We start from the raw sequence: 57,671 nt of genomic DNA, 5'->3' as shown, positions 1-57,671 counted from the left end.
GGTGGTTCAAACGGTTACGATCACAAAGCAATGGGAATCACCGCAAAAGGTGGTTGGGAATCTGTTAAACGTCACTTCCGTGAAATGGGCATCAACTGTCAGACCACTGATTTTACTGCAATCGGTGTAGGTGATATGGCAGGTGACGTGTTCGGTAACGGTATGCTGTTATCGAAGCATATTCGATTGCAAGCTGCGTTTAACCACATGCACATCTTTATTGATCCAAATCCAGATTCAGCCAGCAGCTGGGAAGAGCGTAACCGCTTGTTTAATTTGCCAAGATCAAGCTGGGAAGATTACAACAAAGACTTGATCTCTCAAGGTGGTGGCATCTTCTCTCGTCGATCAAAATCGATCCAGTTGACGCCAGAAATTCAGAAAATGTTAGGTACGAAGAAAGCATCTTTAGCGCCTAACGATCTGATAAAGATGATCTTGAAAATGAAAGTCGATCTTCTTTGGAACGGTGGTATCGGCACTTACGTTAAATCATCGACAGAAACTCATACAGATGTTGGTGACCGTGCTAACGACATGCTGCGCATTGACGGCCGTGACTTAAGAGCCAAAGTGGTTGGCGAAGGTGGTAACTTGGGTATGACTCAGCTTGGTCGTATCGAATACGCACTAACTGGCGGTCGAGTGAACACGGACTTCGTTGATAACGTAGGTGGCGTTGACTGTTCGGATAATGAAGTCAACATCAAGATCTTCCTCAATGGACTGGTTTCAAATGGCGATCTTACGGTTAAGCAACGTAACCAAATTCTAGAGTCTATGGAAGACGAAGTGGGTGAAATTGTCTTGGATGATGCTTACCGTCAGTCGGAGTCGATCTCTGTTACTGAACAGCAAGGTGTTGGCATTGTTAAGGAGCAAATTCGATTCATCCACACTATGGAGAAAGCAGGGTACTTGGACCGTGCTCTCGAATACATTCCTGATGATGAAACGCTAATCGAGCGTGAAAAACAGGGACTAGGTCTGACTCGCCCTGAGCTATCAGTGTTAGTTGCCTACGGTAAAATGGTACTTAAACAGCAACTTGTTACGGATGAAATCGCAAATGATGAATTCCATGCAAAACAACTTGTTGAATATTTCCCAAGTGCGTTACGACGTAACTATAAAGATCAAATGGTTAATCACCCACTGCGAGCTGAAATTATCGCTACAGCATTGGCTAACCAGATGGTTAATGAAATGGGCTGTAACTTCGTTACTCGTTTGCAAGAAGAAACTGGTGCAAGTGTTGTCGATATTGCCAACGCTTACAGTGCGGCTAGAGAAATCTTTGATTTAGAAGAAATCCTCAAGCAAACTCGCAAACTTGATAACGTTGCGACAGCGCAAGCTCAATACGAAATTATGTTTTACGTGCGCCGAGCACTGCGTCGAATTGCACGCTGGTTGCTTCGTAACCGTAGCGGCAAATGCACGGTCGGTGAGTTGATTGCTATCTACAAGCAAGATGTCAATGTTATCACTGAAACCCTAGACACTATGTTAGTTGAGTCTGAAGTTGAAGAACACAATGACTTGGCTCAAGGTTGGATAGAGAAAGGGGTTGAAGAGAAACTCGCTCACCAAGTTGCCCGCTTATCAAGCTTACAATCTGCACTGGATATTTCATCAGTAGCAAGTGAAACAGGTAAAACGGTTGAGCAAGCATCGAAACTCTACTTTAACTTGGGTGACCGTTTATCGTTGCATTGGTTCTTGAAGCAAATTAATAGCCAAGCCGTTGATAACAACTGGCAAGCACTTGCTAGAGCGGCATTCCGTGAAGATCTGGACTGGCAACAACGTCAACTTACCGCTCAGGTACTGACTTGTGGCTGCTCAACCGAAGAGCTTGACGTGATGGCTGCGTTAGAAGATTGGATTGAAACTAACGAGCAATCGTTGCACCGCTGGGAGAGTATCTTAAACGAGTTCAAAGTTGGCTCAGTACACGAATTTGCTAAGTTCTCTGTAGCACTTCGAGAGCTAGTACTTTTAAACCTCAACTGCTCATCGAAAGAGTAGTGGAATAATCAAGTCATAAGTAAAAGCCTCGTTATTTAACGGGGCTTTTTATTATCTATTATTCACATTTGGAACGAAAATAGTTACATTGTCACATTGAGTTGAAATTAAAACAGAGTGAAATCGATTGCTTTTAAGCGGTTAGTTACGATTTTTATCGCAGAAACTTGATTGTAATTGTTTGTTTTATATTTAAAAATCTTATTAAGATATAGGTTTTTACTTATTACGTTCATTTTCATTGAATTACGATGAAAAACGGTAAATAATATTGTCCCGTTTATACGGGGCTTTTTTCTTTCGGAGGCACAATGCTTTACCGTCTAGCCAGAACTGGCTTTTTCCAACTCGATGCCGAGAAGGCACATGATCTTGCAATCAAGAACTTCCAACGCTTTAACGGCACACCACTTGATCTCTTTTACCGCCAACAGTTACCAACTCGTCCAGTTGAGTGTATGGGTCTAACATTCCGTAACCCTGTTGGTCTTGCGGCTGGTTTAGATAAAAACGGCGAATGTATTGAAGCATTTGATGCCATGGGCTTTGGCTTTGTTGAAGTTGGCACTGTAACGCCACGACCACAACCAGGTAATGATAAACCACGCTTATTCCGTTTAGTGGAAGCAGAAGGGATCATCAACCGCATGGGCTTTAATAACCTAGGCGTTGATAATTTGATCGAGAATGTTAAACGAGCAAAATTCAATTGTGTTCTCGGAATTAATATCGGTAAAAATAAAGATACGCCAATTGAGAAAGGGGCAGAGGACTACCTGATTTGTATGGAAAAAGTGTATGAGTATGCTGGCTATATTGCAGTAAACATCTCATCGCCAAACACTCCAGGTCTTCGTTCACTTCAATATGGTGAAGCGCTTGATGAACTGCTTTCCGAATTAAAAGCGAAACAAGCGGAGTTATCAGAGAAGTACAACAAGTATGTCCCGTTAGCATTAAAGATTGCGCCAGATTTAAGTGACGATGAAATCTGCCAAATCTGCGATTCTTTATTGAAAAACAATATAGATGGTGTGATCGCGACTAACACAACTTTGGATCGCACGATCGTAGAAGGGATGAGACACGCCAATGAGGCAGGTGGCTTGAGTGGTCGCCCTGTGCAATCACGCTCTACGGAGGTCGTACGTAAGCTTCATGAAGAGCTTGGAGACAAACTTCCAATTATCGGTGTTGGTGGTGTAGATTCCTATGTTGCAGCCAAAGAAAAGATCATGGCAGGCGCTAAACTTGTTCAAGTCTACACTGGCTTTATTTACCACGGCCCAGGTCTCGTACGTGATATTGTTAAGAATCTTTAACACATACATCAAAAACTACTGAAAAATCAGTACCTGTTACATAAAAAAGAGGACTTTGTTTCCTCTTTTTTTTTATCCGTTCGTTTGTAGAATTTAAAAATCACGAGTAGGTAATTAAGCGTCTTACCTCTTTACCACTGATTTAACTAGTCAAGAGAGAACGGAATAATGCTTAAACCCAGCGACAAATGGAATTGGTATTTTGACGAGCAAAAAGCTTGCTTAATGCTGGATCTGGGGGAGGAAATGATTTTCCAAACCAATCTATCCCGAAAATTGTTGGTTAACTGTGCCTTCTCAAACAGTGAATTTACCGTTGATGACGCCAGCGCATTTCAAACGTTTAATGAGCGCATTCGCTGTCTCGATATCAGTGAATATCGCCAAGCTGAATTAACACTGTATTGTGTTGCTGCAAAGCGTTTTCATAAACCTGTACAGCCTAAGAGCTGGTTCTTCGATGCACAGTCCTCTGATTATGAACCTCAAGAAGGGGACATGGTCTTCCTCACAAATCAATATTCTGATGGTATGTTCATCGTTCTAGAACCAGGCGAAACATCGAGCTTATGTGCTTATGTTAACCAAGAAGCCTTTGTTCTTGATGGCAATAAGGCGCTTCAATTTGGGCAGCCGATTAAAGTAATGCATGATCGCATGGCTTGTGCAAACCACCTCTTTGCAATGACCCCTATGGCAATGGTGGGTTAAAGCTGTTTAATTTTTCTTTATTTCGTTCCTTTGTTTGCCTTAATCGACCTTACTGGGTCGATTTTTTTTGTCCTTTCCTCTGACACTCCAATCCGAAAGACCATGAAACTGTTTGTTTTCTATGCATGCAAACATGAAGCTGGTCACTTTTATTTTACTTATTTCAATTTGATTACTCCTTTAATTAGGCAACCTAGCGCCTAAAACAACCCTATTTATTCCCCTATAAAGGGCATTTGTAAGTAATTTACATCAACCAATCCAAGCTGGTGTATACCAAAATGCATGTAAATAAGTATTCACTTCTTCTAAAGGAAACAAAATACGTTCATAAATGAAAAACATTCAAACTAAAGATGTTGAAAGTTTTAGATCATTTGAGTGGTGATGATTTGAACTAACGGGTGGGAAAATACCTTTAAAAACGAGGCATTGATCGTAAAGTCAGGTATAATTGAAGCCATTTTTTATCAGCGAAAGAACACTATGAATCAATATCTCGCGGTAACTTCAAATGGCATGGAAAATTTGCTTGTTGAAGAACTGACTAAACTAGGCATTGAAAATGCGAAACCAGTACAGGCAGGCGTAAAATTTAAAGCGACAAACGAACAGGTTTATCGCTGTTGTTTGTGGAGCCGTTTAGCGTCTCGATTTGTACGTGTTTTATCTGAGTTCACGTGTAACAACGACATGGACTTGTATCTATCCACTTCCACTATTAACTGGGTTAACCAATTTCATAGCTCTAAACGCTTTGTTGTGGACTTTAACGGCACAAACCGTGAGATTAGAAATAGCCAATACGGGGCTATGAAGGTCAAAGATGGCATCGTAGATTGCTTTGAGAATAAAGGCTTGCCACGTCCTAATATCAGCAAAGAACGCCCAGATATTCGTATTCACGTTCGTTTGCATAAAGATAAAGCGTTGCTTGGGGTAGACATGGTAGGTAGTGGTCTTCATCAGCGTGGTTATCGACCAGAATCGGGTCGTGCGCCATTACGTGAAACGCTTGCTTCTGCGATTATCATGCGTTGTGGCTGGGATGGGCATCAACCATTACTCGATCCAATGTGTGGTTCTGGTACTTTGCTTATTGAAGCGGCAATGATGGCAGCCAACATGGCACCTGGCGTTAAGCGCAAACAATGGGGCTTCGAAGTTTTGGAAGACTTTGAACCGGAGACCTGGGCTGAGATTAAATCAGAGGCTAATGTTCAAGCTAGACGGGGTGTCAAGAAAGTTGACGCTAAGTTTTTTGGATTCGATAACGACCCCAAAGTATTAAAAGTCGCTCAAGAAAACGCCCGCAGAGCAGGTGTTGAAGAGTTGATTGAGTTTGCGCAAGGTGATGCTGCAACTATTACTCGTCCCGCAGGATTTGAACACGGTGTTATCGTTTCAAACCCACCTTACGGTGAGCGTCTAGGAACTGAGCCGGGGCTGATTGCGCTCTATACCGCATTCGGTGGACAGCTAAAATCTGAGTTTGGCGGATGTAAAGCATCTATCTTCTCTAGCTCAGACGAGCTCTTGAGTTGCCTTCGTATGCGCGCTGATAAACAGTTTAAATTGAACAATGGTGCGTTACCGTGTCACCAAAAGAACTATAGCATTGCCGAGCGCAGCGCTGATGAAGTTAAAGGTGCAGATACTAACGTTCAAATCGCACCAGACTTCTCAAACCGTTTGAAGAAAAACATTGGCAAGATTGGCAAGTGGGCGCGTAAAGAGAAACTAGACTGCTATCGTATCTACGATGCAGACCTTCCAGAATACAACGTAGCGATCGACGTGTACGGCGATCAAATTGTGATTCAAGAGTACGCAGCACCTAAGAACATCCCTGAAGAAAAAGCCAAGCGTCGTCTAACGGACATTATCCGTGCGACGATTCAGGTGACCGGTGTCGAAGCGAACAAAGTTGTACTGAAAGTTCGTGAGAAGCAGAAAGGTCGAAGCCAGTACCAAAAATTAGGTCAGGTATCTGAGACGCTCGAAGTAAACGAGTACGGTGTGAAGCTGATCGTGAACCTTCATGACTACCTAGACACAGGCCTGTTCTTGGATCATAAGATCACTCGTCGTCGTCTTGGCGAAATGGCACAGGGTAAAGATTTCCTTAACTTGTTTGCTTACACTGGTAGTGCAACAGTGCACGCTGCAGTTGGTGGTGCGCGTTCCACTACAACTGTCGATATGTCAAACACCTACTTGAACTGGGCGAAAGACAATATGCAGCTTAATGGCTGTGTAGGGCGCCAACATAAATATGAACAAGCGGACTGTTTGCAATGGCTAGAAAACGCAAAAAGTGAGTACGACTTGATCTTTATTGACCCACCTACGTTCTCTAACTCTAAGCGTATGGAAACATCATTCGATGTACAACGTGACCACATTAAGCTAATGAAGAACCTCAAACGTTTACTGAGAAGTGAAGGCACAATCGTATTTTCAAATAACAAACGTCACTTCAAGATGGATGAAGAATCACTCGCTGAATTGGGTTTGAAGGCTCAGAATATTTCTTCTCAAACGTTACCATTAGATTTTGCGCGTAATAAACAGATTCATAACTGTTGGCTAGTAACGCACGCGTAGTATAAACAAAAGGATTAATACGTGCTGATATTGTATAGCACGGAGGGATGCCATCTTTGTGAGATGGCATTTGCTCTAGTAGACCAAGTCGGTTTGGCCGAGCAAACAGATATCATCGATATTGCGTTCGATGATGTACTATTTTCTCGTTACGGCGTCACAATACCCGTATTAAAATATCAAGATTCTGAGTTGAACTGGCCGTTTGACTTAGAACAACTCACACATTGGTTGGATAATAATGGCATTACTTACCATTCATAACGCACAACTTGCATTTGGTGACCACCCATTGCTAGACAAAGCGGAGTTCGCTCTTCAAGAAAACGAACGCGTTTGTTTAGTTGGTCGTAACGGAGCAGGTAAGTCCACGTTAATGAAAGTGCTTGCCGGCGACATTTTGTTGGATGATGGCAAGATTCAAATAACTCAAGACGTAGTAGTTTCTCGGCTTGAACAAGATCCACCGCGCAATCAAGAGGGTACGGTTTACGAATACGTATCTGGCGGTTTGGCTGAAATCGGCGAACAATTGAAGATCTATCACGATCTTCTCGATCTTGTTGCTCAAGACCCAAGTGAGAAGAACATTAACCGTTTGGCGAAAGTTCAAGAGCAACTTGATCATTCTAACGCTTGGCGCTTTGATGACCGTGTTAAGAACGTACTTGGCGCTTTAAAACTAAGCCCAGAAACCAAACTGACCGATCTATCCGGTGGCTGGCAACGTAAAGCTGCTTTAGCTCGTGCGCTGGTTTGTGATCCTGATGTATTGCTTCTTGATGAGCCAACAAACCATCTCGATGTGACAACGATCGAATGGTTAGAGAACTTCTTAAAAGACTTCAAAGGCTCGATCATCTTTATTTCTCACGACCGTGCATTCATCAAGTCGATGGCGACACGCATCGTCGACTTAGATCGCGGTCAATTAGCTTCTTTCCCTGGTAATTACGAACAGTATTTGAATGACAAAGAAGAAATGCTTCGCGTCGAAGAAATGCAAAATGCTGAGTTCGATAAGAAACTAGCTCAGGAAGAAGTGTGGATTCGTCAAGGCATTAAAGCACGTCGTACTCGTAATGAAGGCCGTGTTCGAGCCCTTAAAAAACTTCGTGAAGAGCGTCGTGACCGTCGTGAAGTTCAAGGTAAAGTTAACCTAAACATCGATGATGCTTCTCGTTCAGGTAAGATTGTATTTGAAGCAGAAAATGTATCTTTTGCTTACGAAGGCAAGACAATTGTCGACGACTTTAGCTTTAACATCATGCGTGGTGACCGTATTGCACTTATCGGACCAAATGGCTGCGGTAAGAGTACGGTACTTAAATTGCTACTAGGGCAATTGGAAGCGCAGTCTGGTCGTTTACACTGCGGAACAAAATTAGAAGTCGCGTACTTTGATCAGTACCGAGAGATTTTGGATCCAGAAAAGACAGTGATCGATAACTTAGCGGATGGGAAACAAGAAGTAATGGTTGGGGGGCGTCAGCGTCATGCGCTGAGTTATCTTCAAGACTTCTTATTTGCACCCAAGCGCGCCAGAACCCCGGTTAAGGCACTTTCTGGTGGTGAGAAAAACCGATTATTGCTAGCCCGTATCTTGTTGAAACCAAACAACTTACTTATTCTTGATGAACCAACTAACGATTTGGATATCGAAACGTTGGAACTTTTAGAAGAAATGCTTGCCAATTATCAGGGTACATTATTGTTAGTGAGTCACGACCGTGAGTTCGTAGACAACACAGTAACAACCAGCTGGATTTTTGAGGGTAACGGTATAATCGAAGAGTTCGTTGGTGGTTATCATGATGCTAAACAGCAGCGTGACCAAGTTCTTGCTTCGCGCAGTCAGGTTGAAAAACCAACAAAGAAAGAGAAAGTGGTTGAGGAAACTCCCAAAACTACGCAACCTAAGAACAATTCGAAGAAGTTATCGTATAAGCTGCAAAGAGAATTAGAGGCTCTACCAGCTAAACTTGAACAATTAGAGTCGGATATCGAGAGCCTTCAGGAGCAAGTGAACGATCCAGAGTTCTTTGCTAAACCTGTAGAGCAAACTCAGCCGGTATTGGAACAGCTTGCTGCATTAGAGCAGGAGTTGGAAATCGCATTCGAGAGATGGGAAGAACTCGAAGCAATGCAACAGGATAGTTAAGAATTCAATGAATTGTAGTAATAAATTCAAATTGACCGCCATTGCAATGATGGTTGGTACCACAATGAACGCACAGGCGGCATTGTATCAAGTTGTTGAGGTTTCACCTCAGGATCATGGTTCAAACGGTGACTACCAAACGGCTTACGGGGTTGCAATTCAACAGGGCAATGCAGGTACAGATCCTTCAACAGGTTCACCTTTCGCTCTAGGCTGCTTTGATGCAGCAGCAAACTGCACGCCAGAGCAGTTTAAACTTGCAATGGAAACTCGCACTACACCGATTTCAGCGACACAAGCCGTGGATGGGAACAGCTATCGTGAAGAAATCCCATTCGGATTAGACGCTGGCTTTTATTACATCCAAGAACTCAAAGACTTTGAGCGTTACTGTTACAACCAGCTTCGCTATTCCACCTGTGACTCATGGGCTTCAGTAAACTGGACGCCGTGGAATAAAGAACGTAGTAAAGACTTTACTTCTAATGCGTTAGCGTTCATAGAAGAAGATTCTGCTGCTTATAAAAATGAATATAACAATGTTATCAACCAGCTTACCGAGGATGGTGCAGCTGTCGGTAATCAGAGTAAAGTTAGCACAGAAAATACTTCTACATTAGAAACACGAAATACCGTAGTTGCACCAGTAGAGCCAAATATTCTTACTGGCGATGGTGACGCAAGTGTTGTGCAAAGCCATGCTTGGAGCACAGACGGCAATTTTACTGTTGGCAGTGTTTCTCGAACAGCAAGCAATACCAATGGATCTCACCACACATCAAAAGCAGCGATTTGGGATCAAAGCGGAACCGTCAGTGAATTGGCTTGGCCAAGTGGCACATCTAAAGATGGAGAAAGGTTAGCTCAAGGGAGCATGCGTGACCTTGTCACTGATGGAACTACGGTCTATGGCGTAGGTTACAACACTTACAGTGATGATAACTACCTGAATGCGACTGTTTTTGTCGGAACTCTAGAAGCCGAAGGTAGCGTTGAAAACGCAACTTGGAAAAACAAAGTTGTTGTAGGAGCTAGACAGCGCGAGGGTGATGATACGGTTCATACAAACTCACGATTAACCGACGTTAACTCTAATTTTGTTGCTATTGGTGAAGCAAAACGTTCGGGCGGATACTTAATGCCAACGGGCTCTGCTCCGAATCGTCTCTTTATCGTAGATGATGTTCGTAAGGATTCTATTAGCGCTTTTTACCCAACTACTGGCATTTTCTTTAGCGGTGCGGGCGGTAAGATGGGCGGTATCAACTCTTACAATGAAATCGTCGGGCAACTTGATGCAGAAACGACTCGTGAAGACGATGGCAAGCCACGTCGTAAGCGCGGTTTTATCTATCCATATAGCCTAGGTGGCGAGACTAGTGAACGTGCTGCAACATTGTTTAATGGAAAAGCTTGGTTCCTAGACAGTTTGACTAATGGCGGTGATTACTCTGAACAAAACAATCAGTTCCGTATTATCGACGCAACTGATATCAATGATGCAGGTGTGATCTCTGGTACAGCTATGAAATGTGCAGGTGGTTATAGCACAACAGCAAACAATGCGACATGTAGCTCTGAAGAGCAAATTGTAGCAGTCAAACTAGTACCTATTGCTGACGCAACTAAGGACGACATCGTATCTCGAAGCATTGACTCAACGACGACAGAGCGTCAAGGTGCAGGCCTTGGTTGGTTAGCTTTGACCATGCTTGGATTGTTTGGGTTCCGTAGAAAATAGTTAAAAATCGTCAGTAATTTTTAAATCAAGCAGATGCTCACACATTTGAGTCTCTGCTTTTTTTATGCCTTGAGAAATTGCCTACTTTGATCGATTCTTATAAGTGGAGTCATAAAAACTCCATCAAAGTTTCACAATAACAGCTGTACGTTAGTAAATGGACCTGTATGAGGAATTAACTATGAAGAGACAAAAGCGTGATCGCCTAGAACGAGCTCAATCTCAAGGCTACAAAGCTGGGTTGAATGGAAGGTCTCAAGAGGCTTGCCCATATCAACAAGTTGATGCTCGGTCGTATTGGTTAGGTGGTTGGCGTGATGCCAGAGATGAAAGACAATCTGGTCTCTACAAATAAACTCTCCACATACAAAAAGAAGGATTCGAAAGGGCTCTACGGAGCCTTTTCTACATTATAGGGACATAGGGAAGTAGGTTAACACTCGACAACAAAAAGGCTCCTAAATAGGAGCCTTAATAAATCGATTAAAATCGTGATTAGAAGCTTGAAGTGTCTTGGAACAAGCCAACTTTCAAATCTTTTGCTACGTAGATTTCTTTGCCGTCCACACATACACGACCGTCGGCCAAACCCATCACAAGTTTACGGTTTACAACGCGTTTCATGTGGATTTCGTACGTCACTTTTTTCGCTGTTGGCAGGATCTGACCTGTAAACTTCACTTCGCCAACAGCCAGAGCACGACCTTTTCCTTTGCCACCAACCCAGCCAAGGAAGAAACCAACAAGTTGCCACATCGCATCAAGGCCAAGACAACCCGGCATTACTGGGTCGCCAGGGAAGTGGCAGTCAAAGAACCACAAATCTGGAGTAATATCCAATTCCGCCAAGATCAAACCTTTACCAAAATCGCCTTCAGTCTCAGACATTTTAGTAACACGATCCATCATTAGCATGTTTGGCGCAGGAAGCTGAGGGTAACCAGGCCCAAACAGTTCGCCTTGGCTAGAAGCAAGTAGATCGTCACGGTTATAAGAATCACGTTTGTTTTGCATTATCAATTACTCCAATTTTTGATAGCTGCATCTTAGTGAACACGTGTACGCTAAACAACTCCGATCAGTACTAGACAAACCAGTTTTTGATGCGCTGCACAATTCCTTCTGGATGCTCATGTCTTTCAAAGTTTTCAATACGTTCCGCTATTTTGCCAATAATGCTATCGTCTTCACCTCTAAAAGGTTTATTCATTACAATCGGAATAGCTTCATCTACGGTAGAAACGGACCAAATATGGAACTCACCATTTTTAATGCTTTCTATTACATCTTTATGTAATGCAAGGTGTTTAAGGTTTGATTTTGGCATCACAACACCTTGATTTCCTGTAAAACCTTGATGTTTACAAACCTGATAAAAGCCTTCAATTTTTTCGTTCAAGCCACCGACGGCTTGCACTCGACCAAACTGATCAACAGCTCCTGTAACAGCAACTTGTTGATTAATTGGAGATTCAGATAAAGCACTCACCAAGCAACAAAGTTCTGCAAGAGATGCGCTGTCACCATCAACTTCACTATAAGACTGTTCAAATACGATGGAGGCAGAGTAAGGCAGTGGTTCATCCAGTTTCAGAGCAGAGCTCAAGAAAGCTTGCATAATCATCATGCCTTTTGCATGTAGATTGCCTCCAAGCTCAGCTTTGCGCTCAACATCGGAAACATCGCCATCACCAAAATGAATTACACAAGATATTCGTGCAGGCTCACCATAGCTGACAGGGTGCCCAGCCATATCAATAACGGTTAGGCCATTGATTTGACCAACTTGTTCCCCAGTTGTCTCAATGATGACTTGTCCATCTAAAATATCGTACACGGCACGCTGAGGAAGGTAAGATTCTCGGTAATACTTGTCGTCAATCGCTTTATCTAACGACTTGTAATCTAATGCGTGACCATCACTGAACTGGCTGGCAAGCGTTAGAAGTTGAGAGTGCCACATTACTCCTAAAGGCAGATAATGTTGATCTTCAGTAAATCTCATACCGGCTAGCAACAATCTTCTAAAACCACATTCAGTTAAGTGAGGCAGCTGATATTGAGAACATATCCAGTTCACTAAACCAAAGTAATCTGTCAAATTCTGCTCTGACAGATGAATATCTTCTTCAACTTCCGTATACATGGCAAAGCCAGAACAGAAGTCTTCATCGATGTATTCTAGCTCTGCTAACTGACTTCTTTCTCCTGTTACAATCAGTTTTACATCATAAGCTTTAGCTTGCGGTACTGAAGTAGGTAAACGAGTAGGGCTTAGGTTCAGTGGCTCGATAAGGTTTTGTTGAATTGCAGACTTTATATTTGGCCAAAGCCCTGGGTTAGCCAAAATTAGATTAGCCGGTACAATTAAGTAACCGTTATCTGCCTGTGAAATTAAACCAGGTTGGAAGGCAATATCACCACTTACATCAACACTGTAACGGTCAAATAAACGTTTGGCATCAAGTGATTCCGAAAAAACTATCGCAGCGTTAGACTGGCTCTGAAGAGCTTTACTGATGAACTCTCTATATACAGAATTATCTACGCAGTTAATGAGTAGTACTCGCGTCAATCCGGAAATTTTTGAAAAACGAGATATCGTTGCCGACATTCTCGGTTGGAGATCAGTAAAAGACTTCTTTGGTAACGAAGGTGCAGACTTTAAAAGTGCTTCGTACTGCTCAAGTGAAGGTGTTACGTCTTGCCAATTAAGTTGGTTCATTAAAATTCATCGTAATTCAATCTTGCCGACATTATAACGAAACGGACTATAACACCCTAGCACCAATTTGGTTTGCTCTCGGCATTCATCTCTCAATGAACAATACTTAGACAAATGAGTGATCAACATCGATACTTCTAAGAGTTTTATTTGCCCAAGTAAACCATCTGGGTTACGCTGTCACTAGGTTATGTTTATGGGTCGGAACAAATGAAATATCAGCAGCTTGAGAATCTAGAATGTGGGTGGAAATGGAAGTATCTCATCAAAAAATGGAAAGATGGTGAAGCGATTACCCGACATATTGATACAAGCGAAGCAGATGCAGCGGTCGCAGAACTAAAACGCCTTGAACACGAGCCTACACTTGTCTTAGCTTGGATAGAAAACCACATGTCAGAAGAGTTAGATAATAAACTCAAGCAGGCTATCCGAGCGAAACGGAAACGTCACTTCAATGCAGAGCAAGTCCATACAAAGAAGAAATCCATTGATTTAGATTACCGAGTTTGGGAAAAGCTTTCTAGTAGAGCGAATGAACTTGGTTGTACGTTATCTGACGCAATTGAATATTTGCTTTCCGAAGCGTCGAGAAGTGAAAAAGCGAGTCAAAAAGTTACCTCAATTAAAGAGGATTTGAGTAAATTGCTATCTAGCTAGGATAGGGAGTGCCAAATGTTATATGTAATCTTAATTGCAGCCATCGTGATCTTTTGGTTGATCGCAGTCGATAGGCCGGTGTTAAAAGTAAAGTTCGATAATGGCCATATTAGTAACGTAAAAGGGCATCTACCTCCTTCTTTCAAACACAACTTACAGGATATTAGTGAGCATAACCCGTTTACTGGTGAAATGAAGGTGTATAGCCAACGAACAGGAATGCGCTTAAGCTTTTCCAAAGGCATTCCCAAAAAAGTTCAACAGAGGATTCGTAACGTTTTTCCGCACCAGGGCTTCAAAGCAAACAAAGGCAAGAAGCGCGCTTAATTACATATCAGTTACTTCATCATGTTAAATGGGACGCAATGTGGCGTCCCATTTTCGTATCTACAGAAAAATTACTTATCATCGAACAATCAACAACATAAACGGACCAAAACGATGAGATACGTTGTAACTTTAATGGTATTGATCTTTGCAAGTAATTCAGTTTTTGCTGACGATTCAGAAACGAACCTGTTGGCTAAAAAGATTAAGACTAAGCTTCAAAAGAAAGTAGACAATAAGTTTGATGGCTATCAAGGTTATTGTGACGTCATGATAGAAATGGAGCACAAAAGTAAAAACGCAGTAATAAAAAGAGTAACCAGCAGTGGTGACCAAAAAGTGTGTAGGTACGTTAAGTCCAACTTGAAGAAAGGAAAACGCTATCGTTACAAATACCCCGAAAAGTACATTCGCCTCCATATAACCACAGGCTTATAAATGTTTCAGAACGCAACTGAGCTCGTGATTTTTGGCAGATTTCGTTGCGGAGCGATTAGAGCGTTTAGCTGATTTTTGCTGTTGTACGAGGCGAGTATGAAAGGCTTTTTTGTTTGGTAGCGCTTAAGTTAGTAATCGTGATGCCATTGAATGGCAAATTCAGTGAGTTGGCCATCATCACCATACATAGATTGATTCAGGTGCTTACGGAAGGACACGCCAGTAAGTCGGGGACTAAGCGCGCATCAATTTTCAATAAGAGATTTGATTTGCTTCGTAAGCATAACCACAAACCAAACTAGCGATTGCAAGTCCACAGGAGCCTCGGTTAAAGCCTCAAAAGCAAACAATGTTGTTAATCTTAGGAGGACATTTTAAAGTAGCTAAAACCGGACATTATTGCTTTGAGATCCCACCCCCTTGGTGCGCATTATATGTGTTATGTTAAATTACTTATTGCCGTACGCTAAATGTTGTCTGAGTATGCTCCTATTCCCCTGCAGATTTTAAATTTAAGGGCCTTACTGTGAGTATTAAACATAATCGTTATTTACCATAAAATACTTAATATAGATCTTAATAATCTATCGATTGTTAAGATCTATATTAACGCCTTTTTACTTATTGAAATGACTGTATAGCTTCAAAGATATCTTGTCTTCTAACTGGCTTGGAAATGAATCCGTCCATACCGGCATCCAGGCATTTATCTCTATCGCTTTCTAGCGCATGTGCAGTTAACGCTATAATTGGGGTCCTGAGACCTTTATCTCGAATAAGTCTTGTTGCGGTAATTCCATCCATCACTGGCATCGAGACATCCATGAGAATCAAATCGATTAAATCCTCATTCTCTTCTAAAAATGTTAATGCCTCTGCTCCATGGCTTGCGATATGAACATTATGGCCAAGCTTATTTAAGATAAGCTTTATTACGAACTGATTCGATTCGGTATCTTCTACGACGAGAAGTTCCATTGCTTTTGTCGGTTGATTGGTTTCGATTCTAACTGGACGATTTTGATTACAACGAGTCAAAACTGGAATCGAAATCGTAAAGGTTGAACCAACATGCTCATCACTTTTAACGGCAATCTTTCCACGCATCATTTCGACTAAATGCTTGGTTATTGCGAGCCCCAGTCCTGTACCACCGAAGCGTCTCGTGATGGAACGGTCTCCTTGATGAAATGCCGTAAACAAGTGCTCTTGCTTTGCTTTAGATATACCAATTCCAGTGTCAGATATTGAGATCACAAGTTCAGCATCTTGCTCAGATACAGAAACTTTTACTTCACCTTCGTCTGTAAACTTTATTGCATTCCCTATTAGATTAAACAGAATTTGAGATAACCGCGTGGAGTCAATCCAAAATTGTTTGTCATTAGTGACAGTACAGTTGAGCTTGAATTTAAGATTTTTCTTCTTAGCTATTTGTTTTTGCTGAGAAATAACAAAAGTGACAGTGTCTCTTAAGTTAATCCATTGTTCATTGAGCTGAAAGCGACCTGACTCGATTTTAGAAAGATCAAGAATGTCACTGATTATCGCGAGAAGTAACTCTGCAGAGCACTCCATTTGGCTCAAAGCATCAATTTGTTCTTCTGACAAGGTTGATTGCTTCAGTATATCTAGCATTCCAAGAACGGAATTTAAAGGGGTTCTTATTTCATGACTCATCATCGCTAAGAACTCCGACTTAGACCGGTTCGCAAGCTCTGCTTCTTCTCTTGCTTTAGCGAGCTGAGTTGTTCTTACTTCAACGATACGTTGTAACTTCTCTTTGGTCTCGATATCAATGACCGCCCTTTCAATTAAGGGACGAAACCGCCTCAAGGTTTCCTTATTCTCTATGCTAAAGTGCCCTTTCTGAGCTCCAATAAGTAGGATTACGGTTTGCGTTACTTCTGAACGTATACCAGTTAAAACGACCGAGTTTACATGGCTTTTTATAAAGCTGTTTAAGTTAACAAACTCAGCGAGTTTATCTGGCTCGAACAGTAGAATGCATTCACCATTGAGAGCTCTTTGATAGGTGTTACCGTGTAACCAGGATACATTATCAAATACGCTATTAGTTGATATCAATGTCTTGAAGGGATATCGTTCACCATCACGAGTCAGTACAATAAAATCATCGAAGCTGATGTACTTTTTGAGGACATTGTTTAATCCCGTAAATATCTCATGCCGATTCTTTGCCTCACTCATCGCAGATATCGCGGAAAGAATGGCCTTGTTTTCATCAGCGAGTAGTCGTTCTCTTTGTCTAGCCTGCTTTAGCTCAACTAACGCTTCTTGAAGCGCTTCCTGTTGATATATGTCTAAGTATTTATCTTTCATAAGGTTTATGGAATATAGCCGATGAAATCATCAGGTTTCCATGTCCATTCTCACCACCAATAAATCTACCTTGCTCGCCGAAAGTAAAAGGGCAAATAAAAGGCAAATGTTCTAGTTCTTGGTTAATTTGTTCACAAACGCTATTCATGTCTTGCATTAAGTGCAACATGGGACCTGCGCAAAAGATATTTATCACTCCAATTTTTCGAGACTCTTCTAATTTTTGGTTAAAAGCGGCATTGACGACTTTTGCAGCGCGCGCAACGAGATGCTCACGACTTCCTTTCATTAATGTGAGCTCGTCACCCTCTTCTATTCGTGTAAACAACTCGATTCCACCATCTGGCGTCTCACGGATCGGATGGGATAATTTGTAATATGGGCGATCATAGAGATGACCTGCGATCCGCCCTAATGGATAAGCACTCGAGTTTGTAAACAGCATATTATCTTTACCTACTTGGTTATCCTGGTGATTTGTCCACCTTCTATAAACATTGAGCGCAGGTTCATTATCAATTTCAAGTAAGCATCTATCGTTGGTCTTGGTTGCAACACCTTTGATATTAGTTGGTGTATGCCCAGCGCTAAAAGCGATATCAACAGGTTGAGAGGAGTAAAAGAGAGTTAAGCTTAAACCTGAAGTTTGAGAGCCTTGGGCGGTTATCACAGACCATTTCCCAGCGATGTTATTATCAGCGGCCGAACCACCAATAATTGGAATTAGAGTTCCAAATCTTTCATCTATAGACGCAATGATTGATTCCTCTTGCCCTGGTGTAGCATGAAGTAGAATTAAGTTTGGTACCTCTCCTACACGGTTTGCGTTCTCAAGGGCCATATCCAAAGCATTGGTGACGCTGTCACCTGAGTTGTAATTAGAAATACCAATACCATAAGCATGAGGACCTGTATCATAAACAGCAAGTGCCGCAATTACTGGTCCTGTATGAAAGCCCTGATCTGTCATTACGGCTTGACATGAACTGGCGCCATGAAAAGGCACACCAGGAAAATGTGCAAGAAACGCTTCTCGAATCAACTCGAAATTGTATTCTTCCGTGTAGTAACACATCACGTAAGACAAGTTCTGTTGTGTCAATTCGGACCTGAGCGTTTTTATCGCTGAGTCTTCATCTTTAATATGAGTAAAAACTGATTGGCAATGCATACGATTTTATAATTGGATATCACTCTGCTGTTATACCATTCCAACCAATTTTCTCTAGGTAAGAAGGTGTTAATTTCATTAATAAGTTACGATTATCTCGTGATAGATCGTATTTATAATTGAACTACAACAATGTTTTCACCTTTTTTAAAGGTGATTTTTTTTGATTCAGGCATGATGTCCCATTCTACTGATTTATGCTTTTCGTTGAGATTGATAAAATTACCAGATTGATTTAGATCAATTTTTAGAGTGCTACTTTCTGTCGTTTCGAGCGAAATTCCCATTGAGTCACGATTAATCGTGATTATTTCTCCTTCAATTGTTACATCGCATCGTTCTTTTTGTGAACAGTCAACGCTATTAACACTCTCGTGTGTAAAGGTACGCCAGAAAAATGCGCCTATTAAAACACTGAGCATGATTAAGATTTGTGCAAGTCGCGCCTTTGTTAACTTTTGTGCAGGCATAATTACTAATATCCTTGTTACAAACTTCAAACTTTTTAAATAAAAAATGATTTCCAGAGGTCCAGTAAGGTTACTACCCTGTCATTGAATTGTTAATTCAAGTATAGTGTCACGCTGAAAATGCCACTTTTTATTAAAGTCAGCAATGGAAATAAGGTGATGATAACACTTGAATTCTAGAGTTTACTTGGGTGGTGTTACGACGCAAGTCGTGTTGGAAGTAAAAGTGTAGTTAATTAGAAATTGGAAGCATGCAAATGAGCCAAGTAAAGCAGCTTGAACAAAACTACAACTATACAGTCGTTCGCCAATTTACCCTTGTGACCATTTTATGGGGCATAGTTGGTATGGCTGTTGGTGTTTTGATTGCCGCTCAATTAGTTTGGCCACAGCTAAACTTTGATACGCCGTGGTTGACGTATAGTCGCTTACGTCCACTGCATACTAATGCGGTAATTTTTGCGTTTGGTACCAGTGCTCTGTTCGCAACGTCTTATTATGTTGTACAGCGCACATGTCAAACACGTCTTTTTGGTGGCCCACTCGTTGCCTTCACCTTTTGGGGTTGGCAAGCAATCATCCTGGCAGCAGCCATTACTTTGCCTCTCGGTTTAACATCGGGTAAAGAGTATGCTGAGCTAGAATGGCCTATTGATATCGCAATTGCGCTAGTATGGGTATCATATGCGGTGGTGTTCTTCGGCACACTAGTGAAGCGAAACACGTCACATATTTATGTGGCAAACTGGTTCTTCGGTGCCTTTATTATCACAGTAGCAGTACTTCACATCGTGAACAGCATGGCTATTCCTGTGTCACTTGGTAAATCTTACTCGATTTACTCGGGCGCAGTGGATGCGATGGTTCAGTGGTGGTATGGACACAATGCGGTAGGTTTCCTACTGACCGCTGGTTTCCTAGGTATGATGTACTACTTCGTTCCTAAACAAGCTGAACGTCCTGTTTATTCTTACCGTCTATCTATCGTTCACTTCTGGGCACTTATTTCTCTATATATTTGGGCAGGCCCTCACCACCTTCATTATACAGCGCTACCAGACTGGACTCAGTCTCTAGGTATGGTTATGTCGCTGGTTCTATTTGCTCCTTCTTGGGGTGGTATGATCAACGGTATTATGACGTTATCTGGTGCATGGCATAAGCTTCGTTATGACCCTATCCTACGTTTCCTAATCGTTTCACTGTCGTTCTACGGTATGTCTACCTTTGAAGGCCCGATGATGTCGATTAAGACGGTTAACGCACTTTCTCACTACACAGACTGGACCATTGGTCACGTTCACTCTGGTGCGTTAGGTTGGGTTGCGATGGTTTCTATCGGCTCTGTATATCACTTGGTACCTCGCCTATTTGGCCAAGAGCGTATGTACTCTGTTGGTCTAGTTAATGTGCATTTCTGGCTAGCAACAATCGGTACCGTTCTTTACATCGTTGCGATGTGGATCTCTGGTGTAATGCAAGGTCTTATGTGGCGCGCGGTTAACTCTGACGGTACGCTAACTTACAGCTTTGTTGAGTCTGTAGAAGCGTCTTATCCGTTCTACTTTGTACGTTTCCTAGGCGGATTTATCTTCCTATCTGGTATGTTCCTAATGGCATACAACACGTACAAAACGGTAAGTGCACCTAAAGAAAGCCTAAAAGCTATCCCACATCCGGCATAAGGAGATTTAAGAATGAGTAATAATTCTAATAATCGCCATGAAATCTTAGAACGTAATGTCGGTTTGTTGGCTATTTTTATCGTGTTTGCTATCAGTTGGGGTGCTCTTGTAGAGATCACTCCTCTGATTTTCCAAAAGCAAACGACTGAACCTGTAGAAAATCTGCGCGCTTACACTCCTTTGGAGATGGAAGGCCGTGATATCTACATCCGTGAAGGTTGTAACGTCTGTCACAGCCAGATGGTTCGTCCTTTCCGCTCAGAGACTGAACGTTACGGTCACTACTCTGTTGCTGGTGAGAGTGTTTGGGAACACCCATTCCTTTGGGGCTCTAAGCGTACAGGCCCGGATTTAGCTCGTGTTGGTGGTCGTTATTCTGACGAATGGCACCGTGTTCACCTGTTAGATCCTCGTGAGCTTGTACCTGAGTCAAACATGCCAGGTTTCCCGTGGCTAGCTGAAAACGTTTTAGACGGTAAGCTAACTCAGAAGAAACTTGAGCTATTTCGTGATCAGTTCGGCGTTCCATACACTGATGAAGAGATCGCGAATTCGGCTAAAGAAGTAGAAGGTAAAACAGAGATGGATGCAATCATCGCTTACCTTCAGTCTCTTGGTCATGCAATGAAGTAAGGGGATCATATGGATTTCGGTACAATTCATAGTATTTATACCGTTGTACTCTTCGCTAGTTTTATTGGCATCGTATGGTGGGCATTTAGTAAAAAGCGTAAAGCACGCTTTGAAGAAGATGCCAACTTGGTGTTTGCTGACGAAGAACAAAAGACCCCTAATAACCAAGGAGTGAAGAAGTAATGACTACATTCTGGAGTCTCTGGATTATCGTGATTACTGTCGGTACGCTAGTAGGCTGTGCGATTCTCCTGACTTGGTGCGCTAAAGATAAAATGGGCGTCGAGGAAGGGGAAGACATGGGCCACGAGTACGATGGTATTCGCGAGCTAAACAACCCTCTACCAAAGTGGTGGACTTACCTGTTTGTAAGCACATTTGTGTTCGCAGCAGTTTACCTTGCCCTATTCCCAGGTCTAGGTAGCTTCAAGGGCTTTTTAAACTGGCAGAGTTCGGCTCAAACCGTTCGCTCACTAGAAGAGTCAAAAGAAGCCATCGCTGCAGCACAAGAGAACAAGCAACTAAACCAATATGCAAAAGAACTGGATGATGCCGACGCTTACTTCGGCGAAGCATTCCGTAAACTTGCGCACAATGACAGTGGTCTACGCCCAATTCCTGAAATTGCGCAAGATCCTGAAGCATTAAAAGTTGGTCAGCGTTTGTTTTTGCAAAACTGTTCTCAATGCCATGGCTCTGATGCACGTGGTCAGAAAGGCTTCCCTAACCTGACTGATGATGCATGGCTATATGGTGGCGAGCCAGCAGCGATCGTTACAACCATCATGCACGGCCGTATTGGTCAAATGCCAGCATGGAAAGATGCCCTTGGTGAGCAAGGTGTTCAAGAAGTTGTAAGTTACACACTTAGTCTATCTGGTCGTAAAGTAAATGCTCGTGAAGCCGCGGCAGGTAAAGCACGCTTCGTAGTGTGTGCAGCTTGTCATGGTACCGATGGTAAGGGTAACCCTGCAGTCGGTGCGCCTGACCTTACAGACCAAGACTGGTTGTTTGGTGACTCTCGTGCAGCTGTAACAGAAACCGTAATGAACGGACGCTCAGGCGTAATGCCTGCGTGGAAAGACATTTTGGGTGAAGATAAAGTTCAGCTCGTTGCCTCATATGTCTGGAGTTTAAGTAACTCAGAGAGTAAGTAACTGAGATATTACGTAACATAGCAATAACAGCCCCTTTCATAGGGGCTGTCTTTCCTTTAAATTTAACGCCTTACATTTTTTCATTTAGCTGTTGAGAACTTTTTTATGGTAAAGCCTTGGTATAAACAATTTTGGCCGTGGTTCCTAATCATCCTTCCTCTTACTGTCGTAGTTTGGACTGTGATTACTGTGGTCGTTTTCTCGAACAACTCTGTTTCTTTAGTCGCCGAGGATTACTATAAAAAAGGCAAAGGCATTAATATCGACATTAGTAAAATGAATGTCGCTCGTGACCTAGGTCTTAACGCTGAGATTTCCTCTGAAAATAACAATGTTGTGATTGTTTTCGCTAAAGGGAAGCTACCTCATTACCCTGCTCTAACGGCCACTTTCACTCATCGTACTCTTCCTGATCGTGACTTCACAAAGCTTGTAACAGCGGATGCATCTGGTAATTACCGACTAAAAGCTGAGGAATCTATTCAAGGACCATGGTTTGTTGAACTACAACCACACGACAAGCAATGGATGATCCAAGGTAAAGTTGAGTTTCCTGCCTCTTCAACACCGTTAATGAAGTAAGCATATGTGTAAATCCTGTTATCACTGCGGTGAAGATGTACCAGCCAACACGGATTTCAAAGTAGAAATATTGGGTGAAATTCGCGACATGTGTTGTCCGGGCTGCGAAACTGTGGCGCAGACTATTGTCGATAGTGGTCTTGTATCATATTACCAATACCGCACTGCGCCTGCAGAAAAGGCAGACCTAGTACCAGAGCAACTCCAAGCTTTAATTCATTATGACAATGCGGATGTACAATCTGAATTCGTACGAAATCGCGAAAATGTTTCTGAAGTAACCCTTTCTTTGGAAGGCGTTTCATGTGCCGCTTGTGCGTGGTTAATCGAAAAGCAAGTTTCTAATACGGCCGGGTTGGTATCTATCCGTGTTAATACAACCACCAATCGAGCGTTACTAGCCTGGGATAAAACCCAGGTACGGTTAAGCGAGCTCCTTTCCGTTATTCATAAACTTGGTTACAAAGCTGCACCTTTTGAAGCAGATAAGCAAGAAGCCTCTTACCATCGAATGATGAAGCAATATCTATATCGGCTAGGTATTGCAGGTTTAGCAACCATGCAGGTCATGATGCTCGCCGTTGCACTGTATCTCGAAGTCTTTGGTGATTTAGAGCCAGAGTTTAAAAGTTACTTTCGTTGGGTAAGTTTGATTTTTGCTACTCCTGTTTTGCTTTATTCCGCTCTTCCATTTTACTTAAACGCATGGCGCAGTATCAAAGGCCGAACCCTTGGTATGGATGTCCCGGTTTCTATCGCGTTGATCTTTGCCTATGTTGCAAGTTTAGTTGCAACAGTAACTGAACAAGGCGAAGTCTTCTTTGAATCTATCTCGATGTTTACCTTCTTTTTGTTAGTAGGTCGATTCTTAGAGATGCGCGCTCGTCGCAAAGCTGCTGCAGCGAGTGGTAACCTTCTTAAGTTGATTCCTGCAATTGCTACAACGCTGGACGGTGATCAGATACCCGTGAAGACGCTAAAAGTTGGCGATCGTATTCGCGTTCTACCTGGTGAACATATCCCCGCTGACGGTAAAGTTATTTCAGGCCGTATTCATATTGATGAATCCATGCTAACGGGCGAGTCAGTGCACGTTGTGAAACGAGAAGGCGATATTGTTTATGCAGGAACGCTAAACGGAGACGAATCATTTGAACTTGAGGTAGTAAGCTCAAAGGCCGATTCAATGATTTCTAACATCGTGCGTTTACAAGATGAAGCTCAACACTCCAAACCTAAAATTGCGGAAATTGCAGACATTGTCGCCCGTTACTTTGTTGGTGTGATTCTTATCATCTCTGCTGGTACTTGGTTTTACTGGCATCAAACAAAACCAGATGATGCGTTTTGGATCATGCTGTCTGTGCTAGTCGCTACGTGCCCATGTGCGCTATCTCTGGCCACTCCGACCGCTCTCACTTGTGCTACCTCTAGAATGGGTAATTTCGGCATTTTGCTTCGTAAAGGCCATGTGTTTGAGACACTATGTAAGATCAACCACTTAGTTGTAGATAAAACAGGCACTCTAACGAAAGGTGATATTGAGATCTGTGAAACAAAGGTACTTAGTGATCTCCCACAGAAAGATTGTCTATCACTAGCTGCAGCTTTAGAGGCTCATGCAAACCACCCTATCGCTCGTTCTTTTGCAACTTACACCAATGATGACTTTATCGTGTCTGACGTGCAAAACGTGATTGGTTCAGGGATTGAGGGTATGTGGAATGGCAAAATCGTTAAGATAGGTAGTGCTGCTTTTGTTCAAGGCAAAGAAAGTGGTGAAAACCAGGCGGTCTCTCTGTCGGTTGATGGCAAGCATGTCGCTAGCTTTTACTACCGCGACCCTATCCGAAAAGAAAGCAAAGCCTTTATTCAACGTTTTGCTGACGCTGGAATTAAGACAACCCTGCTAACTGGTGATTCTCTCTCAAACGCCCAACCAGTGGCGAATGAAATTGGTATCGATCACATCGTCGCGTCAGCAAAGCCAGAAGATAAGCTTGCATACCTTAAGAGCTTGGACGAAAACAGTATCACTATGATGGTTGGTGATGGAATCAATGACGCGCCGACTCTCGCCGGAGCTCACCTTTCTGTCGCAATGGGCGGTGGTACAGATGTCGCTAAAGCTTCTGCAGATATGACGTTACTTGGGGATAATCTCGAAAAGCTACTAGAGGCACGTTTGCTTGCACTGCGTACAAGAAAGATTATTCGAGAAAACTTGGCTTGGTCTTTGGGTTACAACCTGTTAATTTTGCCTTTGGCGGTCGCAGGTTTAGTGGCTCCCTACATTGCAGTAGTTGGCATGTCTGCAAGCTCAATTATCGTTGTATCTAACTCTTTGCGCCTGCTCAAAGAGAAATAAGTAGAGAAAGCAAACATGGAAAGTCTTTATATATTGATTCCCATCGCTATCGTTCTCGTTTGTGTTGCTGTCGCCGTTTTTCTTTGGGCGGTAAGAAGCGATCAGTTTGAAGATCTTGAACGGCAAGGGCACAACATTCTTCTCGACGAAGAAGACCAATCTAATAGTGATAAAAAGTAGCGACCTTTATGACTCCTGATTTTATCGGTGCGTTGATGATCGGCTTAGTAGGAGCCGGTCATTGTATGGGTATGTGTGGTGGTATCGCGTCTCTGCTTACCATGGGCTCTTCTGCTAAAAATAAAACTACCCCTCTTATCCCCCTCTTCTACAACCTCGGACGATTGATCAGTTATACCTTAATAGGTGCATTAGTGGGTGGTGCTATATCAGGTTTATCTGAGCTTAGTGGGTTAACGCACTCTCTTGCTTGGTTAAGGCTGATTGCTGCGTTATTCATGATCCTAGTCGCGCTGTATATTGCTAAATGGTGGCAAGGCTTACTTTTAATAGAAAAGCTAGGGCAGTATCTCTGGCGCTTTATCTCGCCGGCAGGGAAGAGTTTGTTGCCATTAAAGCATCCTCTTCACGCGTTGCCATTTGGCTTTATTTGGGGTTGGTTACCATGTGGTTTAGTTTATTCAGCGCTTACTTGGTCGGCGGTTTCTGGTAGTGCGATGAACGGCGGCCTAATTATGCTTGCGTTTGGGCTCGGAACGCTACCTGCAATGCTTATTATTGGATACGGTGCCAATCATTTTCAGAAATTACAAAAATCATTAATATTTAGAAATATTTCAGCATTAATCCTTATTGGCTATGGTACGTATACCGCTGTAGGAGCCTTAGCGTTACTCGGTTTCATATAACGTTAAACTCTATTGAGGTGACATTTTTGCTACCCTTTAGGATTAAGCGATGCTAAAATATTGATGTATATCAAATAGTGAAAGGTTGTTATGATTTCTGAAAAACCTGCAACAAAGCGTATCCAATCAGGCGGTTGCGCCATTCATTGCCAAGATTGTAGCATTAGTCAACTGTGTATCCCGTTCACTCTAAATGAGGCAGAACTTGACCAGCTTGACCAAATCATCGAACGTAAGAAGCCTATTCAAAAAGGACAAGAGCTTTTTAAGGCCGGTGATGAGCTAAAATCGCTATACGCTATCCGCTCTGGTACCATCAAGAGCTATACGATCACAGAGCAAGGTGATGAGCAAATCACAGCGTTTCACTTAGCTGGAGACTTAGTCGGTTTCGATGCTATCACTGGTGACTCCCACCCTAGCTTTGCTCAAGCACTCGAAACGTCGATGGTATGTGAAATCCCATACGAAATTTTAGACGATCTATCGGGTAAGATGCCTAAGCTTCGCCAGCAAATCATGCGTTTGATGAGTAACGAAATTAAAGGTGATCAGGAAATGATTTTGCTTCTTTCTAAAAAGAACGCAGAAGAGCGACTAGCTGCTTTCCTTTACAACCTATCAACGCGTTTTTCTCAGCGTGGCTTCAGCCCTAGAGAGTTTCGTTTAACTATGACTCGTGGTGATATTGGCAACTACCTTGGTCTTACAGTCGAAACGATCAGTCGTTTGTTAGGTCGTTTCCAGAAATCTGAGATCCTAAGCGTAAAAGGTAAATATATCACTATCTTAGACCACGATGCATTGATGGAACTTGCTGGTGTAACTAAAGAATAATACACCCTAATTATTGATGTAGCTCGAAAATGAGCTACATCATATTTCTCATAAATTCCTTTCGAAAGTCCTCAAAAAGTTCTCCAAACTAAGCTACAGTAAAAATGTACGGTGAGTACTCCAAAATACTGATTTAATTTACATTCAGTATCTGGTTTTGCAATAGAAGTGGGCTTAGTTATGAGTATATACAGTAAGATCCTTGTTGTAGCTGACATCAATAATGATGAGCAGCCCGCACTTGCAAGAGCTGTTCAATTAGCTCAGAAAAGTGTATCTAGAAGCCGAATCACTTTCTTTTTATCCATTTACGATTTCTCGTATGACATGACGTCAATGCTATCAGTGGATGAAAGAGATGCTATGCGTCGAGGTGTCATTCATCAGCGTGAGCAGTGGATGCGTAAAATTGCTCAACCATACCTAAACGATGGCTTCGACTTTGATGTTTGTGTTGTCTGGCACAACCGCCCTTATGAGGCGATTATTGCTGAAGTCTATTCAGGCAATCATGACCTAGTCATCAAAGGCACACGTAAGCATGATGTTTTAGAGTCTGTCATTTTCACACCGACAGATTGGCACTTGTTGCGAAAATGCCCTATTCCAGTGCTTCTTATTAAGAATGCTGCTTGGCCGGAACAAGCAAGTATCCTTGCCTCAGTACATGTGGGCTCAGAAAACCCGACTCATATTGATCTCAACGATACGATGGTCGAGCGATTAAAAGAAATCACCACTCGGCTTGAGGCCAAGCCATATCTTGTTAACGCCTACCCCGTTACACCGGCGAATATTACGATTGAACTTCCTGAATTTGACCCAACGACTTATACCGATGCAGTGCGAGGCCATCATTTAACGGCTATGAAAGCACTACGCCAAAAACATGGTCTTGATGAAGAGCAAACGATAGTTGAGCAAGGTTTACCTGAAGATGTCATTCCGGCAGCTGCAGAGCGCTTGAACGCAGCAATGGTTATTTTAGGTACCACAGGGCGAACAGGGCTTTCTGCTGTCTTTATTGGTAATACAGCGGAGCACGTAATTGATAAAATAAATTGCGACGTGTTGGCTCTAAAACCAAAAGGCTACATTAGCCCTCTCGACCCAAATACAGCAACCTAATCTCTCTTTAGTATTGCTATGTATTGAGCGCTTTCAAATCAGCGCTAATAAATCCCCCCAATACAGGGGGATTTTTGTTTGGGAACAGTTAAAGCGTTGGGTACAAAAAAGGAGGTCTAATTGACCTCCTTTTTTACGAGTTAGATGTTCGTAACATCGATGAACATCGATTCATCAATATTCGTCGAAGAAACGACAGCCTCATTAAATTCATACTCTTCGCGGTTACCTTCACGATCTAGCGGTAAGTTAACAAAGTCGAACAATTCGCGGTCTGCTAGTTGGCTTGGGCTTACGTTTTGAATTGATTTAAAAATTGCTTCCACACGCCCTGGCGTCTTCTTATCCCATTCAATCAACATTGCTTTTATAGATTGACGCTGAAGGTTCTCTTGAGAGCCACAAAGGTTACACGGAATTATTGGGAAATCCTTGTGCTCAGCGTATTTGATCAAATCTTTTTCACGACAGTAAGTCAATGGACGAATGACCACGTTACGGCCATCATCAGAGCGTAGCTTTGGTGGCATCGCTTTAAGGCGAGAGCCGTGGAACATATTCAAGAACATTGTTTCGACGATGTCATCCATGTGATGACCTAGCGCAAGCTTAGTTGCACCAATCTTCTCTGCAAATGAATACAGCGTACCACGTCGCAGGCGTGAACACAGACCACAAGTGGTTTTGCCTTCTGGTACCTTCTCTTTTACGACGGAATACGTGTCCTTATCGACGATATAGTAAGGGATATTCAGTGTTTCGAAATACTCTGGCAGAATGTGCTCAGGGAAGCCCGGTTGTTTTTGGTCTAGGTTTACCGCAACCACTTCAAATTTGATCGGTGCGGCTTTTTGAAGATTCAGCAGGATATCAAGCATCGCGAATGAATCTTTACCACCGCTAATACATGCCATTACAACATCGCCTTCTTCGATCATGTTGTAATCAGTAATGGCATTTCCAACATGTCTTCTTAGGCGTTTCTGAAGCTTGTTGAATTCTAGGGTTTCTTTTCTTGTATCTATTTGGTTCATTGCGGGCTCTCACATCGCCGATAAATCGACTAGGACTTCCTAACATGGGTTTCTTTGGGGCGTGGATTATACGAGCTTTTTACGCAGGATTAAATGTTTGTCTTATTGAGTCTTTAAGAAAAGAGTGTGAAAAATACTTTAGTTACGGTCAAAATTAAAAAAGAGCTGCGATTGCAGCCCTTTCTAAACGTTCAGTGTTCATTTCTTTGCGTTAGGTAGATAAGGTAACACTCGCATCGTCGGTTCTGGTAGTGTCATTGTGCCACCTTGCCCTATTTCACTTAGTGCGACTTGTATCTTGCCATTGACAATTGGCTTTTCGGTTCCGTTTGAGAAAATCACTTTATCATTCAGTTGATTTGCAAACTCCATCGTCACACCTTGAACCTCCGGTGTAAACCAACCCGCAAACATACCGCCTAAATCTTCCAGCATCGTCTGCATTTGAGGTAGAAGAGGCTTAAGTTGGTCGTAAGAAACGTTACCCTGTAATGGTTCTTTGGTCATCACAACAAGTGAGTAATCGCAACGTGTATCTTTTGGGGTATCGACAAAAACCAACGGATTCGCTGACTTTAAGTTTTTATCAACAGGTAAAGGCAACTCTTGTGAAGCAGGGATAACAAACTCTTCATAGTGCTCTTCTTTTTCCATCCAAGCTTTTTCTATCATACAAATTTGTTTAGTTTTTGCGTCCACAAAAAAGACACCAACTTTCACATCGTCATGCCCTTCTTTATTGTTGTTTTTTAGTTGAGTATATAACTTTGAGTACGTGAACATGTACTCTTGAGCTTGGGTTATCGGCGATGCAAGAATTAGCGCCGCACTTCCCAACAGACTTAGGCTTAACTTTTTCATTTTATCCGTTATTTTATTGCGTCCAGTAGGCGTTGTTATGACGAATCATAGCGCGAAGATCGTGTACATAGGCGATGCCACGTTCAGAATAGGCTAGCAACCCATGCGTTAACTCTGACGCGGTTGCGACCGTTAACAAGCCCTTGTTCTTTTCAGCCAGAGATGTTCTGATTTCACGCAGGTCTGCATACGCTGGGTTTCGATTAACATTCATAAAGTAGCCATGAACAGACTGTTGTACAGAATCGAATTTTTCAACTTCATGAACTTTGTTAGCGCCACGTTGCGCTGGAACAATTCCACAGCCCTTTTTATAACACCATTGGCCGAACAAGTTGTTTGCTTGAGTAGCAAAACGAGAAGTGCCCCACGCAGATTCATTTGCCGCTTGAGTTAGAACCAACGCTTCTGGTAAGACGTTCACTCTCACAAGCATCTCGTCTAGCCATGCTTGATCAATCTTATCGTTACTCAAGGGCAACGAATACAGAGATGATAACCGCTGAGCATACTCTTGTTGTTCTTGCGTCACTTGTCCCACCTTTAAAGAGGTAAGAAAGGCCCGCTCATGACGAATTCGTTGATTCTCAAGAGCAATTTTAGGCCTTAAAAAATCAAAAAAAGCAGCTTTTTTCTCTTTCGTATCTTTTATTGAATTGAAGTCTGGGATATCACCGATGTATGGCAAGTGTGATAAATCGACATGCTTAATCTTGCCAGAGAGTACGTCAGGATTTTCCACATATTTAAACTGTTTCTCGTAGTGTAAATATGGGCCTATAGAAATGAAAGTGGCGGCTATACAGGTTGCCGCCACTCGTAAACTTATTGATTTCAAAGAATTAGGCATCAAACACCTGTGAGTTACCATCGTGATCATTATCGTTTTTCTGTGTTGTAACGATCTTAAGCTTAATTCCAAACATTTCGCGGTAGAGTATGCCTTTCAAATGGAAGAAGAATGGCAGCACAAAAATCAAGCCAATACCGTAGAACATTGCTGCAATAATAAACATTAACATCACGCCTAAGTAAAGCCCCGCGACCACAAAAATCTTCTTGTTGATTGCGCGAAGTGATAACAGCAACGCTTGCATTGGTGGCACCCTTTTCTCACAAATCAACAAAATAGAGTGACTAAATGCCAAGGAAAGATACAGCGACAGTAAAGGAAAAATCATACCAACCACACCTTGTAGCATTAAGCTCATTAGCGTTGCTAGGATAACAGGAATGGTGAACTGCAACCCCTTTCCAACATGGCGCAACTTAGTCTTTAAGCCAGCGACATGACTCATAGCCATCAAACTTATCCCCGCATAAATTGGGGCGCTAATCACCTCATAACTGAAATTCGCGACATAAATAGAAGACACAATATCGTTTGTGAACGACTCTGGGTTCTCAAACGCATCAAGAATAACGGTCAAATCGCCCAACTGCAGTTTTAATGCAATATAGAAAATACCTAACTGGACAAAAAGCAATACAATAATGGCAGGAGAAAATGATAAAAAGTGCTGGATGGTTGCTCGCCAAGCTTCGTTAAAAACCGCGCCAGCTTTAAGCTCGTAGTTGCCAGACAAAGCTCGCTCTACACTCCCCCCAAGATTGAAATCTTTCTCAAAATCGTCGTTCATAGTTTATCCAAGACTAACTTGTAAAATTTTGACTGGAATTCCAGTCAATTAATGTAATCGTCATTATAAAGAAATCTTTCCACATCTAACATCACAACTCACCTACAATCCTTGCAATCTCAACTGTATGGTTGATAATTGACCACTTTCAAGGTCATGAAATTGAAACAATTGTTGAACAAAGTTTAGTGCTATCAAACTGTGTCTAGATGCCAATTAATCTCATAAAAACAGTATGGTAAGGAATGATGGCTTTTTCCTGCAAAATTATTTCTGTTTCAAGATAAGAAAATGCTTTAATTTCACACTTTTGGTGATTATGATGCGCGCCTCAAAAGTGAATGGTTAGTGTCACATCAGCTGGGATAATCCCGGCTTGAACGTGGGGGAAATACAGACGTTGAACGCAAAACCGCAAGCAGGAAAGCCAGTTATTCGTTTATCTGGTATTAGTAAAAGTTTCGATGGTAAGGAAATCATCGGTAATTTAAATCTGGATGTTAATCATGGTGAATTTCTGACGATTCTCGGGCCTTCTGGTTGTGGTAAGACAACAGTTTTACGCATGATTGCAGGTTTTGAAACGGCAGATAACGGTCAAATTATTTTGGATGACCATGATGTAACACAGGTTCCTGCAGAGCAAAGGCACGTCAACACGGTATTTCAAAGTTACGCATTGTTTCCACACATGACCGTATATGAGAATGTCGCTTTTGGCCTTCGTATGCAGAAAACGCCTACTGCGGACATTGAACCACGAGTAATGGAAGCGCTACGCATGGTGCGCCTAGAAAAAATGGCACAGCGTAAGCCTCATCAGCTTTCTGGTGGTCAGCAACAACGTATCGCCATTGCGCGTGCGGTTGTTAACAAACCAAAAGTACTGCTGCTAGATGAATCTCTATCGGCACTTGATTACAAACTGCGTAAGCAAATGCAAATCGAGCTTAAACAGCTTCAGCGTCAACTTGGTATTACCTTTATCTTCGTTACGCACGATCAGGAAGAAGCCCTATCGATGTCTGACCGCATTATTGTAATGCGCGATGGTGTTATCGAGCAGGATGGTTCTCCACGTGAGATTTACGAAGAGCCGAAGAACCTATTTGTTGCTCGCTTTATCGGTGAGATCAACGTATTCAACGCAACCATGCTAGAGCGTATCGACGAGAAACGTATCCGTGCAGAAATCGAAGGTGTCGAATCTGTTGTTTACTACGATCAGGAAGCGCAAGCAGGTGAAAAACTGCAAGTACTACTTCGCCCAGAAGACTTACGTATCGAAGAGATCAAAGAGTCTGAAGAAAAAGGCATCGTAGGTCACGTAACAGAGCGTACCTATAAAGGTATGACGCTTGATTCAGTTATCCAATTGGATTCGGGCATGCGTGTAATGGTTAGCGAATTCTTTAACGAAGATGATCCTGATGTGGACCACTCACTTGGCCAGAAAGTCGCTATCACTTGGGTTGAGAGCTGGGAGGTAGTCCTCAATGATAAGCAAGAAGATTAATCTTCAAAACGCGATCATTACCTTAATCGTCGGTTGGTTAACACTTTTCGTGTTGGTACCAAATGTGATGATTATCGGTACGAGTTTCTTAACGCGTGATGAAGCAAACTTAATCGAAATGACATTTACTTTCGACAACTACTTACGTCTACTCGACCCCTTGTATGCGAAAGTGCTGATGCACTCGTTCTACATGGCGATCGTGGCGACGTTGTTGTGTTTAGTAATTGGTTACCCATTTGCTTACATCATAGCGAAAATGCCAGAGAAATGGCGCCCATTTATGTTGTTCTTAGTTATCGTACCTTTTTGGACAAACTCTCTTATCCGTACTTACGGCCTGAAGATTGTTCTGGGTACACAAGGTATTTTGAACAAATCATTAATGGCGATGGAAATCATCGATAAGCCATTACGTATTATGTACACCGAAACAGCAGTAATGATTGGTCTTGTGTACATCCTGCTTCCATTTATGATTCTGCCGCTTTACTCGGCAATCGAGAAGTTGGACAACACTTATATCGAGGCGGCGAAAGATCTTGGTGCGAACAAGTTCCAAACCATTACGAAAGTGATTCTACCTCTGACAATGCCTGGCATTATCGGTGGTTGTTTGTTGGTTCTGCTACCAGCACTAGGTATGTTCTACATCTCTGACCTTCTTGGTGGTGCGAAGAACCTACTGATTGGTAACGTTATTAAGAGCCAAGTATTGAACGCTCGTGACTGGCCATTTGGTGCTGCGACCAGTATCGCCCTCACCTTCGCAATGGCTGTGATGCTTTACGCTTACTACAGAGCAGGCAAACTATTGAATAAGAAAGTGGAGCTAGACTAATGGGACGCACAGTTAGATTTAGCTTTATGGCGCTGGTGTATGCATTTTTGTATCTGCCAATCATCGTCTTAATTGTTAACTCATTTAATGCCAACAAATTTGGTATGAAATGGGGTGGTTTCACCACGAAATGGTACGAAACCTTAGTAAATAACGACAGCCTAATGCAAGCTGCATGGCATTCATTGAACGTAGCGGTATTCTCAGCGACAGCAGCAACCATCATTGGTAGCTTAACGGCCGTTGCCCTATTCCGTTACTCGTTCAAAGGTAAAGGTGCGGTAAACGGCATGCTGTTTGTCGTGATGATGTCTCCCGATATTGTAATGGCGATTTCATTACTTGCTCTGTTCCTAGTATTAGGCGCACAGCTTGGCTTCTTTACACTATTGATTGCTCACATCACCTTTTGTCTACCATTCGTTGTGGTAACTGTATACAGCCGCTTAAATGGCTTTGATGTGAAAATGTTGGAAGCAGCAAAAGACCTTGGTGCAAGCGAGTGGGTTATCTTGAAACAGATCATCCTTCCTCTCGCTAAACCAGCGGTTGCCGCAGGTTGGTTATTGAGCTTTACCCTGTCTTTGGACGATGTGATCATCAGCTCGTTTGTAACGGGTCCAACATACGAAATCTTGCCATTGAAGATTTACTCCATGGTTAAGGTGGGCATTTCACCGGAAGTGAACGCCCTAGCAACGGTGATGTTGATTGTTTCTTTGGTCTTGGTAGTAATTTCTCAGTTGCTAGCAAGAGAAAAAGTGAAGTAGAATCCGCACCTGTTAACATCACGAAACAGAATGGTTACATGCCATTCTGTTTTTCTATCTATCGTCCAAAATTGGACAACGTTTGGTTTGGAGCTAACGTCAATGAAAAAATGGGCTACTCTATTAGCTGGTAGTGCATGTGCGCTTTCTCTGTTCTCTGGTACAGCGACAGCGGATGATAAAGAACTAGTATTTATGAACTGGGGTCCTTACATCAACAGTAATATCCTAGAGCAATTTACTAAAGAAACTGGCATCAAAGTGATCTACTCGACTTACGAGTCGAACGAAACTTTGTATGCAAAGCTAAAAACCCATAACCAAGGTTATGACCTAGTAGTACCTTCAACGTACTTCGTGGCGAAGATGCGTGACGAAGGCATGCTACAAAAGATCGATAAGACTAAGCTGAAAAACTTCGGCAACCTAGATAAAAACTACCTAGACAAGCCTTACGATCCAAGTAACGACTACTCTATCCCACACGTTGTTGCGATTACAGGCCTAGCGGTTAACGCAGATATGTACGATCCAAACGACTTCCAAAGCTGGGCTGACCTATGGAAGCCTGAGCTTGAAGGTCAAGTAATGTTGATGGACGACACTCGTGAAGTGTTCCATATCGCTCTGCGTAAACTTGGCTACTCAGGTAACTCAAAAGACCCTAAGCAAATCGATGAAGCGTACGCTGAGCTACAAAAGTTGATGCCTAACGTTTTAGTTTTCAACTCTGACAACCCTGGCGCACCTTACATGTCTGGTGAAGTGGGCGTTGGTATGCTTTGGAACGGTAGCGCCGCAGCGGCACAAAGTGAAGGCCTGAACCTTAAACTCGTTTTTCCTAAAGAAGGCGGTATCGGCTGGGTTGATAACTTCGCTATCTCTTCCGGTGCGAAGAACGTAGAAGCCGCTCACAAGATGATTGACTTCCTACTGCGCCCAGAAATCGCAGAGCAAATCTCTCGTGATACTGGCTACCTAACGGCGGTGGAAGAATCGAATGCTAAGTTTAAAGACGTTGCCCCACTGTTCCCTTCTCAAGAAGACCTTGACCGCGTTGAATGGCAAGATGCGGTTGGTGATCTAACCGTTAAGTACGAAGATTATTTCCTCAAGCTGAAAGCGGGACAATAATCTAGCTTGTGTAACAAGTCATCAACCATAGGAAAATAGGCAGCAATACGCTGCCTATTTTTGTCTTAGGCTGATATAATCGCGCGTTGCTAGGTTTATTTGTCTTGGTATCATAGATTTATCGTCTCATAACAAGGAGACAACGATATTCAAGCTAAATGAACATATTTGTGCTTACTGCGATTTGGCTCAACTCGATAACTCCAGCTAGTATTGACTTGTCCAATCGCGAAACAAAACGGAAAACAAATGAAAAGTAAATTCTACGCAAGCGCTCTATGTGCAGCGACGCTCATCGCTACCCCTGCAATGGCTGCTGATCAAGAACTGTATTTCTACAACTGGTCGGAATACATTCCAAACGAAGTTCTTGAAGACTTTACAAAAGAAACCGGAATCAAAGTTATTTACTCTACATACGAATCTAACGAGAGTATGTACGCAAAACTAAAAACTCAAGGTTCTGGTTACGACTTGGTAGTACCGTCTACCTATTTCGTCTCTAAAATGCGTAAAGAAGGCATGCTACAACAGATCGACAAAGAGAAATTATCTCATTTTGCCGATCTTGATACTAACTTCCTAAACAAACCGTTCGATCCGAACAACAACTACTCTATCCCATACATTTGGGGTGCGACCGGTATTGGTATCAATGCTGACATGCTAGACAAATCATCGGTTACTAAGTGGGATGATTTTTGGGATAGTAAGTGGGAAGGTCAACTAATGCTGATGGATGATTCTCGCGAAGTATTCCACATTGCATTGACTAAGCTTGGTTACTCACCAAACACGACTAACCCAGAAGAAATCAAAGCCGCTTACGAAGAACTGAAAAAGCTAATGCCAAACGTATTAGTATTTAACTCAGACTTTCCTGCAAACCCTTACCTTGCGGGTGAAGTTTCACTAGGCATGCTTTGGAACGGTTCTGCATACATGGCTCGTCAAGAAGGTGCGAACATCGACATCATCTGGCCAGAAAAAGGCACTATCTTCTGGATGGACAGCCTAGCAATTCCAGCTGGTGCGAAGAACGTTGACGCAGCTCATAAGATGATCGATTTCCTACTACGTCCTGAGAACGCAGCTAAGATTGCACTAGAGATTGGTTATCCTACGCCAGTTAAAACGGCACACGATCTGCTACCGAAAGAATTTGCTAATGATCCAAGCATCTTCCCACCACAAGAAGTGATGGACAGCGGTACTTGGCAAGATGAAGTTGGCGAAGCGAGCGTAATGTACGATGAGTACTTCCAAAAGCTAAAAGTGAACAACTAATTCGTTAGTTTTAAAGATATGAAAAAGCGGCTCATGAGCCGCTTTTTTGTTCTTAATGACAAGACAAAAACTCTTCCTGTTGAAGTTATTACGCTCTTTCTTTTCCTTCTAGAGCCAGTATCTCGTCAACTAATTTTGGAACCTCAACGCTTGCTTTTCCGTAGCGTTTTTCCTCAAATTCACTTTCTACCGCACTAGGTTCTAGGTTAATTTCAATGGTATGTGCGCCGTGCATTTTTGCATCATGAACAAAACCTGCTGCGGGATACACAACGCCAGAAGTCCCAATAGAAATAAACAAATCTGCTTCTTCTAATGACGCGTAGATATCACCCATTCGCAGTGGCATTTCACCAAACCAAACAATATGTGGTCGCATTTGTGAAGGGATCTGACAACAGTGACAAAGTTCGCCTGTCTTAATGTCCTCATTGTGCTCTACTACTTGGTTAGATTCACTACAGCGCGCCTTGAGCAACTCACCATGCATGTGAATCACATTCTGACTGCCGCCTCTTTCGTGAAGGTTGTCTATATTTTGAGTGATGACCGTCACTTTACCTTCTAACTCAGCCTCTAAACGACCTAATGCTTCATGCGCTGCATTAGGCTTTATCGCATTATCTTGAAGTTTCTTGCGGCGTTGGTTGTAAAAGTCTTGAACAAGGTCCGGATCGCGAGCAAACCCTTCAGGCGTTGCTACATCTTCGATACGGTGATTCTCCCATAGGCCATCTTGCGCACGAAATGTTTGAATACCAGATTCGGCCGAGATACCTGCACCAGTAAGTACTACAATATTTCTATAAGGGAAATTCATAACTCATCCTTGCTGTTTTTTCATTAGCTTAACACTGAAAGAATAGCAACAGTAGTAATATGGATTAGACCATAGTCGTAATGGTCACTATTAGAATTACAATTTAAGAGGAACAGCAATGAGACAAGTATCTCTAACGTTTACATTGCTTCTGACTTTGGCAGGCTGTCAACATTACCAATGTTGAAGGCGAAGTCGATGATGTAAAGGTAAGAGTCAGCACCAATGATGATGACCATCGAGGTAATGGTAATTTCTGTCCTCCGGGCCAAGCCAAGAAAGACAATTGCTAAAAGAGCGGCTTTATGCCGCTCCCATATTGGCCTCAATCCTCGTTGGTCGAAGATATTTTATGAATGGCTAGGTCAGCGCCATTGAATTCGTCTTCTTCTGAAAGCCTCAGTCCCATACTGGTATTAATCGCACCGTAGACTGCAAGTGCACCAAGCGCTGCGATGGAAAGGCCCAAAAGCGTTCCTAGAAGCTGAACGATAATGCTCACGCCACCTAGCCCACCCAATGCGCTTTGACCAAAAATCCCAGCGGCAATACCACCCCAAGCGCCACATACACCGTGTAAAGGCCAGACACCTAGCACATCATCAATCTTGGTTTTGTTTTGTAGGTGGGTAAAAAGATAAACAAATAGCACGCCAGCAATCGCACCTGTCACTAAAGCACCGATAGGATGCATTAAGTCTGAGCCCGCACATACAGCAACCAAGCCAGCTAGTGGGCCGTTATGAATAAAGCCAGGGTCATTCTTACCAGCCAACAGTGACGCGACAATGCCCCCGACCATTGCCATCAATGAGTTCATAGCCACCAAGCCACTTATGCCTGACACAGTTTGAGCTGACATGACGTTGAAGCCAAACCACCCCACACATAAGACCCAAGCTCCCAAAGCCAAAAACGGAATATTCGAAGGTGCAAAGTTGGTGTGCTTTCCTGCTCGAACTCTGCCTTTTCTCATGCCCAAAAACACGACGGCAACAAGCGCTATCCAGCCGCCAACACCATGCACAACGACTGAACCTGCAAAATCGTGGAAGCCATAACCAAAGGTATTTTCAAACCAAGCTTGAACACCAAAGTTTCCGTTCCAGATCATTCCCTCAAATAGTGGGTATACAATACCGACAGTGAAAAATGTTGCGATTAAAATCGGATAAAAACGAGCTCGTTCTGCGATACCACCTGAAACAATAGCGGGAATCGCTGCAGCGAAGGTCAGCAAGAAAAAGAACTTCACTAACTCGTAACCATTGCCTTGAGATAATGTCTCAGCATCAGCGAAGAAGGTGCCGCCATAAGCGACCCAGTATCCAATGAAAAAATACGCGATGGCGGATATACCGAAATCGGCCAAGATTTTAACTAAAGCATTAACTTGGTTCTTTTGGCGCACGGTTCCTACTTCAAGAAAAGCAAAACCAGCATGCATCAAAAAAACCATGATTGCGCCAAGTAGTAAGAAAAGTGTGTCGGAACTTTGCGTGAGAGTTTGTACAGCGCCGTGTACCTGATTGGCAGTTACACTCATTATGATTGTCTCCGTTGATCTGTAGCGCACTTATCCTGTGCATCAAAGTTAGGCTCATCACCAATTTGGTGAACTTAGTTTATAGAGCGTCTAACAGAGCAATTCTCATTCCATAATTTACATTTCTAACACTTACACTTTAATTTATTGTTTTGTATGAACTTTAATAAAATTATGCATTCTTGAAATGGTGCTTAACACGCTAATAAATGCACCAATGTGGTTTTAGTGCACCAACATAATGCGCACCATATAGCTCAACAAGCAGCAAACTCCCCACCATAAACATAAAAGCCACCTCATGAGAGGTGGCTTTTATACTGAATGGCTAACTAAAGGAGTTTATCGAGTGATCTTCCCTGCTTTTACTTCTTCTAGCCAACGCCCCTCGACGAGATAAGGAGGAAGCCAACCAGTTTCAACTGATAAACGGTTGCCTTTGTCGTACCACATACAGGCCATGCCAAGAAGAGGGAAAGATATGAAAGTTTCTATAGAAATCAAGTCCTCTGGCTTATCGAGCCTCATTTGGTATTGCTCTTGGAACTGTAGGTTCTTAATGAGTACCTCTTCAAAGTCATAACCGATGTCAGTTGTCAGGGCAGCAAAAGTTTCCAAAATACCCATGGCGATTTCTAACGCCCAATCATCACCCTGAGCAACTGCCGCGTCCATCGCGGCCACCAGTTTATCAGGGTAGTCTGCTGTACGTTGATGGAACGACTGAATTACGTCTACTAACATATAAGACAGCTCACCCGCTTTGGTAGAGCTCTGTCTCATCAAAGAAGTTGGAAAGTTCGCCAATGCGTCTAAACTTGGCCTGTCACGCACAATTGTCGATATGAAATACATATCAATCCATCTATTAGGATTTATGCACCCCGTTTTTAAAATACCCTCCCCGTCCCACTTTACTTCAGGATAGTCGAGAATCTTTATAGTTAGTTCATCATTGGGATTCATAGCAAGTCTATGATAGCAAGCACCCATCAATGAAGTTTCGTAAAGACGTAATGTACAAATTTGTTCGTCTTCATGTGAAGTTTGAAACCATGTATACCAGCGAACCTGGTCAATGGCAAAATCACCAAAACTAACCAAGTTTTCTCGCCTGATTTTAAGACCTTCTTTGCGCTGATCTAATATCTTATTGATGAATTCTTTCTCAGAAGAAACTCCACTTTCACTCAACTCAGGATTTGCTTTGCGTTCTACAACTTTACTTTGCATTTTAAATTAGTCCTTTGGAATCAATTTTAAACTCTGCCGCATCTACTATTACGTCTGAGGCATTTCCACTTTCAGGGATGCTTGTTTGAGTATGTATATATCGAATAGGTATGCCGAACGAAGCTGCATGTTGAATTTTTCTTGCTGCTATTTTTTCAGTCGTTCCTTCTTTATTTTTCGACATTAGCCTGGTGATTTCTGCAGTGTATTCCGTTGTCCCTTGCTGATATGCCATATTTCCAATCTTGCGGCTGCCCAGCGGGCTGCTCCCTCCTTTGGCCTCAACAATTATAATTTCACCTGGTGGCGGCTCTTCCACCTCGTAAACCATATCAAAATCGCCCGGCTTCGAAATTGAGGTTCCAATATCTTTGGGATGAAGCAGCTTAGCATTAGGACGTTTACTCCGGACAAAGTCATCCGCGGCCAACTCACCTATTTTTGCAGACTGTTGGTTAATATTACCAATTTGAGCGTTATATCCCTCTTCGCCAGATCGAGCGCCCATTGCCTCTTGACGCTCTTTCAAGCATTCATCAATTTTTGCTTTGTTTCTTTCTGTTAGCTCATAATCACTCGTATTGAGTTCAGAGTTTTCTTTATACTCTGCTTTATTTAGCACAAGATCTTCAGTAAAGATCGTGCAACCTTCTTCCCCGCCAACTTTCTCTGAGTCAAAAACATGCGCATTGACAAACTCCTCAATCCCAACAACATACTGCACTTCGTGTCGGCTGCCATCTGAATGATTGATATGACGATAAAAAGTAATCTCGTTTCTTTCGCAATCAATATGGTCTAAATCGTATTCATATCGAATATGATTTTTACCTTTGGGTTTTCGGATTTTGACTTGCGAGCGAACGCCATCTTCTCCGACGGATGATTCTTTTGCTGCCTCTAAAATCTGATCGCAAACCTCTTGGGGGACATCGCTTTGCGCCTGATACTCTGCCAACATTTGACCCAAGCGTTTTAGCCCTTCTTCACATAGGAAACCTGTTGGGTCAATCCATTGAATTGGGTTGACTGCATATTGGTAATGGTTAATGCCACCAGCAATAGATATCGGATCTTGTTGGATAAAGCGTCCTAGCTTAGGATCGTAATACCGAGCGAGGTTGTAGTGTAAGTCGGTTTCTTGATCGAAGTACTGTCCTTGAAAACGCAGTGGATTTGCTACATTTTCAATATGTACATGAGCAAAGCCGTTAGCATCGTAACTGGCACTCCATACAACATTCCCTTCGCAATCGATTAGTCGCTCTGGTTTACCAACTTGATCGCACTGGTACCAATAAATAACGTCATTTTCTAGCAGTGCCACTGGCGTGTAGGTTTCTGGTTGATATAGGTACCAACGGAAAGCACCTGAAGAGCGTTCACCAATTAAACGTTCACCTTCCCACAGGAACTCCGTAACGCCTTTTTGTGTAATTTTTTTCGTTCTGCGCCCTAATGCATCATATTCATATTGACTGATACCATCGTCGGTGTGAACTTCAATGAGCTGATTTAACGCATCAAATACGCGAGTCTGAACGTGTCCTTGCCCCTCACGTTTTGTCTGGTTTCCTTGCGCGTCATATTTGAACCGGACACCATCGTGTACTTCAATACGATCAGCGAATACCTCTGAAGTTGGCAAAGTAGGATTGCCAAAACTATCGTATTCAAACTTAGTCACTTCTCCGGAAGCATTGACTCGTTTCAGTTGCCCTAAGGCATCGTACTGATAGTGTGTTGCTCCTGCCCTATTATCAATGATTGATGAAATACGGTTTTGCGCATTGTAAACGTACTTTTTCTCTCTATCAGGCCAATGTTGTTCGACCAAACGACCAACACCATCATAAATGATGCGCTCATTAAAATGTGCCGTTTCAATTTGGGAAACTCGTCCCATTTCATCGTAATGAAATTTGATTTGAGGTAAATCGAGGTTTCCAAACCGAATCGCTGAAAAACGCCCATATCGATCATAGGAGAAGTTCAGCTCCGTATTATCTGGCAGTACCTGAGATACGCGTTGGCCAACTCTGTTAAACTCCTGCGCTATCTCAAACTGGCCTTGAATGCGCTTTGTTAAATGCCCGAATGAAGAGTATTGGTATTGCAGTGTTTGATGGCGACTGGATGCGAAAGTAAGTCGCCCACTAAGCGTATAATTGAAGTGGTTCTCTACAATACTGCTAGCATTTCCTGCTTTGACGTGCTTGAGATAACCCGCAGCGTCATAGCGGTACAGCACCGTCCTATCGGCGACTTGCTTACGATGGATCCGCCCCATATCGTCATAATCAAATTGGCTTTGTAGATTATCAAACCCGACAGTTCCTGACAGCTGGCCTTCATCGTCATACAGGAATTCGAACTCTAAGCCGTCACTCCGAACTAATTTAGTCAGGTTACGTTGTTGATCGTATTCGTAAGAAATATGGCTGCCATCGGGAAAGATGACTGCTTCTTGTTGCGCGAGTGCTCCCCATTGATACGAGTTAATGCCTGCTGGCGTTCGAATCTGAGCAACACGGCTGTGCTCATCGTAAGAATATTCTTCGCTATAACCGACTTTGTCTTCGTCGTTAAAATAACGAACTGATGTACGCCTGCCAAATTGATCATAAGCGAGTTGAGCAATACACCCATCGGGATAAGCAACGCCATTCACTAAATCTTCTTCATTGTAGCTATAACGAAGTAATGTACCGTCTATTTCATTCGCGATAAGTCTTTGTTGTTCATCCCACCACCATTGACTTTTCTTACCATCTTCAGACTCTTTTTTGACGACTTGCCCGTGTTTATCGTAATCATATTCCGTGACACAGCCAAACTGGTCGGTATCCCAAACTCTTTGACCGAGGCTATTGTAGTAAGCCTTCTCGATATCCCCGTCAGGTGAAACCGTTTTAACTAACTTACCTAAGCCGTCATAACCATATTGAATTTCTTTGCCAGAGGAATGAAACTTAGAAACTAATTGACCATGCTGATTATATTGATAATTGACCGTTGACTGATCAGGATAGATAGCTTGTGCTTTTCGTCCTAATTCATCATATTGCCATCGCCAAGTTCTACCTGTGGGGCTTATTTTCTCGAGTAAGTTACCCTGCTCGTCATGCAAGAAAGACCATTGATGATCTAACGAGTCAGAATAAGAAGAATGATTTCCCTGATAATGGAAGCGATAGTCATAAATTCCTGCGTCCCCAACGTTCCTGATGCATTTCGCGTTAGCACCTTCGCCATCCCATTCAAAATAATGAGTAAAGCCAGTTGGTCGTACACGCTTAACAATTAAATGGCCGCGGTATTGATACTGTTCCTTTAAGCCTAAATGATTAGTTGTACTGACCAAATCATCGTGCTCATCATAGGTATAAGTTGTCAGAACTTTTTGGGACTTTGCATTTAGCAGTTCTACAAGGCGTCCTTGCTTATCATATTGACATTCAAGAACCGGACGCTTGTTGTATGCAATCTCGATCAATCGACGGTTTCGAGAATACTGCAGTTGAAACGTTGAAAACGTGCCATTTCTGACTTGTTTAACAAGCCAACGATCATCTTTCTGTTCAAATCGATATTGATGCCCATTAGCGAGCGTCACGATCCGAGTTGCTGAATTTAGGAAATAACAGCTCGCACCAGCGTATATCTGGTAACTTGTTGCTCCAATATCTACTGGCTCAAATTCTGTGATATCGGCCTTATCGTCAACAAACTCCCAAGCGATAACATTGTCTTTCTCGTTCGTCTTTTCGCGTAATTCAAACTGAAATGCATGTCGCCAACCAAAGCCCATTCCATGATTTACATCCGACTGCGAAGAGCGGTAAGTACGCTGCCAAGTAGTACCTTGTTGTAGCTCGATATCATAGAGTTCGAGAATTTCTTCACCCGTCACAAGTGATACAGGATCACCGGCTTTCTCATGTTTTTCGCTGCTTTGTTGCTGAGGCTTGGCGGATGCGGCACTTCTGCCACTCTTTTTATTCGACTTCCCCTTTCCCTTCGATGGTTTTGCATTGACGGTATTTTGAGTCGGTGGAGGCGTAACCGCCGACGAGAGTGCGTAGTTTTCGCCGGTAGGTACAATTCGAGCGACATGCAAGTCACCGTTCACCAAAGCATTGGCAAACGTTGAATTATAGTGTTGGGAAGTAAGCTCACCATCAGGTATGTTTGGCTTGAATTGACCAATCGCATAGAACAAATCCTCGACAGAGCGAAGGTCAAGCTCACCAAAGCTCTCAAGAAACTCTATTGCCTCTTGTTTGGTCACGAATGTTTTAGGTTCGCCGCTAGTAAGTAACTGACCAGAGAAGTGATAACTTTCGCCAAAGCGATTCGTGATAGGAATGACGAATTGAGGGATCATAGCCGTAACGTGTTTGTCCTTTTCTTACCTTGCCGCATCATTTAATGCTCGTTTCGCTCTTTTTATTTGTGAGAGCAAGATGCCTTAATCAAACATCCTCCGATAGAGATTCCTCTGTATGCGTAGACTGAATGTATTGATGGCAATTTTCACGTATGCAACTCTTTGAATTTCTGAGCGCAGCGTACTTTAACGGGACGATGAATCCTGAGTAAATGAACAATAGCGTGAGTGAGACTAATGTCTCATCGTGACGCGATTTTTTTACATGTTTCTTACTTAACTATGATTTTCTGCCCAGTTACGTAAATTCACTCAATAAGTTGCATCAAGTATCACCACTGCGACTCAACGCTTCATATTTGAGACAAAACAGCAACAAAAAAACCGCCTATTACGGCGGTTTTGCTTAAAGAATACTGATTAAAGGTTTGGACCTGTCGATGGTCTGTGTGGTTGGTTATTCCGCAGTTGCTGCATCCCTTGAAACATTCGCATAAACCACACCAAGATGGCTAATGCAGCAAACACCATCCCTACCCAAGGAATAAAGTAAGCGATGGTTTCAAGCAAAGTACTATGCAACCAATAATCACTCACGCCAACGAGTACACCGTTAGAAGTCGCGACGGTGACGATCAACACAACAAAAAACGTCAGGTAGAGAAAGAAGGTGCGAATTAAACCGTAGTAATGAGAAATCACTACGTCGCTGTCTTCTCCCTTATCTAATCGGTAACCCGCATAGATAATTGCGATAACGCCTGAGATCAGAAACGTAAACGGGGTCAGACAGCTCAGGATGTACGCAACCCAAATCCCGTTATGAGGTTTGTTCATTCGCTTTCGCTCCTTTTACTTCCGTTTGTGCCGTATCTGTTTCACCCATCGCTTCTTTGGACTTCACTTCCTCATACCAAAGATCGTGATGCTCTTTCGCCCATGTTTCATCAACTTCACCTGTCACCATGCCTTCTAGCGCACCTTCCATACCGAATAGACCAATATAGATGTGGAAGATAAAGCCACAGATTAGAATCAGCGCCGAAATCGCATGAACTAAGTTAGAAAGCTCCATGTCACGGCGAGTTTGGCCAAAGATAGGAAAGTCCAGAACTAAGCCACTCACTGCCGCGATAGCACCAAAGAAGATTAACAACCAATAGATTGCCTTCTCACCACCGTTTGAGAAACCAGCTGACGGATGTGTGCCTTTGTGTTTACCAACCATGCCGCCCATTTTCATAAACCAACGAACATCTGTCATGTTTGGAATCGACTTGCGCCACCATTTAAAGAGCACGAGCATCAGTAAAATGAAGAACAATGGTCCCATGTAATTGTGGTACTGCTTCGCCAACATGACGATAAAGCCCCAGAACTCAGTAGGAACGTACGGTTTTAAGAAGTGCTTACCGTAAACCAGCATCAAACCACTGAATGCCAACGTTAAGAATGTAAACGCCATACTCCAGTGAAGCGCGCGGTCTAAACGAGACCAACGCTTCATTTTTTTACCAGTACGCGGCTTGCTAAGCATCAAAGGACCAACGAATACGTAAGCCATGATAACCATCGCGATACTGCCGAAAATCGCGATAGCACCAGCAGGAGACATCCATTTCTCTTTTAGAATGTACCAAGTCTCACCAGGTTTACTGATCAATACGCCATGTTCTGGCGATTGAGACGTGGTGTAGCCTTCTTGCCCCTCTCTGACTTCGCGCCAATAGTCTGCCCCGGCGAGTTGCGTGATCTCCTGTTGAATAACTTTAGAAGATTGTTCCTCTGCTGAAGCAGGCATTGCGAAAGTCAGCAGCAATGCCGTCATCATTGACAGCATTGCTAGAGATGCACGTTTAAGCGTGTTTAACATGTGCCTCTCCTTACTTAGCTTTTCGTCGCATCGTAAGAAAGATCGTTTCCGTCTGTCCAACCTGCGTTTTTCGCGCCGCGTTCTACCACACGTTGACGGAAAATGTCAGAGACTTTCTCTGCGTCACCCGCAAGCAGCGCTTTGGTTGAACAAAGCGATGCACACATCGGTAACTTGCCTTCTGCGATACGGTTCGCACCGTATTTTTGACGTTCTTCCTCAGAGCCAGGCTCTGTTTCTGGGCCGCCCGCGCAGAAAGTACATTTATCCATTTTGCCACGTTCACCAAACGCCTCTTGTTTAGGAAATTGAGGTGCGCCAAACGGACAAGCAAACAAACAGTAACCACAACCGATACACAGATCTTTATTGTGAAGAACGATGCCGTCTTCGGTATGTTCGAAACAGTCTGCTGGACAAACTGCCATACAAGGTGCATCGGTACAGTGCATACAAGCAACAGAGATAGAGTTTTCACCAGCTTCACCGTCGTTTAGTGTTACCACGCGGCGACGTTGAATGCCCCATTCAAGCGCATCGTCGTTTTCGTTCTTACATGCAGTAACACAGCCGTTACACTCGATACAGCGTTTGGTGTCACATAGAAATTTCATTCGTGCCATTGTCAGACTCCTTACGCTTTACGAATGTTACATAGGGTTACTTTGGTTTCCTGCATCAAGGTAACCGGGTCGTAACCGTAAGTGGTTGCCGTGTTAGCCGATTCGCCAACAACGTAAGGTTGTGTACCTTCTGGGTATTTAGGGCGTAGGTCTTCACCTTCGAACTTACCGCCAAAGTGGAACGGAATGAACGCCAAACCAGGTTTCACACGACGTGTTACCATCGCTTTCACCTTGATTCGTCCTTTCTCTGCACCTTCAACCCAAACATCATCACCATCTCTAAAGCCAAGATCGTTCGCGTCTTTCGGGTTCACTTCAACAAACATTTCTTGTTGAAGCTCGGCAAGCCAAGGGTTTGAACGCGTCTCTTCACCACCACCTTCGTATTCAACCAGACGGCCAGAAGTCAGAACGATTGGGTACTCGCCCGATTTGTCTTGCTCTTGAATGGATTTATACAACGTAGGAACACGGAAGATTGCATCTTTGTCTTCCCAAGTTGGGTAATCCGTTACAAGGTCACGACGTGGTGTGTAAAGTGGTTCACGATGCAGTGGCACACGGTCTGGGAACGTCCAAACAATCGCACGCGCTTTCGCGTTACCAAATGGAATACAACCGTGCTTGATCGCGACACGCTGAATACCGCCAGAAAGGTCAGTCTTCCAGTTTTTACCCTCTGCTGCCACTTTCTCTTCAGCAGTTAAGTCGTCCCACCAACCAAGTTGTTTCAACAACTTGTCAGTGAACTCTGGGTAACCGTCTTTGATTTCACAGCCTTTCGAATAACTGTCTTCTGCAAGAAGGCTCTTGCCTTCAAATTCCACACCAAAGCGCGTACGGAAGTTACCGCCACCTTCTGCAACCGTCTTAGACGTATCGTACAGAATGTGTGTACCTGGGTGTTTCATTTCTGGTGTGCCCCAGCATGGCCAAGGTAGACCATATGTTTCACCGTTGACAGGGCCACCTTCCGCTTCCAATGTGGTTTTGTGGAACGTATGCCAGTTTTGTTGGTGCGCTTTCAAACGCTCTGGGCTTTGGCCTGTGTAACCAATCGTCCACATGCCTTTGTTGAATTCACGCGTTAGGTCTTCAATCACCGGCTGGTTGTTTTCAACACGGATGTTTTTGAACAGAAGATCGGAATAGCCCAGTTTCTTCGAAAGCAGGTACATGATTTCGTGGTCTGGTTTTGATTCAAACAAAGGTTCAATCACCTGATCACGCCATTGTAGAGAGCGGTTAGATGCGGTAACGCTGCCGTGTGTTTCAAACTGTGTTGTTGCAGGAAGCAGGTAAACGCCGTCGGTACGGTCGTTCATTACCGCAGCAACCGTTGGGTATGGGTCCACAATCACCATCATGTCCAACTTCTGCATCGCTTTTTTCATCTCAACACCACGTGTTTGAGAGTTCACTGCGTGTCCCCAGTAGAACATTGCGCGGATGTTTTCGCGTTGACGAATGTTGTCTTTGTTTTCCAGTACACCATCAACCCAACGAGATACAGGAATACCTGCACTGTGCATTGGTTTCTGACCGCTATAAGCGTTGTCATCGAAACGACCTTTGATCCATTCGTAATCGATTTCCCACACTTTTGACCAATGACGCCAAGCGCCTTCAGAAAGGCCGTAGTAGCCCGGTAGCGTGTCAGAGAGCACGCCAAGGTCGGTTGCGCCTTGTACGTTATCGTGACCACGGAAGATGTTTGCACCGCCGCCTGATTTACCAATGTTTCCAAGCGCTAGCTCAAGCACACAGTAAGCACGTGTGTTGTTGTTACCAGTAGTATGCTGAGTACCACCCATACACCAAACAATACAGCCCGGGCGATTTTCAGAAAGCAGTTTTGCTGTTTGGTAAACGTCTTCTTCGCTTACGCCTGTTACGCGCTCAACTTCTGCTGGCGTCCATTTCGCCACTTCAGCACGGATTTCATCCATACCGAATACACGTTGACGGATGAACTCTTTATCTTCCCATTGGTTTTCGAAGATGTGCCACAACACACCCCAAATGAATGCTACGTCAGAACCAGGACGAAGTGAGACATAGTGATCCGATTTTGCTGCCGTACGTGTACGACGAGGATCCGCTACGACGATCTTACAGTTGTTCTTCTCTTTTGCGATCAGAATGTGCTGCATCGCTACTGGGTGTGCTTCAGCTGGGTTTGAACCAATGAATAGCATCGACTTACAGTTGTGCATGTCATTGAAAGAGTTGGTCATCGCACCGTAACCCCAAGTGTTCGCTACACCCGCCACGGTTGTTGAGTGACAAATACGCGCTTGGTGGTCAACGTTGTTCGTACCCCAAAGTGATGCCATTTTGCGGAACAAGTACGCTTGTTCGTTGCTGTGCTTTGCGCTTCCCAAGAAGTAAACCGAATCAGGGCCGGACTCTTTACGGATGTCCATCACCTTGTTACCGATTTCTTCGATCGCTTGATCCCAAGAAAGCTTTTTCCACTTCCCGTTTTCAAGCTTCATTGGGTATTTTAGACGACGCTCACCGTGACCATGTTCACGCAGTGCTGCGCCTTTTGCACAGTGACCACCGGCGTTAAATGGGTGGTCGAATGCAGGCTCTTGACCCGTCCAAACACCATTTTGAACTTCTGCGTAAATACCACAACCCACTGAGCAGTGAGAACAGATAGTACGTTTTATTTCTGTTTTCGCTTCTGGACCGACTGATTTTGCTTGCGCTTTTTTCATCATTCCCGGTGCGAATAGACTAGCACCAACCACTGCGCCACCAGCAGCAAGCGAAGTGTTTTTCATGAATGCACGACGAGATACGCCAAGCTGATTCGTTTCTTTGCTCACACTGTCGGAGCGTTTGACAAGTTTCATCCGTTATCTCCTAAAGTGTGTCGTAGTAATCGCGAATGTGTTGAGTTTCACGATACCCTTTCTTCTTCACGTCGTTTTCAGAAGGCTCAACCGTTTCTGAAGCAACGGCCACTTTCGTGGTTCCCGCAACAACAGCACCGGCAACGGCAGCGGTTGTGAAGCCTTTTAGGAGATCCCTACGGCTTGTGTTTATTTCTTTATTATCTTTCATCATTGCTTCCTTACCTTACGGTAGATCTTTGGAGACTCATGCCTCTCTATCGATATGACCAAGTACTGCTCGATTACTCGTAATCAGTGACGTTTTTCACATCAATTTTTAATTTGTTCTTACTGCTTTTGGTGTTCACGCTAAAGCGCACTTGCTCTAACGTTAAAAACGCGTCGCAAAGCTGTGCAGCTGGCTTGTAGAAGTTCACGCTTTCTGCGCTCTCTAGTTGGCGCGTAAAAGATTGGAACCAAGGGGCGATGTGTTTGTTAAACACCGCTTGTTGAAGTTCTTCCTCTTCACCTGTCAGCATTGCCATCACTTCGCACAGTGCAGAAATATGGTCTTCAGGCTCTTTCACGTTCTCTTCTCGTTCGATGCCTAAAAGATCCAAATCGCGACGAATTTCCGCTAACGGCTTTTCCATCATCGAGCCAGTACGATGCCAAGATCCGAATGGCACAACTTCACCACGTCCAATGCCAATAAACAGATCTTGATATTCTTCTTCTAACGCTTCTCGCTGCGCTTCGTTCGCGGCTTGTTGCAGTGCGAGCCAAGCTTTTTGCATCGCGCTCTCAGACGGCTCAATTTCTAGCGATTTCAGGAACGCCAGCATTTCATCACTAGGCGCACTACGAAAAAGTGCGGATAAAACGAGATAAATGTCTGTTCTCAGTGTTTGTTCTTGTTGTGTGTCCACTGCGAGCTCCTAGTATTTCAGTTGTCTCATTGGGTCTTCTGCCATCGACTCAAACATGTCGATCACACGGCAGTCTTCACACATCGCGATACGATTGATCGCCGCTTCATCAGAGAAATGAGAGTGACCGCGTAACTTGTTTTGTAGCATGTCGATCATAGACTGAGGTGCGAATGGCTTATGACAGCGAATACATTCCGCTGCTTTCTCTTCGTGAATCACAACCGCTTTTTGGCGCTCTTCTTTCACCCAGTTCATACGAGGAGTAAGCGTCAGCACTTTCTCTGGACACGCTTTCTCGCACAGCCCACATTGAATGCAGTCTTGCTCGACGAATTTAAGTGACGGAGATCGACCGTCCGTATGCAATGCACGTGTTGGACACACCGCCACACAGCTCATACACAACGTACAATCTTTACTTTCACAAGAGACTGTGCCGTAAGGTGCGTTCGCTGGAAGTTCAACAATGTTCTCAACTGGAATACGTGATGCGGACAACGCATCCAACGCCGTAAATAGACGCTGACGTTTGTTGCCTTGCAAGTCTCCTAATGCCAAATCAAAAGACTCGGTACAAAGTGTCGGAGCACCTTCACGTAGTGACTCTAGATACAGAATGTCGATGGTTTCTTTGGCGATACCAAGCTGACCGAGCAGCTCTTGAGCAATACCTACTTCGCTATTAAGCACACGAATAATGGTTTGAGGCATAAAACGTGAAGCCGCAAACAGCACCTGAGTAGCACCATTCACAAGCGCGGCGAACCAAGTATCAATACCAACCGAAGGCAGTTCTTCCACCACAATTGGAATCACATTATCTGGCAGTGCTTTTAGTGCCATCACGTTGTAGCTCTCGTGGCGAGAACTACAAATCAATACGATAGGATCTAAACCACCCGCTTGCTCATAGTTGGCGAGCGTACGTTCAATAAACTTTTGCGTATCTTCAGGGTTTGGCAGTGCGTAATGAATCGCTTCTGTCGGACACGCTGTAGCACAAGTACCCACGCCTTGACATAGGTATGGGTTGATCTCGATGCGATGGCCCGTTCTGTCGCTGCCTTCACTCGATAGTGCCCCTGCCGGACAAGCATCCACACACCGTTCGCAACCTTTTACGCCACGAGAGCTGTGTGCACATAAATCGGTATCTAAACGGAAGAATTTCGGTTTATCGAACGTCCCCATTAAGGTTGGAATCTCTTCCAACGCTTCAGCCAGTTTCGGATAGCCACGACCTACTGGGTAGTAGCCCGGTACTGGGACTTCTTCCGACATGCAGCTGTTAAGGCAAAGATCGAGTACGATATCGAAACAATCGCTATTGGTCGCGACCTTGGCAAGGTTGTTGGTCAAACCATGATTTTCAATCAGAACTTCAAACGTACCTAAGAACCCTGAAACCTGAACCGAATTGGCGTAATAAAGCTCGGGATTTGTGCCCTTTTCGCCATCGGTAGAAAGCAGCGTTAGGCTGTTCATTTGCGACAATTGCGCTGCCGCACTTTCGATGATTGCTGTTGGGCCCACAATCAAAGTATTACCGCCGCTTTCATAGCTTACGGTTGGTGGAATAAGATTGGTCAACTCTACGGTATTTTCGAAAGCGTACAGCCTCGCTTTACCGTTATTGGAAGTTGCTTGTTCTAATAATTGTTTCAGCATTGCTCAATTCCATTTATGAACATGGATAGTCTTTTCCATCTCTTAGTGTAGTTAGCGCCGGAGATTCTGCTGATTAACTTATCAATGAGAATTCTTATTCCGCCATCTATAGGCGATGAATACTACGCAGTGCGTCCGTACTAACTTCAACCAGATTGGTATTGAGCAACAAATAGCAAGTGTCATGCCAATAAAATATCAAATTAAAATCAATAGGTTATCAATTTTACTGACAAATAGTAGGGATAAAAAAACCGGTTGAGACATTTTGTCTCAGCCGGCTCATTGAGTGTTTAGTCAAAATGTACCTATTATTTATGTGGTATATTTTGTCTCACCTCGTTAGGCTGTGATTCTTCAGCAAAAGTATCACTTTCGCCAGATACTGTATTTATATACAGTTCATTTTCATCTTGAGTAATTTGGCCACTTTTGTCGGTGTTTGACTCTGCGTCTTCAACTACCTCAGATGCGATATCGTTAGCGTTAAGCTCAGACCCTTGCGCAGTTTCAGCGTCTGGTTCGTCTTCCACTTTATCTTTAACCCAATCACGCAGCGTCTCAGCGACGTCTTGAGAAAGTGACTTTAAGTTACTGTAATCATCATCGTAATCGTCTAGGCCGTCACGCACGTTAAATTCTTCGGACAAGAACATTTTGCGCAGCGCAGCTTTCTTAACGCTTTCTGAAGCTTCAGAAACCAGCAGTTGCGCCACAGACATTTCTTCGGTTTTTTCAGTCTCTACACTCGCGGTAATGTCTGGAGCCTGACTATCCTCATTGACGCTCAAAGTATCTAAGCTTTCGTCAGCGTTTGAAAGCGCTGTGACACTATCTTCGGATTGTTCCGTCTCTGCTATCGGCGTGATCTCTTCAGCATGTTGGGAAGATTCTTCTAGTTTACGTTTCGACCAACGGCTTAAAAAACTAGTTGCCATTTGCTCTGCCTGCTCCTTTGCGTTTCTTGCGTCTTACTTCTAACAACTCACCGTGACGACCAATAAAGGCTTCCATCCAAGCCTGAACGGCTAACGGCATATCGTTAGATAGTACAAGGTTATCACCATCCATATATTGCGCCGCAACAGATTGTGAAGCCGTCAGTAACTGTATCGCTGGTTTTTCACCAGACTCGACGTTATCCATCACTAAAAAGAGTTTAGGTTGCTGAGAGCTTAAGTTAAAGCGGTAGTCTGTACGTTCATCTTTATGTAATTGCAACGGACAAACATCTGGAGTCTCTTCCGTCGGATTCAGCGCAAATCCTGTCAACTGCCATTGGGTTGTCACCCAAATCCCTGTACTGATCTCATGCTCAACAAGCTCTACGCCGATTGGCCATGTATCCTCAGTCTTTTCGTAATTTTTTTCGAAATCTTTCTTATCCGACATAACTCACCCAGTCTTTCTATTTTTGGTCTGAAAACACACAAGAGATTTTGCCCCCGTTTTCGACCATTTTTATTGTCTTCGAAGCAATAAACGCGCCAAGCTGATATAACTTAGTCTATATACTCCCTCAGGCTATAAGTACCAAACTAGACGAAACTCAAATGTATTGATGTGTCATTACTGCGAACTCGCAGTTTTAATGCATTGTTGACATAAAACCTCGCAATTTCTGTGGGAACCGCTATTTTGGAATGAGATTTGCTAGCCACTTAACAAGCTAAAATGCGTAGCAACCTAACGCTCTTAATCACTAGGACACGACTGTGCTGAAACCAAATATTATTAAAACCAGTGAAAATCCCCTGCAAACCATTGAAGTCGATGTGTACGACGAGTACGGCGAAAAGCTCACGAAGCAAATCGCTTGCGAGCGTCCTCTTACGGTCATGCTGAACTGGAAAGAAGTGGTCACGCTCATGACGCTAGGTTCGCGTCCAGAAGCACTAGTACTGGGTTATTTAAAAAACCAAAGCTTCCTGTCCGATCCAGCCGCGATTGAATCCGTTATTATTGACTGGGAAACGCATTCCGCAGCGGTGATTACTAAAGAAAACACTGAACACTTAGAAGGCGCCCTGAAAAAGAAAACCGTCACCTCAGGTTGTGGCCAAGGCACCATGTATGGCAACGTGATGAAGCAGCTTGAAAATTATCAAGTGCCTCAAGTTTCTCTTAAGCAGTCAGAAATTTATTCTGCGCTGGAAGCGTTAACTCATTACAACGACACCTACAAAAAAGCGGGCGCAGTACACGGCTGTGCGGTTTGCAAAGGTAATGAAGTGTTGTCATTTGTGGAAGATGTCGGCCGTCACAACGCAGTGGATACACTTGCAGGTGAGATGTGGCTCAAAGAAGAAACAGGTGAAGATAAAATTTTCTACACAACTGGTCGCCTTACATCAGAGATGGTGATTAAAGTGGCTCAAATGGGCATTCCTGTTCTGCTTTCTCGCTCTGGCGTTACTCAAATGGGGTTAGATCTAGCGAAGCAATTTGGTATTACGACCATTGCGCGTGCGAAAGGTTTGCGCTTCCAAGTGTTTACAGGAGCCGACAAGGTTGAATTTGATGTAAAAGGCAACCAATAACACCTTTTCAGTGTAAACTAAAACCAATAATGCGGATTCACAGAGGATGTGGACTATGAATAATGACCAATTGTGGAATTTTCTGCTTACGCCCAGCGGTATCATGCTTTCTATGATTATTACCTTTGGCGTGGTCGGGCTCTATGCGTATATAACCGGTCAGTTTAAGGATTAAGGCCAAATATCAAAAAAGCCTCGCTAAATAGCGAGGCTTTTGCTTTTTAAACGCTTTGCGAGTAATTACGCGTCAACGCCACGAGATTTTAGGAACTCAGAGTAAGTGCCTTTAAAGTCTGTGATTTTACCATCGCGGATTTCGATAATACGCGTTGCTAACGAGTCTACGAATACACGGTCGTGAGAGACGAAGAACAACGTGCCTTTGTATTGCTCAAGCGCGGTGTTCAAAGATTCAATTGATTCCATGTCCATGTGGTTGGTTGGTTCGTCCATTAGCAGCATGTTTGGCTTGTGCATCATTAGCTTACCAAGCAGCATACGACCTTGCTCACCACCAGACAGTACTTTTACTGACTTCTTAATGTCATCTTGACCAAACAGCATACGACCAAGGAAACCACGAACGACTTGCTCGTCATCACCTTCTTGACGCCATTGACCCATCCAATCCGTTAGATTCATATCTTCTGCAAAGTCATGCGCGTGGTCTTGCGCGTAGTAACCGATGTTTGCATTTTCAGACCATTTGAACTCACCAGCACGCGGTTCAAGTACACCAGCAAGCGTGTTTAGAAGTGTTGTTTTACCCACACCATTTTCACCGATGATCGCAACGCGCTCTCCCACTTCAAAAATTGCATTGAAGTCTGAGAACAAGTCCTCTTCAAAACCTTGGCTCAGGTTTTCTACAATCAGAGCGTTACGGAACAGCTCTTTAGACTGTTCAAAACGAATGAATGGGTTTTGACGACTAGACGCTTTCACTTCGTCCAATTTGATCTTGTCGATTTGCTTCGCACGAGATGTCGCTTGTTTTGCTTTCGATGCGTTTGCAGAGAAACGCGCAACGAAAGTTTGTAGCTCAGCGATTTGTGCTTTCTTCTTAGCGTTGTCGTTTAGTAGACGTTCGCGAGCTTGAGAAGCCGCCGTCATGTACTCGTCGTAGTTACCTGGGTAAACACGTAGTTCACCGTAGTCCAAGTCAGCCATGTGTGTACATACTGAGTTTAGGAAGTGACGGTCGTGCGAAATGATGATCATTGTGCAGTTACGCGCGTTTAGCGTGTCTTCCAACCAACGGATTGTGTCCATGTCCAAGTTGTTGGTAGGTTCGTCAAGAAGCATCACATCTGGGTCTGCGAATAGAACCTGCGCTAGAAGCACACGAAGTTTCCAACCTGGTGCTACTTCACTCATTAGACCGAAGTGTTGCTCCATTGGGATACCTACAGCAAGAAGAAGCTCGCCCGCTTTGGCTTCTGCCATGTAGCCGTCCATTTCAGCAAACTGAACTTCTAAGTCAGCCACTTTCATGCCGTCTTCTTCGCTCATCTCAGCAAGTGAGTAGATGCGGTCACGCTCTTTCTTCACTTCCCATAGCTCTTTATGACCCATGATAACGGTATCGATTACCGTAAATTCTTCGTAAGCGAACTGGTCCTGGTTCAGTTTTGCAACGCGCTCGTTTGGATCGTAGCTTACGTTACCACTGGTTTGCTCAAGCTCGCCGCTGAGGATCTTCATAAAGGTTGATTTACCACAACCGTTAGCTCCAATTAAGCCATAGCGATTGCCTTCGCCGAACTTAACTGAAATGTTTTCGAATAGCGGCTTAGCGCCGAATTGTTGAGTAATATTCGCTGTGGAGATCAAAACCTTTACCTTAGCAATTGGGGTGTATTTAGAAAAACCGGGCAACGGTACTTGTTCATGCTACATACTGCAAGTGTTGTTTTTATTAATTCACTCCAAGTGAAATCATTGTAAGGTTTCTAAGAAGCAAAAGCGTAAACATAAATGCGTCATTAAATACAAAAAAGAGCCACTATCGTCAGTGGCTCTTTTTCCATTAATTGTGCCGTCCTAAATAAGGTTGACACTTTCTACCCCCAAAATTGGAGAGTGTTATGAAATCAACAACTAAAAGAACTCAGCGCGATTACTCCCTCGCTTTTAAACTCACTGTAG

Annotated in this window: 50 protein-coding genes (1 of these 50 running past the window's edge); 27 read left to right on the top strand and 23 right to left on the bottom strand. The window is 43.4% G+C overall.

Annotated features, from left to right (window positions below):
* The 8 genes from R7070_RS14430 to rmf form a co-directional block, all read left to right on the top strand.
* A protein-coding gene (locus R7070_RS14430) for an NAD-glutamate dehydrogenase (protein ID WP_256900499.1) crosses the window boundary here: on the top strand, window positions 1-2,031 show its 3' portion. Its footprint begins 2,811 nt before the window's first position; the window shows 2,031 of its 4,842 coding nt (coding positions 2,812-4,842); its start codon lies off the left edge, out of view; the stop codon is at window positions 2,029-2,031.
* Window positions 2,032-2,342: 311 nt separating this feature from the next.
* Window positions 2,343-3,353 (top strand): quinone-dependent dihydroorotate dehydrogenase, encoded by a 1,011-nt coding sequence (pyrD, locus tag R7070_RS14425; protein ID WP_005377443.1) that lies wholly within the window; start codon window positions 2,343-2,345, stop codon window positions 3,351-3,353.
* A 168-nt stretch (window positions 3,354-3,521) separates the two neighbouring features.
* Window positions 3,522-4,064, top strand: a complete 543-nt coding sequence (locus tag R7070_RS14420) for a cell division protein ZapC (protein ID WP_005377444.1) — start codon at window positions 3,522-3,524, stop codon at window positions 4,062-4,064.
* Window positions 4,065-4,550: 486 nt separating this feature from the next.
* Complete coding sequence (rlmKL, locus tag R7070_RS14415) at window positions 4,551-6,671, top strand: bifunctional 23S rRNA (guanine(2069)-N(7))-methyltransferase RlmK/23S rRNA (guanine(2445)-N(2))-methyltransferase RlmL (protein ID WP_062730585.1); 2,121 nt, start codon at window positions 4,551-4,553, stop codon at window positions 6,669-6,671.
* A 21-nt stretch (window positions 6,672-6,692) separates the two neighbouring features.
* Complete coding sequence (locus R7070_RS14410; RefSeq protein WP_017821808.1) at window positions 6,693-6,935, top strand: glutaredoxin family protein; 243 nt, start codon at window positions 6,693-6,695, stop codon at window positions 6,933-6,935.
* Window positions 6,913-8,832, top strand: coding sequence for an ABC transporter ATP-binding protein (locus tag R7070_RS14405; RefSeq protein WP_005377449.1), 1,920 nt, complete (start codon window positions 6,913-6,915; stop codon window positions 8,830-8,832). The genes R7070_RS14410 and R7070_RS14405 overlap by 23 nt, the downstream gene beginning before the upstream one ends.
* 7 nt (window positions 8,833-8,839) lie before the next feature.
* Window positions 8,840-10,573, top strand: a complete 1,734-nt coding sequence (locus R7070_RS14400; RefSeq protein WP_025766617.1) for a DUF3466 family protein — start codon at window positions 8,840-8,842, stop codon at window positions 10,571-10,573.
* Window positions 10,574-10,754: 181 nt separating this feature from the next.
* Entirely contained in the window at window positions 10,755-10,928 is a 174-nt protein-coding gene (gene rmf / locus R7070_RS14395; protein ID WP_005377453.1) for a ribosome modulation factor, read from the top strand.
* Window positions 10,929-11,068: 140 nt separating this feature from the next.
* On the opposite strand, the gene fabA is transcribed toward rmf, so the two are convergent.
* Both fabA and R7070_RS14385 read right to left on the bottom strand, forming a co-directional pair.
* Complete coding sequence (fabA, locus tag R7070_RS14390) at window positions 11,069-11,587, bottom strand: bifunctional 3-hydroxydecanoyl-ACP dehydratase/trans-2-decenoyl-ACP isomerase (protein ID WP_318141230.1); 519 nt, start codon at window positions 11,585-11,587, stop codon at window positions 11,069-11,071.
* Between the two features lie 70 nt (window positions 11,588-11,657).
* On the bottom strand, window positions 11,658-13,298 hold the full coding sequence (locus R7070_RS14385) for a Lon protease family protein (RefSeq protein ID WP_005377458.1): 1,641 nt from the start codon (window positions 13,296-13,298) through the stop codon (window positions 11,658-11,660).
* A gap of 210 nt (window positions 13,299-13,508) precedes the next feature.
* Here R7070_RS14385 and matP point away from each other — a divergent pair, with 210 nt between their 5' ends.
* From matP to R7070_RS14370, 3 genes are all read left to right on the top strand, one after another.
* Entirely contained in the window at window positions 13,509-13,958 is a 450-nt protein-coding gene (gene matP / locus R7070_RS14380) for a macrodomain Ter protein MatP (RefSeq protein ID WP_005396497.1), read from the top strand.
* A gap of 15 nt (window positions 13,959-13,973) precedes the next feature.
* On the top strand, window positions 13,974-14,285 hold the full coding sequence (locus R7070_RS14375; RefSeq protein ID WP_005377468.1) for a DUF3634 family protein: 312 nt from the start codon (window positions 13,974-13,976) through the stop codon (window positions 14,283-14,285).
* Window positions 14,286-14,399: 114 nt separating this feature from the next.
* A complete protein-coding gene (locus tag R7070_RS14370) occupies window positions 14,400-14,723 on the top strand; it encodes a hypothetical protein (RefSeq protein ID WP_025766620.1) in 324 nt (107 codons plus the stop codon).
* Window positions 14,724-15,344: 621 nt separating this feature from the next.
* Here R7070_RS14370 and R7070_RS14365 read toward each other — a convergent pair.
* From R7070_RS14365 to R7070_RS14355, 3 genes are all read right to left on the bottom strand, one after another.
* A complete protein-coding gene (locus R7070_RS14365) occupies window positions 15,345-17,066 on the bottom strand; it encodes an ATP-binding protein (protein ID WP_054574154.1) in 1,722 nt (573 codons plus the stop codon).
* Window positions 17,056-18,237: an FIST signal transduction protein gene (locus tag R7070_RS14360; protein ID WP_256900498.1), complete on the bottom strand. Its 1,182-nt coding sequence runs from the start codon at window positions 18,235-18,237 to the stop codon at window positions 17,056-17,058. The genes R7070_RS14365 and R7070_RS14360 overlap by 11 nt, the downstream gene beginning before the upstream one ends.
* 113 nt (window positions 18,238-18,350) lie before the next feature.
* A complete protein-coding gene (locus tag R7070_RS14355) occupies window positions 18,351-18,707 on the bottom strand; it encodes a hypothetical protein (protein WP_005377473.1) in 357 nt (118 codons plus the stop codon).
* A gap of 257 nt (window positions 18,708-18,964) precedes the next feature.
* On the opposite strand from R7070_RS14355, the gene ccoN reads away from it, so the two are divergent.
* The 10 genes from ccoN to uspE all read left to right on the top strand — a co-directional run bounded on the left by ccoN (window position 18,965) and on the right by uspE (window position 27,966).
* The gene (gene ccoN / locus R7070_RS14350) at window positions 18,965-20,392 is read left to right on the top strand and encodes a cytochrome-c oxidase, cbb3-type subunit I (protein WP_005396488.1); all 1,428 of its coding nucleotides are present in this window, start codon (window positions 18,965-18,967) and stop codon (window positions 20,390-20,392) included.
* Window positions 20,393-20,404: 12 nt separating this feature from the next.
* Window positions 20,405-21,025: a cytochrome-c oxidase, cbb3-type subunit II gene (gene ccoO, locus R7070_RS14345; protein ID WP_005377475.1), complete on the top strand. Its 621-nt coding sequence runs from the start codon at window positions 20,405-20,407 to the stop codon at window positions 21,023-21,025.
* Between the two features lie 9 nt (window positions 21,026-21,034).
* A complete protein-coding gene (locus R7070_RS14340) occupies window positions 21,035-21,208 on the top strand; it encodes a cbb3-type cytochrome oxidase subunit 3 (protein WP_005377485.1) in 174 nt (57 codons plus the stop codon).
* Complete coding sequence (ccoP, locus tag R7070_RS14335; RefSeq protein WP_005377487.1) at window positions 21,208-22,182, top strand: cytochrome-c oxidase, cbb3-type subunit III; 975 nt, start codon at window positions 21,208-21,210, stop codon at window positions 22,180-22,182. Before R7070_RS14340 ends, ccoP begins: the two co-directional genes overlap by 1 nt.
* A 105-nt stretch (window positions 22,183-22,287) precedes the next feature.
* Entirely contained in the window at window positions 22,288-22,764 is a 477-nt protein-coding gene (locus R7070_RS14330) for a FixH family protein (protein WP_005377489.1), read from the top strand.
* Between the two features lie 4 nt (window positions 22,765-22,768).
* Window positions 22,769-25,132, top strand: coding sequence for a heavy metal translocating P-type ATPase (locus tag R7070_RS14325; RefSeq protein WP_256900497.1), 2,364 nt, complete (start codon window positions 22,769-22,771; stop codon window positions 25,130-25,132).
* Between the two features lie 15 nt (window positions 25,133-25,147).
* A complete protein-coding gene (gene ccoS, locus R7070_RS14320) occupies window positions 25,148-25,312 on the top strand; it encodes a cbb3-type cytochrome oxidase assembly protein CcoS (RefSeq protein WP_005377493.1) in 165 nt (54 codons plus the stop codon).
* Window positions 25,313-25,320: 8 nt separating this feature from the next.
* Complete coding sequence (locus R7070_RS14315; RefSeq protein ID WP_033905304.1) at window positions 25,321-26,001, top strand: sulfite exporter TauE/SafE family protein; 681 nt, start codon at window positions 25,321-25,323, stop codon at window positions 25,999-26,001.
* A 90-nt stretch (window positions 26,002-26,091) separates the two neighbouring features.
* The gene (locus R7070_RS14310; protein WP_005377497.1) at window positions 26,092-26,838 is read left to right on the top strand and encodes an FNR family transcription factor; all 747 of its coding nucleotides are present in this window, start codon (window positions 26,092-26,094) and stop codon (window positions 26,836-26,838) included.
* A 180-nt stretch (window positions 26,839-27,018) separates the two neighbouring features.
* Window positions 27,019-27,966 carry a universal stress protein UspE gene (gene uspE / locus R7070_RS14305; RefSeq protein WP_025766640.1) on the top strand — a complete coding sequence of 316 codons (948 nt, stop codon included), beginning with the start codon at window positions 27,019-27,021 and terminating at the stop codon, window positions 27,964-27,966.
* A gap of 140 nt (window positions 27,967-28,106) precedes the next feature.
* Here the strand turns inward: uspE and ttcA are convergent, their stop codons facing one another.
* The 4 genes from ttcA to R7070_RS14285 all read right to left on the bottom strand — a co-directional run bounded on the left by ttcA (window position 28,107) and on the right by R7070_RS14285 (window position 31,501).
* Complete coding sequence (ttcA, locus tag R7070_RS14300) at window positions 28,107-29,000, bottom strand: tRNA 2-thiocytidine(32) synthetase TtcA (RefSeq protein WP_005377502.1); 894 nt, start codon at window positions 28,998-29,000, stop codon at window positions 28,107-28,109.
* A 198-nt stretch (window positions 29,001-29,198) separates the two neighbouring features.
* On the bottom strand, window positions 29,199-29,861 hold the full coding sequence (locus R7070_RS14295) for a DUF2987 domain-containing protein (RefSeq protein ID WP_025766641.1): 663 nt from the start codon (window positions 29,859-29,861) through the stop codon (window positions 29,199-29,201).
* A gap of 13 nt (window positions 29,862-29,874) precedes the next feature.
* Window positions 29,875-30,711 carry a glucosaminidase domain-containing protein gene (locus R7070_RS14290; protein ID WP_017634900.1) on the bottom strand — a complete coding sequence of 279 codons (837 nt, stop codon included), beginning with the start codon at window positions 30,709-30,711 and terminating at the stop codon, window positions 29,875-29,877.
* Complete coding sequence (locus tag R7070_RS14285) at window positions 30,704-31,501, bottom strand: hypothetical protein (RefSeq protein ID WP_005377508.1); 798 nt, start codon at window positions 31,499-31,501, stop codon at window positions 30,704-30,706. The genes R7070_RS14290 and R7070_RS14285 overlap by 8 nt, the downstream gene beginning before the upstream one ends.
* 400 nt (window positions 31,502-31,901) lie before the next feature.
* On the opposite strand from R7070_RS14285, the gene potA reads away from it, so the two are divergent.
* From potA to R7070_RS14260, 5 genes are all read left to right on the top strand, one after another.
* Window positions 31,902-33,017 (top strand): spermidine/putrescine ABC transporter ATP-binding protein PotA, encoded by a 1,116-nt coding sequence (potA, locus tag R7070_RS14280; RefSeq protein WP_256900496.1) that lies wholly within the window; start codon window positions 31,902-31,904, stop codon window positions 33,015-33,017.
* Complete coding sequence (gene potB / locus R7070_RS14275) at window positions 32,998-33,858, top strand: spermidine/putrescine ABC transporter permease PotB (RefSeq protein ID WP_005377512.1); 861 nt, start codon at window positions 32,998-33,000, stop codon at window positions 33,856-33,858. Before potA ends, potB begins: the two co-directional genes overlap by 20 nt.
* On the top strand, window positions 33,858-34,628 hold the full coding sequence (gene potC, locus R7070_RS14270; protein WP_005389180.1) for a spermidine/putrescine ABC transporter permease PotC: 771 nt from the start codon (window positions 33,858-33,860) through the stop codon (window positions 34,626-34,628). Before potB ends, potC begins: the two co-directional genes overlap by 1 nt.
* Window positions 34,629-34,730: 102 nt before the next feature.
* Window positions 34,731-35,762: an extracellular solute-binding protein gene (locus tag R7070_RS14265; RefSeq protein ID WP_017634902.1), complete on the top strand. Its 1,032-nt coding sequence runs from the start codon at window positions 34,731-34,733 to the stop codon at window positions 35,760-35,762.
* A 249-nt stretch (window positions 35,763-36,011) separates the two neighbouring features.
* The gene (locus R7070_RS14260) at window positions 36,012-37,049 is read left to right on the top strand and encodes an extracellular solute-binding protein (protein WP_025766646.1); all 1,038 of its coding nucleotides are present in this window, start codon (window positions 36,012-36,014) and stop codon (window positions 37,047-37,049) included.
* A gap of 88 nt (window positions 37,050-37,137) precedes the next feature.
* On the opposite strand, the gene cobB is transcribed toward R7070_RS14260, so the two are convergent.
* The 13 genes from cobB to R7070_RS14195 all read right to left on the bottom strand — a co-directional run bounded on the left by cobB (window position 37,138) and on the right by R7070_RS14195 (window position 54,375).
* Window positions 37,138-37,869, bottom strand: a complete 732-nt coding sequence (cobB, locus tag R7070_RS14255) for a Sir2 family NAD+-dependent deacetylase (RefSeq protein WP_005377522.1) — start codon at window positions 37,867-37,869, stop codon at window positions 37,138-37,140.
* Between the two features lie 325 nt (window positions 37,870-38,194).
* Window positions 38,195-39,415 (bottom strand): ammonium transporter, encoded by a 1,221-nt coding sequence (locus tag R7070_RS14250; protein ID WP_256900495.1) that lies wholly within the window; start codon window positions 39,413-39,415, stop codon window positions 38,195-38,197.
* 342 nt (window positions 39,416-39,757) lie between these two features.
* On the bottom strand, window positions 39,758-40,648 hold the full coding sequence (locus R7070_RS14245; RefSeq protein ID WP_025766647.1) for an immunity 49 family protein: 891 nt from the start codon (window positions 40,646-40,648) through the stop codon (window positions 39,758-39,760).
* A 1-nt stretch (window position 40,649) separates the two neighbouring features.
* Window positions 40,650-45,035, bottom strand: a complete 4,386-nt coding sequence (locus tag R7070_RS14240) for an RHS repeat-associated core domain-containing protein (protein ID WP_256900494.1) — start codon at window positions 45,033-45,035, stop codon at window positions 40,650-40,652.
* Window positions 45,036-45,458: 423 nt separating this feature from the next.
* Complete coding sequence (locus R7070_RS14235) at window positions 45,459-45,875, bottom strand: membrane protein (RefSeq protein WP_012841836.1); 417 nt, start codon at window positions 45,873-45,875, stop codon at window positions 45,459-45,461.
* A complete protein-coding gene (locus R7070_RS14230; protein ID WP_206971538.1) occupies window positions 45,859-46,911 on the bottom strand; it encodes a formate dehydrogenase subunit gamma in 1,053 nt (350 codons plus the stop codon). Before R7070_RS14230 ends, R7070_RS14235 begins: the two co-directional genes overlap by 17 nt.
* Window positions 46,912-46,925: 14 nt before the next feature.
* Window positions 46,926-47,534, bottom strand: a complete 609-nt coding sequence (gene fdh3B, locus R7070_RS14225) for a formate dehydrogenase FDH3 subunit beta (protein WP_005377536.1) — start codon at window positions 47,532-47,534, stop codon at window positions 46,926-46,928.
* A gap of 11 nt (window positions 47,535-47,545) precedes the next feature.
* Window positions 47,546-50,401, bottom strand: a complete 2,856-nt coding sequence (locus R7070_RS14220) for a formate dehydrogenase subunit alpha (RefSeq protein WP_213870151.1) — start codon at window positions 50,399-50,401, stop codon at window positions 47,546-47,548.
* A 10-nt stretch (window positions 50,402-50,411) separates the two neighbouring features.
* On the bottom strand, window positions 50,412-50,612 hold the full coding sequence (locus R7070_RS14215; protein WP_005377542.1) for a twin-arginine translocation signal domain-containing protein: 201 nt from the start codon (window positions 50,610-50,612) through the stop codon (window positions 50,412-50,414).
* A 73-nt stretch (window positions 50,613-50,685) separates the two neighbouring features.
* The gene (locus R7070_RS14210) at window positions 50,686-51,312 is read right to left on the bottom strand and encodes a molecular chaperone (protein WP_017820684.1); all 627 of its coding nucleotides are present in this window, start codon (window positions 51,310-51,312) and stop codon (window positions 50,686-50,688) included.
* 9 nt (window positions 51,313-51,321) lie between these two features.
* Window positions 51,322-52,983, bottom strand: a complete 1,662-nt coding sequence (locus R7070_RS14205) for a 4Fe-4S dicluster domain-containing protein (RefSeq protein WP_213870152.1) — start codon at window positions 52,981-52,983, stop codon at window positions 51,322-51,324.
* 311 nt (window positions 52,984-53,294) lie between these two features.
* A complete protein-coding gene (locus tag R7070_RS14200; RefSeq protein WP_005377548.1) occupies window positions 53,295-53,921 on the bottom strand; it encodes a DUF3306 domain-containing protein in 627 nt (208 codons plus the stop codon).
* A complete protein-coding gene (locus R7070_RS14195; protein ID WP_005377550.1) occupies window positions 53,911-54,375 on the bottom strand; it encodes a DUF3305 domain-containing protein in 465 nt (154 codons plus the stop codon). Before R7070_RS14195 ends, R7070_RS14200 begins: the two co-directional genes overlap by 11 nt.
* 323 nt (window positions 54,376-54,698) lie before the next feature.
* Here R7070_RS14195 and R7070_RS14190 point away from each other — a divergent pair, with 323 nt between their 5' ends.
* The gene (locus tag R7070_RS14190; RefSeq protein ID WP_005377552.1) at window positions 54,699-55,523 is read left to right on the top strand and encodes a formate dehydrogenase accessory sulfurtransferase FdhD; all 825 of its coding nucleotides are present in this window, start codon (window positions 54,699-54,701) and stop codon (window positions 55,521-55,523) included.
* A gap of 240 nt (window positions 55,524-55,763) precedes the next feature.
* On the opposite strand, the gene R7070_RS14185 is transcribed toward R7070_RS14190, so the two are convergent.
* The gene (locus R7070_RS14185) at window positions 55,764-57,356 is read right to left on the bottom strand and encodes an ABC-F family ATPase (RefSeq protein WP_025766654.1); all 1,593 of its coding nucleotides are present in this window, start codon (window positions 57,354-57,356) and stop codon (window positions 55,764-55,766) included.
* Window positions 57,357-57,671: the final 315 nt, after the last annotated feature.

Origin of the sequence: Vibrio sp. 1557 (genome assembly GCF_033340175.1) — a bacterium.
Taxonomy (GTDB): Bacteria; Pseudomonadota; Gammaproteobacteria; order Enterobacterales; family Vibrionaceae; genus Vibrio; species Vibrio alginolyticus.
The sequence above is the reverse complement of the archived record's forward strand: the minus strand, read 5'-3'. Positions and strand labels throughout refer to the sequence as shown.

What these genes read in the sequence shown, in the direction of transcription:
- pyrD (WP_005377443.1), top strand. Translation starts at nt 2,343, where the DNA reads ATGCTTTACCGTCTAGCCAGAACTGGCTTTTTCCAACTCGATGCCGAG.
- R7070_RS14420 (WP_005377444.1), top strand. Translation starts at nt 3,522, where the DNA reads ATGCTTAAACCCAGCGACAAATGGAATTGGTATTTTGACGAGCAAAAA.
- rlmKL (WP_062730585.1), top strand. Translation starts at nt 4,551, where the DNA reads ATGAATCAATATCTCGCGGTAACTTCAAATGGCATGGAAAATTTGCTT.
- R7070_RS14405 (WP_005377449.1), top strand. Translation starts at nt 6,913, where the DNA reads ATGGCATTACTTACCATTCATAACGCACAACTTGCATTTGGTGACCAC.
- R7070_RS14400 (WP_025766617.1), top strand. Translation starts at nt 8,840, where the DNA reads ATGAATTGTAGTAATAAATTCAAATTGACCGCCATTGCAATGATGGTT.
- rmf (WP_005377453.1), top strand. Translation starts at nt 10,755, where the DNA reads ATGAAGAGACAAAAGCGTGATCGCCTAGAACGAGCTCAATCTCAAGGC.
- fabA (WP_318141230.1), bottom strand. Translation starts at nt 11,587, where the DNA reads ATGCAAAACAAACGTGATTCTTATAACCGTGACGATCTACTTGCTTCT.
- R7070_RS14385 (WP_005377458.1), bottom strand. Translation starts at nt 13,298, where the DNA reads ATGAACCAACTTAATTGGCAAGACGTAACACCTTCACTTGAGCAGTAC.
- matP (WP_005396497.1), top strand. Translation starts at nt 13,509, where the DNA reads ATGAAATATCAGCAGCTTGAGAATCTAGAATGTGGGTGGAAATGGAAG.
- R7070_RS14375 (WP_005377468.1), top strand. Translation starts at nt 13,974, where the DNA reads ATGTTATATGTAATCTTAATTGCAGCCATCGTGATCTTTTGGTTGATC.
- R7070_RS14370 (WP_025766620.1), top strand. Translation starts at nt 14,400, where the DNA reads ATGAGATACGTTGTAACTTTAATGGTATTGATCTTTGCAAGTAATTCA.
- R7070_RS14365 (WP_054574154.1), bottom strand. Translation starts at nt 17,066, where the DNA reads ATGAAAGATAAATACTTAGACATATATCAACAGGAAGCGCTTCAAGAA.
- R7070_RS14360 (WP_256900498.1), bottom strand. Translation starts at nt 18,237, where the DNA reads ATGCATTGCCAATCAGTTTTTACTCATATTAAAGATGAAGACTCAGCG.
- R7070_RS14355 (WP_005377473.1), bottom strand. Translation starts at nt 18,707, where the DNA reads ATGCCTGCACAAAAGTTAACAAAGGCGCGACTTGCACAAATCTTAATC.
- ccoN (WP_005396488.1), top strand. Translation starts at nt 18,965, where the DNA reads ATGAGCCAAGTAAAGCAGCTTGAACAAAACTACAACTATACAGTCGTT.
- ccoO (WP_005377475.1), top strand. Translation starts at nt 20,405, where the DNA reads ATGAGTAATAATTCTAATAATCGCCATGAAATCTTAGAACGTAATGTC.
- R7070_RS14340 (WP_005377485.1), top strand. Translation starts at nt 21,035, where the DNA reads ATGGATTTCGGTACAATTCATAGTATTTATACCGTTGTACTCTTCGCT.
- ccoP (WP_005377487.1), top strand. Translation starts at nt 21,208, where the DNA reads ATGACTACATTCTGGAGTCTCTGGATTATCGTGATTACTGTCGGTACG.
- R7070_RS14330 (WP_005377489.1), top strand. Translation starts at nt 22,288, where the DNA reads ATGGTAAAGCCTTGGTATAAACAATTTTGGCCGTGGTTCCTAATCATC.
- R7070_RS14325 (WP_256900497.1), top strand. Translation starts at nt 22,769, where the DNA reads ATGTGTAAATCCTGTTATCACTGCGGTGAAGATGTACCAGCCAACACG.
- ccoS (WP_005377493.1), top strand. Translation starts at nt 25,148, where the DNA reads ATGGAAAGTCTTTATATATTGATTCCCATCGCTATCGTTCTCGTTTGT.
- R7070_RS14315 (WP_033905304.1), top strand. Translation starts at nt 25,321, where the DNA reads ATGACTCCTGATTTTATCGGTGCGTTGATGATCGGCTTAGTAGGAGCC.
- R7070_RS14310 (WP_005377497.1), top strand. Translation starts at nt 26,092, where the DNA reads ATGATTTCTGAAAAACCTGCAACAAAGCGTATCCAATCAGGCGGTTGC.
- uspE (WP_025766640.1), top strand. Translation starts at nt 27,019, where the DNA reads ATGAGTATATACAGTAAGATCCTTGTTGTAGCTGACATCAATAATGAT.
- ttcA (WP_005377502.1), bottom strand. Translation starts at nt 29,000, where the DNA reads ATGAACCAAATAGATACAAGAAAAGAAACCCTAGAATTCAACAAGCTT.
- R7070_RS14295 (WP_025766641.1), bottom strand. Translation starts at nt 29,861, where the DNA reads ATGAAAAAGTTAAGCCTAAGTCTGTTGGGAAGTGCGGCGCTAATTCTT.
- R7070_RS14290 (WP_017634900.1), bottom strand. Translation starts at nt 30,711, where the DNA reads ATGCCTAATTCTTTGAAATCAATAAGTTTACGAGTGGCGGCAACCTGT.
- R7070_RS14285 (WP_005377508.1), bottom strand. Translation starts at nt 31,501, where the DNA reads ATGAACGACGATTTTGAGAAAGATTTCAATCTTGGGGGGAGTGTAGAG.
- potB (WP_005377512.1), top strand. Translation starts at nt 32,998, where the DNA reads ATGATAAGCAAGAAGATTAATCTTCAAAACGCGATCATTACCTTAATC.
- potC (WP_005389180.1), top strand. Translation starts at nt 33,858, where the DNA reads ATGGGACGCACAGTTAGATTTAGCTTTATGGCGCTGGTGTATGCATTT.
- R7070_RS14265 (WP_017634902.1), top strand. Translation starts at nt 34,731, where the DNA reads ATGAAAAAATGGGCTACTCTATTAGCTGGTAGTGCATGTGCGCTTTCT.
- R7070_RS14260 (WP_025766646.1), top strand. Translation starts at nt 36,012, where the DNA reads ATGAAAAGTAAATTCTACGCAAGCGCTCTATGTGCAGCGACGCTCATC.
- cobB (WP_005377522.1), bottom strand. Translation starts at nt 37,869, where the DNA reads ATGAATTTCCCTTATAGAAATATTGTAGTACTTACTGGTGCAGGTATC.
- R7070_RS14250 (WP_256900495.1), bottom strand. Translation starts at nt 39,415, where the DNA reads ATGAGTGTAACTGCCAATCAGGTACACGGCGCTGTACAAACTCTCACG.
- R7070_RS14245 (WP_025766647.1), bottom strand. Translation starts at nt 40,648, where the DNA reads ATGCAAAGTAAAGTTGTAGAACGCAAAGCAAATCCTGAGTTGAGTGAA.
- R7070_RS14240 (WP_256900494.1), bottom strand. Translation starts at nt 45,035, where the DNA reads ATGATCCCTCAATTCGTCATTCCTATCACGAATCGCTTTGGCGAAAGT.
- R7070_RS14235 (WP_012841836.1), bottom strand. Translation starts at nt 45,875, where the DNA reads ATGAACAAACCTCATAACGGGATTTGGGTTGCGTACATCCTGAGCTGT.
- R7070_RS14230 (WP_206971538.1), bottom strand. Translation starts at nt 46,911, where the DNA reads ATGTTAAACACGCTTAAACGTGCATCTCTAGCAATGCTGTCAATGATG.
- fdh3B (WP_005377536.1), bottom strand. Translation starts at nt 47,534, where the DNA reads ATGGCACGAATGAAATTTCTATGTGACACCAAACGCTGTATCGAGTGT.
- R7070_RS14220 (WP_213870151.1), bottom strand. Translation starts at nt 50,401, where the DNA reads ATGAAACTTGTCAAACGCTCCGACAGTGTGAGCAAAGAAACGAATCAG.
- R7070_RS14215 (WP_005377542.1), bottom strand. Translation starts at nt 50,612, where the DNA reads ATGAAAGATAATAAAGAAATAAACACAAGCCGTAGGGATCTCCTAAAA.
- R7070_RS14205 (WP_213870152.1), bottom strand. Translation starts at nt 52,983, where the DNA reads ATGCTGAAACAATTATTAGAACAAGCAACTTCCAATAACGGTAAAGCG.
- R7070_RS14200 (WP_005377548.1), bottom strand. Translation starts at nt 53,921, where the DNA reads ATGGCAACTAGTTTTTTAAGCCGTTGGTCGAAACGTAAACTAGAAGAA.
- R7070_RS14195 (WP_005377550.1), bottom strand. Translation starts at nt 54,375, where the DNA reads ATGTCGGATAAGAAAGATTTCGAAAAAAATTACGAAAAGACTGAGGAT.